At 32.9% G+C, this 55,376-nt stretch carries 40 protein-coding genes, 1 other RNA gene and 1 pseudogene; 21 read left to right on the top strand and 21 right to left on the bottom strand.

The window, feature by feature from the left end; genetic code table 11:
• A partial coding sequence (locus FUA22_RS13815) for a DUF5011 domain-containing protein (RefSeq protein WP_241664834.1) occupies positions 1 to 1,974 on the bottom strand: 1,974 nt, incomplete at its 3' end.
• 800 nt (positions 1,975 to 2,774) lie between these two features.
• Here FUA22_RS13815 and FUA22_RS13810 point away from each other — a divergent pair.
• On the top strand, positions 2,775 to 3,827 hold the full coding sequence (locus FUA22_RS13810; RefSeq protein WP_147769184.1) for a TlpA family protein disulfide reductase: 1,053 nt from the start codon (positions 2,775 to 2,777) through the stop codon (positions 3,825 to 3,827).
• Between the two features lie 243 nt (positions 3,828 to 4,070).
• Here FUA22_RS13810 and FUA22_RS13805 read toward each other — a convergent pair whose 3' ends face one another.
• Positions 4,071 to 5,624: an NAD(P)H-hydrate dehydratase gene (locus FUA22_RS13805; protein ID WP_147769183.1), complete on the bottom strand. Its 1,554-nt coding sequence runs from the start codon at positions 5,622 to 5,624 to the stop codon at positions 4,071 to 4,073.
• 447 nt (positions 5,625 to 6,071) lie between these two features.
• Here FUA22_RS13805 and thrA point away from each other — a divergent pair, with 447 nt between their 5' ends.
• The 11 genes and pseudogenes from thrA to FUA22_RS13760 all read left to right on the top strand — a co-directional run bounded on the left by thrA (position 6,072) and on the right by FUA22_RS13760 (position 17,883).
• Entirely contained in the window at positions 6,072 to 8,516 is a 2,445-nt protein-coding gene (gene thrA, locus FUA22_RS13800) for a bifunctional aspartate kinase/homoserine dehydrogenase I (protein ID WP_147769182.1), read from the top strand.
• 72 nt (positions 8,517 to 8,588) lie between these two features.
• Complete coding sequence (locus tag FUA22_RS13795; RefSeq protein WP_147769189.1) at positions 8,589 to 9,512, top strand: homoserine kinase; 924 nt, start codon at positions 8,589 to 8,591, stop codon at positions 9,510 to 9,512.
• Between the two features lie 92 nt (positions 9,513 to 9,604).
• Positions 9,605 to 10,897 carry a threonine synthase gene (gene thrC / locus FUA22_RS13790; protein WP_147769181.1) on the top strand — a complete coding sequence of 431 codons (1,293 nt, stop codon included), beginning with the start codon at positions 9,605 to 9,607 and terminating at the stop codon, positions 10,895 to 10,897.
• Between the two features lie 133 nt (positions 10,898 to 11,030).
• Positions 11,031 to 12,113, top strand: a complete 1,083-nt coding sequence (gcvT, locus tag FUA22_RS13785) for a glycine cleavage system aminomethyltransferase GcvT (protein ID WP_147769180.1) — start codon at positions 11,031 to 11,033, stop codon at positions 12,111 to 12,113.
• 16 nt (positions 12,114 to 12,129) lie between these two features.
• On the top strand, positions 12,130 to 12,969 hold the full coding sequence (locus FUA22_RS13780) for a sugar nucleotide-binding protein (protein ID WP_147769179.1): 840 nt from the start codon (positions 12,130 to 12,132) through the stop codon (positions 12,967 to 12,969).
• 54 nt (positions 12,970 to 13,023) lie between these two features.
• Positions 13,024 to 13,314, top strand: coding sequence for a 4a-hydroxytetrahydrobiopterin dehydratase (locus tag FUA22_RS13775; RefSeq protein ID WP_147769178.1), 291 nt, complete (start codon positions 13,024 to 13,026; stop codon positions 13,312 to 13,314).
• A 126-nt stretch (positions 13,315 to 13,440) separates the two neighbouring features.
• Positions 13,441 to 14,160, top strand: coding sequence for a YebC/PmpR family DNA-binding transcriptional regulator (locus FUA22_RS13770; protein ID WP_147769177.1), 720 nt, complete (start codon positions 13,441 to 13,443; stop codon positions 14,158 to 14,160).
• Positions 14,161 to 14,304: 144 nt separating this feature from the next.
• The gene (locus tag FUA22_RS18670) at positions 14,305 to 14,748 is read left to right on the top strand and encodes a Gfo/Idh/MocA family protein (RefSeq protein WP_317132109.1); all 444 of its coding nucleotides are present in this window, start codon (positions 14,305 to 14,307) and stop codon (positions 14,746 to 14,748) included.
• A gap of 40 nt (positions 14,749 to 14,788) precedes the next feature.
• Positions 14,789 to 14,911: pseudogene (locus FUA22_RS18685) on the top strand (gfo/Idh/MocA family oxidoreductase); the annotation flags it as partial.
• 84 nt (positions 14,912 to 14,995) lie between these two features.
• Positions 14,996 to 15,178, top strand: coding sequence for a hypothetical protein (locus FUA22_RS18665; protein ID WP_317132108.1), 183 nt, complete (start codon positions 14,996 to 14,998; stop codon positions 15,176 to 15,178).
• A gap of 188 nt (positions 15,179 to 15,366) precedes the next feature.
• A complete protein-coding gene (locus FUA22_RS13760; protein ID WP_170309927.1) occupies positions 15,367 to 17,883 on the top strand; it encodes a zinc-dependent metalloprotease in 2,517 nt (838 codons plus the stop codon).
• A 186-nt stretch (positions 17,884 to 18,069) separates the two neighbouring features.
• Here the strand turns inward: FUA22_RS13760 and FUA22_RS13755 are convergent, their stop codons facing one another.
• The 7 genes from FUA22_RS13755 to FUA22_RS13725 are packed head-to-tail and all read right to left on the bottom strand — an operon-like array spanning position 18,070 to position 23,833.
• Positions 18,070 to 18,618 (bottom strand): 1-acyl-sn-glycerol-3-phosphate acyltransferase, encoded by a 549-nt coding sequence (locus FUA22_RS13755; protein WP_147769175.1) that lies wholly within the window; start codon positions 18,616 to 18,618, stop codon positions 18,070 to 18,072.
• 1 nt (position 18,619) lies between these two features.
• Positions 18,620 to 19,702 carry an iron-containing alcohol dehydrogenase family protein gene (locus FUA22_RS13750; RefSeq protein WP_241664833.1) on the bottom strand — a complete coding sequence of 361 codons (1,083 nt, stop codon included), beginning with the start codon at positions 19,700 to 19,702 and terminating at the stop codon, positions 18,620 to 18,622.
• A 46-nt stretch (positions 19,703 to 19,748) separates the two neighbouring features.
• The gene (locus FUA22_RS13745; RefSeq protein WP_147769174.1) at positions 19,749 to 20,366 is read right to left on the bottom strand and encodes a CatA-like O-acetyltransferase; all 618 of its coding nucleotides are present in this window, start codon (positions 20,364 to 20,366) and stop codon (positions 19,749 to 19,751) included.
• Entirely contained in the window at positions 20,366 to 21,070 is a 705-nt protein-coding gene (locus tag FUA22_RS13740; RefSeq protein ID WP_147769173.1) for an HAD family hydrolase, read from the bottom strand. Before FUA22_RS13740 ends, FUA22_RS13745 begins: the two co-directional genes overlap by 1 nt.
• On the bottom strand, positions 21,061 to 21,789 hold the full coding sequence (kdsB, locus tag FUA22_RS13735; protein ID WP_147769172.1) for a 3-deoxy-manno-octulosonate cytidylyltransferase: 729 nt from the start codon (positions 21,787 to 21,789) through the stop codon (positions 21,061 to 21,063). The genes FUA22_RS13740 and kdsB overlap by 10 nt, the downstream gene beginning before the upstream one ends.
• A gap of 47 nt (positions 21,790 to 21,836) precedes the next feature.
• Positions 21,837 to 22,403: a DUF4126 domain-containing protein gene (locus FUA22_RS13730; RefSeq protein ID WP_147769171.1), complete on the bottom strand. Its 567-nt coding sequence runs from the start codon at positions 22,401 to 22,403 to the stop codon at positions 21,837 to 21,839.
• A 5-nt stretch (positions 22,404 to 22,408) separates the two neighbouring features.
• The gene (locus FUA22_RS13725) at positions 22,409 to 23,833 is read right to left on the bottom strand and encodes an ATP-dependent DNA helicase (RefSeq protein WP_147769187.1); all 1,425 of its coding nucleotides are present in this window, start codon (positions 23,831 to 23,833) and stop codon (positions 22,409 to 22,411) included.
• Positions 23,834 to 23,959: 126 nt separating this feature from the next.
• On the opposite strand from FUA22_RS13725, the gene FUA22_RS13720 reads away from it, so the two are divergent.
• The 5 genes from FUA22_RS13720 (at position 23,960) to FUA22_RS13700 (ending at position 27,904) form a co-directional block, all read left to right on the top strand.
• Positions 23,960 to 24,700 (top strand): hypothetical protein, encoded by a 741-nt coding sequence (locus FUA22_RS13720; RefSeq protein WP_170309926.1) that lies wholly within the window; start codon positions 23,960 to 23,962, stop codon positions 24,698 to 24,700.
• Entirely contained in the window at positions 24,684 to 25,505 is an 822-nt protein-coding gene (locus FUA22_RS13715) for a DUF3822 family protein (protein WP_147769170.1), read from the top strand. The genes FUA22_RS13720 and FUA22_RS13715 overlap by 17 nt, the downstream gene beginning before the upstream one ends.
• Positions 25,505 to 26,050: an RsmD family RNA methyltransferase gene (locus FUA22_RS13710; RefSeq protein WP_147769169.1), complete on the top strand. Its 546-nt coding sequence runs from the start codon at positions 25,505 to 25,507 to the stop codon at positions 26,048 to 26,050. The genes FUA22_RS13715 and FUA22_RS13710 overlap by 1 nt, the downstream gene beginning before the upstream one ends.
• A 161-nt stretch (positions 26,051 to 26,211) precedes the next feature.
• Positions 26,212 to 27,120 (top strand): nuclear transport factor 2 family protein, encoded by a 909-nt coding sequence (locus FUA22_RS13705; protein WP_147769168.1) that lies wholly within the window; start codon positions 26,212 to 26,214, stop codon positions 27,118 to 27,120.
• Positions 27,121 to 27,151: 31 nt separating this feature from the next.
• Entirely contained in the window at positions 27,152 to 27,904 is a 753-nt protein-coding gene (locus FUA22_RS13700) for a hypothetical protein (protein WP_147769167.1), read from the top strand.
• 61 nt (positions 27,905 to 27,965) lie between these two features.
• On the opposite strand, the gene rnpB is transcribed toward FUA22_RS13700, so the two are convergent.
• Positions 27,966 to 28,294, bottom strand: an RNA gene (gene rnpB, locus FUA22_RS13695) — RNase P RNA component class A.
• Positions 28,295 to 28,569: 275 nt separating this feature from the next.
• On the bottom strand, positions 28,570 to 30,303 hold the full coding sequence (locus FUA22_RS13690) for a cellulase N-terminal Ig-like domain-containing protein (RefSeq protein ID WP_170309925.1): 1,734 nt from the start codon (positions 30,301 to 30,303) through the stop codon (positions 28,570 to 28,572).
• A gap of 199 nt (positions 30,304 to 30,502) precedes the next feature.
• Here FUA22_RS13690 and FUA22_RS13685 point away from each other — a divergent pair, with 199 nt between their 5' ends.
• From FUA22_RS13685 to miaE, 3 genes are read left to right on the top strand one after another with little or no spacing between them, the layout of a single operon-like run.
• On the top strand, positions 30,503 to 32,233 hold the full coding sequence (locus FUA22_RS13685; RefSeq protein WP_147769165.1) for a DNA polymerase III subunit gamma/tau: 1,731 nt from the start codon (positions 30,503 to 30,505) through the stop codon (positions 32,231 to 32,233).
• Positions 32,226 to 32,807, top strand: coding sequence for a hypothetical protein (locus FUA22_RS13680; protein ID WP_147769164.1), 582 nt, complete (start codon positions 32,226 to 32,228; stop codon positions 32,805 to 32,807). The genes FUA22_RS13685 and FUA22_RS13680 overlap by 8 nt, the downstream gene beginning before the upstream one ends.
• A complete protein-coding gene (gene miaE, locus FUA22_RS13675) occupies positions 32,794 to 33,375 on the top strand; it encodes a tRNA-(ms[2]io[6]A)-hydroxylase (protein ID WP_147769163.1) in 582 nt (193 codons plus the stop codon). Before FUA22_RS13680 ends, miaE begins: the two co-directional genes overlap by 14 nt.
• On the opposite strand, the gene FUA22_RS13670 is transcribed toward miaE, so the two are convergent.
• The 10 genes from FUA22_RS13670 to FUA22_RS13625 all read right to left on the bottom strand — a co-directional run bounded on the left by FUA22_RS13670 (position 33,372) and on the right by FUA22_RS13625 (position 53,411).
• A complete protein-coding gene (locus FUA22_RS13670) occupies positions 33,372 to 33,899 on the bottom strand; it encodes a porin family protein (RefSeq protein WP_147769162.1) in 528 nt (175 codons plus the stop codon). The two genes, miaE and FUA22_RS13670, sit on opposite strands and share 4 nt — an antisense overlap.
• Positions 33,900 to 33,997: 98 nt before the next feature.
• Positions 33,998 to 34,903: a Ppx/GppA phosphatase family protein gene (locus FUA22_RS13665; protein ID WP_147769161.1), complete on the bottom strand. Its 906-nt coding sequence runs from the start codon at positions 34,901 to 34,903 to the stop codon at positions 33,998 to 34,000.
• 1 nt (position 34,904) lies between these two features.
• Entirely contained in the window at positions 34,905 to 36,968 is a 2,064-nt protein-coding gene (gene ppk1 / locus FUA22_RS13660; RefSeq protein ID WP_147769160.1) for a polyphosphate kinase 1, read from the bottom strand.
• A gap of 122 nt (positions 36,969 to 37,090) precedes the next feature.
• A complete protein-coding gene (locus FUA22_RS13655; protein ID WP_455430911.1) occupies positions 37,091 to 38,080 on the bottom strand; it encodes a PorP/SprF family type IX secretion system membrane protein in 990 nt (329 codons plus the stop codon).
• A gap of 15 nt (positions 38,081 to 38,095) precedes the next feature.
• On the bottom strand, positions 38,096 to 46,360 hold the full coding sequence (locus FUA22_RS13650) for a T9SS type B sorting domain-containing protein (RefSeq protein WP_147769158.1): 8,265 nt from the start codon (positions 46,358 to 46,360) through the stop codon (positions 38,096 to 38,098).
• 367 nt (positions 46,361 to 46,727) lie between these two features.
• Positions 46,728 to 49,199, bottom strand: a complete 2,472-nt coding sequence (locus FUA22_RS13645; RefSeq protein ID WP_147769157.1) for a PorP/SprF family type IX secretion system membrane protein — start codon at positions 49,197 to 49,199, stop codon at positions 46,728 to 46,730.
• 1 nt (position 49,200) lies between these two features.
• Entirely contained in the window at positions 49,201 to 50,631 is a 1,431-nt protein-coding gene (locus FUA22_RS13640) for a T9SS type B sorting domain-containing protein (protein ID WP_147769156.1), read from the bottom strand.
• 45 nt (positions 50,632 to 50,676) lie between these two features.
• Positions 50,677 to 51,993, bottom strand: coding sequence for a hypothetical protein (locus FUA22_RS13635; RefSeq protein ID WP_147769155.1), 1,317 nt, complete (start codon positions 51,991 to 51,993; stop codon positions 50,677 to 50,679).
• Between the two features lie 291 nt (positions 51,994 to 52,284).
• Positions 52,285 to 52,731, bottom strand: a complete 447-nt coding sequence (locus tag FUA22_RS13630) for a hypothetical protein (protein WP_147769154.1) — start codon at positions 52,729 to 52,731, stop codon at positions 52,285 to 52,287.
• Positions 52,732 to 52,922: 191 nt separating this feature from the next.
• On the bottom strand, positions 52,923 to 53,411 hold the full coding sequence (locus tag FUA22_RS13625; RefSeq protein WP_147769153.1) for a SixA phosphatase family protein: 489 nt from the start codon (positions 53,409 to 53,411) through the stop codon (positions 52,923 to 52,925).
• Between the two features lie 464 nt (positions 53,412 to 53,875).
• Here FUA22_RS13625 and FUA22_RS13620 point away from each other — a divergent pair.
• Positions 53,876 to 55,376: HYR domain-containing protein (locus FUA22_RS13620; protein ID WP_147769185.1), on the top strand; the 1,501-nt coding region annotated here is incomplete at its 3' end.

The raw sequence follows: 55,376 nt of genomic DNA, 5'->3' as shown, positions 1-55,376 counted from the left end.
CTCTTCAGCTGGTGCTGGATCAAACTCTGCCTTTGGTGCTGGATTTACATTGATTGTTTGTTGAACGTCAATAAAGTGACCACATGAATCTGTAACTCTGTAAGTTCTGGTAATTGATCCGCCACAAGCTCCTGGATCCTCAGAATCACTAATATGTTCAACCGAAGGAGTCCCACAATTGTCGGCCTCATCTAAGACAACAGAAGGATCTGGAAGAGGTATATTTCCACAGTCCACTGTTTCCGAAGCTGGAACACTAGCTGTTGGCGCCTCTGTATCTGCTTCCAGAGTAAATGATGAACTACATTGCTCTTCTTGTTCACATTCGTCAGATGCAGTATAAATTATAGTAATAACAACACCATTACAAATATCTGTTGGTGCAATTATTTGATTTAAAGGAGTATCAACTCCGTTAACATTATATGTCTCGGTAACTGTCCCAGCTCCACCATTTGAGGAAAAGCCTCCAAGCCAAGCGGTAAAATCTCCACTTATATCATCTGTACAATCTACACTAACATCATCCGGACAAGAAACTGTTAAATCAGGTGCTATATTAACTTTAACAGTAGCTTCCGCACTATTCGTGCATCCATTACCATCCGTATAAGTATAAGTAACAGTATAGTCTCCTGGTGTTAATCCAGTAGCATCAAAAACACCTGCTCCGCTTACATGATTTCCACTCCATGTACCACCTAAAGGTGATCCAGTTAACTGTATCATTGTATCTGTACATGCTAATTCTTCATTGTCTGCCGTAACAGTTGGTAAGTCATTTACAGTAAGCGTACCACTTTGATCCCCATCTGCTGGCGGACATCCCGTAGGACTTGTTACCATTACTGTATAAACTCCATCATCACTCAATTGTGCAGGATCAAAAGTTATAGTTGCTGTATTAGCTGTAAATCCTCCCGGACCTGACCAATCAAAAGTATATCCTTCAATTTCTGGATTTGCAATAACCACATTTTCACCATTAATAATTCGAGTTACTGTAGCTGTTAAACTTGCTGAGCCCCCCACACAAACTGAAGCATCACTAACATCAACAATAGGGGGTAAATTAAAACTACCACCAACAAAATCTTTTGAATCTGCTGTGATTTCAGCTGAGGATCTAGTTTCTAGCATCCACGATGCTCCACAAATGATATCTGGGTTATTTTGTAAATCAAATACATCTGTTATGTCTATAACACCCTCGTAAAATTCGTTGGTGTCATATTCAATTTGTCCAGCTGGTACAATAAAATTAGAAGGTACAGCAGTAGGACCATCATTATTTTGTCCTACCTGAGAATCAGTACCAACTTCAACTAAAGAATTGTTATTACCTTTATCTCCATTACCAGGTCCTACCCATTTAAGTACAGTAATGGCTGCATTTCGCCCACCACCAGTAAAATCTGCCAATACTAAGAGATCACCTATACTAGAATCAGCATCATACAATGTTCCCGCTGGTTCACCTGGTATTTGTTCTCCAAAATTGGTAAAATGGTCAGGAGTAAAATATTTATCTTTTCCTTCATCAACAGAGCCAGAACCATTTAACAAGAACCAAAAACCGATATACCCCGTTCCGTTATTACTTTCTCTATCTCCTGCAAAAAACAGGTAGGTATGCGTATCATCGTAGGAATTAAACGGTGGAGTGGCATTACAAATTGGTGCTCCTGTTATACCTGTATATATAACAGCTGCGGCATTCATAATATCACTCTTAGCTTGCATTGGACTATACGTCCAATTACTGTAATCTGGTGTAGGAGAAACTTGCCCCCAACTTTTAAAATCTTTACCCCCAGTAAAAATATCATCCGCATTACCAGTAAATACGTCATGTCTAAGCTCAAATGAAGGAGCCCCCGTTACTGCTAAACCTTGCCATTCTTCAGAGTTTCCATCAATACATGGTATCCCAGCTTGAGCATTTAAGTTTATACCTGATAATAAAAAAAGCATAACCACTATCAAACCAGTTATACTCTTAAATTGCTTTCTTAATAAACTAAGGCAGCATGAAATCAAATTTAAAGAGGAAGTACTCTTTGTTTTTTGGGTAAAATTGTACATTAACATAACATTTTGTTTAATTAATTAAAACACCATGTTACATAAATAAGATTTACAACATATTCTTTATTCAGCGGTTAACTGAACAAAAAACGTTGTTAAATTTTGGTAAGACGAGGGCATCTTTAATTTGCTATTAATCAAATATGCTCTTAATAATAAAATAAGTAAGAAAAAATAATACGTAGAAAAGAGGGTATATCAAATGTAGAGAAATTATGTGTGCTTAAAAAAGGGGAATTTCAACTTTTAGATTATCCGTGTATTTTTTTAGATTATTGACTGTATTTCTTAAATATTTCATAAATTTTTAGATGAGCCACAACTTTTATCCGATGAAGTGTTTTTATACTAAAAAAGAATAGTCAATTCCCCTCCTATTCCTTGATATTACTATCAAAAAGGATATTCACTTATCAAATGAATATATAAACACCATAAAGAAAATGACCGTAAAACTCTTAATATTAATGACTTAAAAAAGCGAACTATATTGTTATTTCTACAGCCCAATCCCTTCTAAATGTTAATAATAATCCAAAATTGACCACAAAAGCTAATCATTTGATTATTTTTGGCTGATAATTAAATAATAATGATGAAACCGACATAATTAAAATCATCACTAAAAACTTCAGTGATTATTTTGATTATCAAAGGTTACATGTGACTAAAAATAGAACGAACACATGAAAAAATTACTTTTTTTAACCATGGCAATAGCTGTTATTGCTTGTAAAGAAGAACCTAAAGATTACGCAACCCTTTCAGGAACAATCACTAATAAAAACAGTGACTCTTTAGTAATTAGAACTAGAGCTGGTTTTACAAAAACTATAAAAGTTAGCGAAGACGGTACATTTAAAGATACTTTAAAAGTAGAAGCTGGAATTTATAACCTTTTCGATGGAACATCTTACACTAATTTATTTCTTGAAAATGATGCAGATATAAAAATATCTTTAGATGCTAAAGAATTTAATAAGTCTATTAATTATGCTGGTAAAGGATCTGAAACTAGTAGCTATTTAGCAAAAAAAGCATTAATTCAAGAAAAAGAATTAACACCAGATTTATTGGATTTAGATGAAGAAACTTTTAAAACAAAAGTAGCGAGTGTTCATGATAGTTTTACAGAATTATTAGATAGCTCTAAGAATATAGATTCTACCGTAGCAGCCAATGAAAAAGATAGCTTTAGCAAAATGCAAGAAGGTCTTTTAGGTATGTATCAACAACAAAAAGCTATGGCTAGTCAGTTTGACGATTTGAAAGGACAGCCATCACCAACTTTTGAAAACTATGAAAACTATAAAGGAGGTACAACATCATTAAGTGATTTAAAAGGAAAATATGTTTATGTTGATGTTTGGGCTACTTGGTGCGGACCGTGTAAAAGAGAGATTCCATTTTTAAAAGAAGTTGAAGAAAAATACCATGGCAAAAACATAGAGTTTGTTAGTATTTCCGTTGATGAAGGAAGAGGTTTTAAAGGTGATACACCAGAAGCTAGAAAAGCAGCTTCTATTGAAGGATGGAAAAAAATGATAGCCGAGAAAGAAATGGGCGGTGTTCAATTACTTTCGGATAAAGCGTGGAAATCTGATTTTGTACAAGGATATAAAATCATGGGAATACCAAGATTTATCTTGATTGACCCTAATGGAAATGTTGTGGATGCTAATGCACCTAGACCATCAAGCCCAAAACTTATTGAGTTATTTAATGATTTGAAGATTTAAAAGATAATTTCTCTTAATAATATGAAAGCCTCCTTTACGGAGGCTTTTTTTATGTCATTCAAAAGGAACTTAGTAACTTAAGAATCTGTTTAATCGATTAAAAGATTCTTCGCTTCGCTCTGAATGACATGATTGTTTTGCTAATTCGTTATGCTGAATTTATTTCAGCATGCCATTTGTTGATGTGACCTAAAAGCTACACTTCGACTGCGCTCAGTGTGACATTTTTGAATGCCTCTTAGTCTACTCTGGTTCTTCTTCCTGATTTTCTTGTGCTGGCTCCTCTGGTTGCTTAAATAAATCCAAATAGGCTTCTCCTAGATAGTCTATAATATGACTTGCAATTAAACTTTGATACCCAAAGTCTTCAACTGCAATATCAGCAGATTTACCATGTAAATAGACTCCGAATATGGAAGCTACTAGCGGATTATAGCCCTGAGAAATCAAACCTGTGATAATTCCGGTAAGTACATCTCCACTACCCGCTGTTGATAATCCTGGGTTCCCGGTGGTATTAACATACAGCTTATCTTCTAAAACTGTAATGGTATTGGCGCCTTTTAAAACCACAATAACTTTATGTTTTTTTGAAAAAGCCGTTACCTTATCAAGTTTATCAAAATCGTCCTTCCATGCTCCTATTAATCGCTCTAACTCTTTTGGGTGCGGTGTTAAAACTGTATTTTCAGGTAACAGTTTAAGCAAGGTTTTCTTTTTAGCCAATATATTTATTCCATCAGCATCAATTACTAAAGGTGCTTTATTCTGTTTTAAAAAAGCTTCAAAAGCCTTTAGTGTTTTCGTATTAGTGCCCACACCTACTCCAATACCTACAACGGTTGGCTCTATATCAAATTTAATGTCAGTAATTAGCTCTTCATTTATATCGGTAAAAACCATAGCTTCTGGAAAAGACGACTGGAGTACATTATAACCGCATTTAGGAGTAAATACTGAAACTAAACCAGCTCCAGCTGAAAGCGCTCCCCTGCTCGCTAAGGTAACCGCTCCCATTTTACCATAACTACCACCAATAATTAAACTATGACCGAACTGTCCTTTATGTGAAAACTTCTCTCTGGGAACATATATTGGCAAAACCTCAAATTTTCCTATAAGTTCAACATCAGTAACTGTTGTATGCAAAAACTCTTGATCTAAACCAATATCTAAAACCTCCCATTGTACCGTATATTTAGCGGTTTCGGGTAAAAAGAAAACCAGTTTAGGTGAAGCAAAACTAAGTGTATAACCAGCCCAAACCACATCATCTTCATGTTCTGGAACCTTTTCAGTACTCAATCCTGAAGGAATATCTACCGAAAGCGTAAAAGCCTTTGTAGTTTTAAAATGTTTAAAAAGCGCTTTGACCCAGTCTGCCACAGGCCTATTTAATCCTATTCCAAAAATGGCGTCTACAATAATGTCGTCTGGATGAATCTCTGGAAAATCTTCTTCGCATTTCAATAAAGTTGGCCAATCTTTGGTTACATTTTTTATTCTATCATAATTAATCAAAAAATCTTTAGAGCGTTTATCACTACAATTCACTACATAGGTCTTTACATTATAGCCATGTGTAATCAAATGTCTTGCTATTACTAAGCCATCACCTCCATTATTACCAATACCACAAAACACATGAACTGGAACTTGTGCTCCTTGCATACGCATATGCATCCAATTAAAAATTTGAGTAGCTGCACGTTCCATTAAATCTGTAGATGTAATGTTTTGTTTTTCAGCAGTTAACCTGTCACCTTCATAAACCTGTTCTCTTGAGAATATCTTCATTAAAATATATAATTATTGATTTTCTAATTCTTTAGTAATAACGTTGCATTTCTTAAAAGAAAAAGAGTTCTGTTTAAGAATATTACAAAAAAATAGTTTTAGTTTTTTTATTAGGCTAAATGTAATACTTTTGGCTTGCATTATCATAGCATAAATGAATCATTTAGACCAAAACATAAGATTTTCAAGTACTCTTTTTACTAAAGATGCTACTTCTTTTATTGGTAATACTACAATTACTACTACCCTTTGGGGTTGTTAATTTTATATACTTCGGGCTATCTTTGTGGTTTTAAAATAAATCACAACTTAAAAATATATTTTTCAATTATCAATTCATTATAAAATGAAACCGACATGCTTAAATTAATTTTAATATTAGTTTCAATAATTATTTTAAACATCAAAGGTTACATGTGACAAATGAAAAACAATAAAAAATAACACATGAAAGTTTTAAAATTTGGAGGAACTTCTGTAGGTTCTGCAAAAAATATAAATAACGTTATCAATATTTTAGAAGATTATTCTAAAAACGATTCTGTAATCTGTGTAGTTTCAGCTGTTGGAGGGATTACTGATAAATTATTATTGGCTGGAAAATTGGCTCAAAATAAAGATGCTGAATTTTTAGAAGTTTTCAATACAATAAAGAAAATTCACTTAAATATTGTTAATGAACTAATACCAAGCAACAACAATAACGTAGTTGAATTTGTTAATCAGCGATTAGATGAGCTTAAAAGTTTACTTGATGGTATTTTCTTAATAAACGAATTATCGCCTAAAACATCTGATAAATTAGTAAGTTTTGGGGAATTATTGTCGTCTTTCATCATTGCAGAAACCATGAAAAGTAGAGGTTTGTCTGCAGAACGTAAAAACTCTCAAGAACTTGTTGTAACAAATGCTGTTTTTACAAAAGCGGAAGTTAATTATAGTATAACAAATAAAAATATTCAAGATTATTTTAGTTCTGCTTCTCAAAAAATCACAATACTTCCTGGGTTTGTTTCAAAATCGATTAATGGAGAGCAAACTACTTTAGGTCGTGGAGGTTCAGATTTCACTGCAGCTATTGTGGCCGCAGCTTTAAAAGTAGCACAATTAGAAATTTGGACAGATGTTAGCGGTATGTTCACTACTAATCCAAAGTTAGTTAAACAGGCTTATCCTATAAATGAGATTTCATATCAAGAAGCCATGGAATTATCGCACTTTGGAGCTAAAGTTTTGTACCCTCCTACTGTGCAGCCGGTTTTAGATTTAGAAATTCCTATTTACATTAAAAATACTTTAGAACCAGACGCTGCGGGGACTAAAATATCAAATGATGCAATCATCTCTAATAAACCAGTTAAGGGCATTAGTAACATAGGCAATATTGCTTTGTTAACGCTTGAAGGTAGTGGAATGGTTGGTATTCCTGGATTCTCAAAACGATTGTTTGAAACATTGTCACAAGAGAAAATTAACATCATTTTAATCACTCAGGCATCATCAGAGCATTCTATATGCTTAGGAATTGAAACTAAAGATGCTGAAGCTGCTAAAGAAGCTATTGATGCAACTTTTGAGAATGAAATTGCGCTACATAAGATAGAGCCAATTATTGTTGAAGATAAATTATCAATTGTAGCACTTGTTGGAGATAACATGAAGAACCACCAAGGTATTAGCGGTAAGTTGTTTAGTGCCTTAGGAAAGAATAATGTTAATGTTAGAGCAATTGCTCAAGGTGCTTCAGAAAAAAACATTTCTGTTGTAATATCAGAAAACCATGTTAAAAAGGCTTTAAATGTATTGCATGAGCAGTTCTTTGAATCAAAAACTAAGCAATTAAATGTGTTTATTACTGGTGTAGGTAATGTAGGTGAACGCTTGGTTGAACAAATAAAGCAACAAAAGAAATTCTTAAAAGAGAATCTTAAAATAAACCTGAGAGTAGTTGGTTTGTCAAATTCCAGAAAAATGATTTTTGATGAAAATGGTTTAAACCTAAAGTCATGGAAAGAGCAATTGGCTAATGGAGAGCAAGCTACACTACAAGGCTTTTTTGAAAAGGCAAGAGATTGTAATTTACGAAATAGCATTTTTGTTGATGTAACGGCAAATAAAGACGTTGCTGATTTATATCCTCAGTATTTGCGTGAAAGCATATCAATTGTGGCCTGTAATAAAATTGCGTGCTCAAGTGATTATATAAATTATAAAGAATTAAAACGTTTATCACTTAAATATAATGCACCATTCTTATTTGAAACTAATGTTGGAGCAGGTTTACCAGTGATTGATACTTTAAGTAATTTAATTGCTTCAGGTGATAAAGTAAATTCAATTCAAGCAGTTTTATCTGGAAGTTTAAACTTCGTTTTCAATAATTTTAATGATTCTACAAAATTTTACGACATTGTAAAGCAAGCAGCAGCTGAAGGTTATACAGAACCAGATCCGAGAATTGACCTAAGCGGTGTAGACGTTGCCAGAAAGATTTTAATTTTAGCCAGAGAAAGCGGAGTTGAAATGAATTTAGAAGATATAGAAAATGCACCATTCCTATCAGAATCAGGATTAAAAAGTGATACTGTAGATGATTTCTACCAAACACTTATAGTTGATGAGTCACATTATCAAAGTTTATATGCCTCCGCGAAAGCAAATAATTGTCAGTTGAAATATGTAGCCAAATTTGATAATGGAAAAGCTAGTGTTAGTTTACAGGAAATTCCTGTAGGTCATCCGTTCTACAATTTAGAAGGAAGTGATAATATTGTTATGTTCTATACAGAGCGTTACCCAGAACAGCCTATGATAATTAAAGGTGCTGGTGCTGGTGCAGATGTTACGGCTTCAGGATTGTTTGCAGATATTATTAGATTAGGAAACGATTAATGAGTTATGAAATTACACAAAGAAAGTGATATTTCCTGCTCTAGTGCGGCCGAAAGTTATTTAATAGATAAGATGAACGAAATAAGAATATTTTCTCCAGCAACAGTTGCCAATGTGTCTTGCGGATTTGACGTTATGGGCTTTTGTCTTGATAGCGTTGGTGATGAAATGGTGATTCGTAAAGTAGAAAGGAAAGGTATTCATATTACAAGAATTGAAGGTTTTGATTTACCTTATGAAGCAGAAAAGAATGTTTCAGGTGTATCTGCCTTGGCTATGTATGACGCTATTGATGTTGATTTTGGTTTCGAAATTGAAATCTACAAAAAGATTAAACCGGGCAGTGGAATTGGTAGTAGCGCAGCCAGTGCCGTTGGTAGTGTTTTTGGTATGAATGAGCTTTTAGGTAGACCGTTTAACAAAACGCAGTTAACAGAATTTGCAATTAAAGGTGAAGCTTTAGCTAGTAAATGTGAACATGCCGATAATTTAGCTCCCGCTATGTTTGGTGGTTTTGCGTTAGTGAAAAGTGTATCGCCGTTAGTAATTTTAGAAATCCCATCTCCTGAAGATTTATATGCAACCATTATACATCCGCAGATTGAAATAAAGACTGCTGAATCTAGAGCATTGTTGCCAAAAGAAGTTGCTTTACAAGATGCTACAACACAATGGGCAAATTTTGGAAGTTTAATTCACGGGTTACACACTGGAGATTTTGAAGTTATCAAAAACGCATTGCATGATGTTATAGTAGAGCCACATAGAAGCAAGTTAATTCCTTACTTTAATGAAGTAACTAAAGCAGCTATAAATGCTGGAGCATTAGGCTCAGGTATTTCTGGTTCAGGTCCTTCAATATTTTCTTTAAGTAAAGGGATTGAAAATGCTATAAATGTGAAAGATGCTATAGAAAAAGTATATGCTAAAACTGGAATTGATTTCGATATTCATGTGTCCAAAATCAATTCAAAAGGAATTAAAATAATAAACTAAAATCATCATGTCACCTTGAGCGCAGTCGAAAGGTCGCATAGTAATTATATTAAAACTAAATAGATTCCTGCCCTCGCAGGAATGACAGAAAAATGAATTATTACTCTTTAAATAAACAAGCTCCAGATTCAACTTTTGAAAATGCAGTTGTAAAAGGATTAGCACCAGATAAAGGTTTATATTTTCCTGAAAGCATTACGCCTTTAGGTGATGATTTCTTTAAAAATATAGACAACTTGTCAAATACAGATATTGCTTTTGAGGCAATTAAGCAATTTGTGTCTCCTGAAATTCCTGAAGATGTTTTAAAGACAATTGTTGAAGAAACCTTGTCTTTTGATTTTCCAGTAGTTCAACTTAATAAAAACATTTCTACACTAGAGTTGTTTCACGGGCCAACAATGGCGTTCAAGGACGTTGGAGCTCGCTTTATGGCACGTTGCTTAGGTTATTTTAATAAAGATAACGATAATGAAGTAACAGTTTTAGTAGCAACATCTGGAGATACGGGTGGTGCTGTAGCCAACGGATTTCTTGGTGTAAAAGGTGTTAACGTGGTTATACTTTACCCTAGTGGAAAAGTGAGTGATATTCAAGAAAACCAACTAACGACCCTAGGACAGAACATTAGAGCTTTAGAAGTAAATGGTACTTTTGACGATTGTCAAGCTATGGTAAAAACAGCTTTTTTAGATGAAGAGCTTACTAGCCAAATGCAGTTAACATCAGCTAACTCAATAAATGTAGCACGTTGGTTACCACAATTATTCTACTTCATATTTGCTTATAAGCATCTTCATATAAAATACAATGATATTGTCTTTTCTGTACCAAGTGGAAACTTTGGAAATGTTTGCGCAGGCATGATGGCGCAACAATTAGGATTACCAATCAAACATTTTATAGCATCAAACAACGTAAACAATGTGGTGACACGTTACTTACAATCGCAATTATATGAACCAAAACCATCTATCCAAACCATAAGTAATGCTATGGATGTTGGAGCGCCAAGTAACTTCATTCGTATTCAAGAGATTTATAAAAATCAATTTGATAGCTTAAAGGAAAATGTGTCTTCATACAGCTTTACAGATGAAGAAACTAAGGCGGCTATGTTAGAAATGTACAATGAGTTTAATTACGTTGCCGATCCACATGGCGCTGTTGGTTACTTAGGAAGTAAGGCATATTTAAAAGAAAACCCAGATGCACATTGCGTATTTTTAGAAACAGCACACCCAACAAAGTTTTTAGATGTGGTTGAAGAAGTTATTAAAGAAAAGCAACCATTACCAAAGCAAATTCAAGAAGTAATGGGTAAAGAAAAGGTATCGACAGTAATTTCTAATTATGAAGGTTTAAAAACATTTTTACTAAACTAAAATAGTTAATTATAAAACTAATCCCTTAAACCCATTGAGAGTTTAAGGGATTAGTTTTATCAAAACTTTTCAAAAGGAATCATACGAATTTATGTAGATTTGTTTGATGAAAATTAAAATTCAATAGTAGATTATGAATAATACTGCTTTAACTTCAACTCACGAGGCTTTGGGTGCTAAAATGGTACCTTTTGCTGGTTATTATATGCCCGTTCAATATGAAGGTGTAAATATTGAGCATGAAACAGTACGACATACCGTTGGTGTGTTTGATGTATCTCATATGGGAGAATTTTTAATTGAGGGTGAAAATGCCCTTGATTTAATTCAAAAAGTAAGTAGTAACGATGCCAGTAAGCTAACCGTTGGAAAAGCCCAATATAGTTGCATGCCAAATGAAACTGGTGGCATTGTTGATGATTTAATTATCTACAAAGTAAAAGAAAACACTTATTTACTAGTTGTTAACGCCAGCAACATTGAAAAAGATTGGAATTGGATAACTTCTAATAATGACGTTGGAGCAACCATGCGTAATTTGAGTGAAGATTATTCTTTGCTGGCAATTCAAGGTCCAAAAGCAGTTGAAGCTATGCAAAGCTTAACAAGTCATGATTTATCTGCTATTAAATTTTACAATTTTATTGTTGGTGATTTTGCTGGTATTGAGCATGTCATTATATCTGCAACAGGTTATACAGGGAGTGGTGGATTTGAAATCTATTGTAAAAACTCTGAGGTAAAACAAATTTGGGATAAAGTTTTTAAGGCTGGAGCAGATTTTGGAATCAAACCTATTGGACTAGCTGCGCGTGATACCTTACGTTTAGAAATGGGGTATTGTCTTTACGGAAATGATATAGATGATAGTACCTCTCCTATTGAAGCTGGTTTAGGTTGGATTACAAAATTCACCAAGGAATTCACTAATTCTGAAGCTTTAGAGGATGAAAAACGTCGTGGGCCAGAAAACAAACTTGTTGCTTTTGAATTAGATGAACGCGGAATTCCTCGCCAAGGATATGACATTGTTGATGGTAATGGTAATAAAATTGGAAGAGTAACATCAGGTACTATGTCTCCTAGTTTAAGTAAAGGTATTGGCTTGGGTTATTTACCTCCCATCTTTTCAGAAGTTGGTAGTAAAATTAATATTCAAATTCGTAAAAAAACTATTCCTGCTACTGTAGTTAAGTTGCCATTTTATAAGGGATAATGATTTTTGTGCATAAATGAAGCGGACGGGGAAAGAAAGTAAACACAGGATATTAATACTTGGTGGCAGTGGTTTTTTGGGCAATGCCATTTACAAGGAACTCTGCTCCTATTTTAAAACTTACGGTACGTATTGTATTTCTAATAAGCAATTTGAAAAGAATCATCAGTTCTTTCAGTACAATTTTGAAGAAGATGATATTTACGAAATCCTTGATATTGTTAAACCAACTATTATTATTTCTGCACTTCGCGGAGATTTCTCAAAACAAGTCCTATTACACGAACATTTAGCAGAATATGTTTTTACCCAAAAGATTAAACTTATTTTTCTGTCGTCTGCTAATGTTTTTGATGCTTATAGTAAGTATCCAAGTTATGAGAATGATAAAACATTGAGTAATAGTGTATATGGGCATTTTAAAATAAAAATTGAAAATATATTACTTCGCTTACCCAAAAAACAAGTTGCCATCTTAAGGCTACCAATGGTTTTTGGAAGTCAATCTCCTAGAATTCATGAAATTATAAAAAACATAAAAGAAAAGGAACCTGTTGAAGTATTCCCAAATTTGGTTATGAATGTTACCAGTGATGACAAGCTTACCCAACAAATTCATTACATTATTAATAGAAACAAATCCGGGGTTTTTCATTTAGGTAGTAATGATTTAGTTCATCATGATGATTTCATTAAAGAAATAATTGAAACACTAACGCTTGAAAAAGCTATTTATAAACATGTTTACACCACTAATGATGAGCGTTATCTTGCTGTTTTAACTAAAACTAATAAACTACCCAAACACCTCCAATTTAAAAGTACCGACATCTTAAAAGAGCTAAAAATAAATTGATTATAAACGTATTAATCGTTATTTTTAGTTGATATTAATTCGAAAAACTATTCAATGGATAAATTATCAGAACAAGATATTGAGAAAAAGTTATTACGTTACCCAGATTGGGAGTACTTCGATAATGCAATTCATGCAGAATTTGAGTTTGAGAATTTTAGAGATTGCTTTAGTGCCATGAGCAGAATTGCCTTTGAATGTGAAGCTTTAAACCATCATCCTAACTGGAGTAACGTTTATAATGTCCTTACTATTTCTCTTTCAACACATGATGCAGATGGTGTAACGAATAAAGATTTTAAGTTAGCTGAAGCTATTGAAAACATTGTAGAACCTGTAGAATAATTTAAAATCAGCATTTATACAAATTTATAGTAAATATCATATCCTTTATGGTGTGCTTTCATATCTGCCTAGTTTTTTTATTTTTGCGTTTAGAATTCAATTTAACAACAAACAACATCACAAATTATGGGAAGAGCTTTTGAGTTTAGAAAAGCAAGAAAAATGAAAAGATGGTCTGCCATGAGTAAAGCATTTACTCGTATTGGTAAAGATATTGTAATGGCCGTAAAAGAAGGCGGTCCAGACCCTGATAGTAATTCCCGATTAAGAGCAGTTATACAGAATGCAAAATCTGTAAACATGCCAAAAGATAATGTAGAGCGCGCTATTAAAAGAGCCTCTGATAAAAGTCAAGGTGATTATAAAGAAGTAATTTTTGAAGGATATGCTCCGCATGGCATAGCTATTTTGGTTGAAACTGCTACGGACAATAATACCCGTACGGTTGCTAATGTGCGCAGTTATTTTAATAAATGTGATGGTAGCTTGGGTACATCCGGTTCTGTTGTTTTTATGTTTGACCATACTTGTAATTTTAGAATAAATGCTGAAGGTTTAGACCCAGAGGAAATAGAGCTTGAATTCATTGATTATGGAGCTGAAGAAGTTTTTGCAGATGACGATGGTATTTTAATTTATGCGCCTTTTGAAAGCTTCGGTGCTATTCAAGCAGAATTGGAATCAAGGGGTATAGAAATTTTGTCTTCTGGTTTTGAACGTATTCCTCAAGTAACTAAGCCTTTAGATGCTGAAAAAGCAGCTGATGTTGATAAACTTCTAGAAAAGCTTGAAGAAGATGATGATGTACAAAACGTATATCATACCATGCAAGAGCTTGAAGAATAAGAAAATCCAAAAAAAAATAATATGAGTACTGACACCAAAATCAATAATAAGATTAGATGGGGTATAATTGGTTGTGGTAATGTTACTGAAGTTAAAAGTGGTCCTGCATATAAAAACACCTAAGGCTTTTAATTAGTTGCCGTTATTGAGCGTAATGAAGTAAAAGCTAAGGATTATGCAGAGCGTCATCAAATTAAAAAATATTATTTAGAAGCCGACGCCTTGATTAATGACAATGAGGTTGATGCCATTTATATTGCCACACCTCCAGACTCTCATAAATACTATGCTTTAAAAGTTGCGGAAGCTGGTAAGATTTGCTGTATTGATAAACCAATGACTTCAAGTTACATAGATAGTTTAACTATTTACGAAACTTTTAAAGAAAAAAACATTCCTCTATTTATTGCTTACTATAGGAAGTCTTTAACCAGATTTAAAAAAATTAAAGAATGGTTAGACCAAAACAATATTGGTCATGTTAGACATATAAATTGGACGCTCACCAAACCTGTAAGTGATTTAGATAAGTCTGATGCAACAATTGGAGAACAGATGCTAAAGTTGCTCCTGGAGGGTATATTTTGATGATTTAGCAAGTCATGGTTTAGATCTATTTTGTTATTTAATTGGGGATATAAAAAATGCTCAAGGATTCAGTAATAACCAGCAAAGTTTTTATGATGCTATAGACGCTGTAACTGCAAGTTGGATTCATGAAAACGGAATAAAAGGTACTGGCAATTGGAACTGTGGGTCTCATAGTCACATTGATGAAGTAGCTATCTACGTAAGTAAAGGAAAAATTGAATTTCCCATATTTCATGATAAATCTTTGGTTTTAAGAAGTGAAACAAAAAATGAATCAATTTTTATTGAAAACCCAAAACACATTCAACAATGCCATGTAGAAGGAATGAGAGATGAACTTATCTTAAAAAATTATAAATATTCGTCAACAGGAGCCTCTGGACTTCACACTAATTGGATAATGGATAAAATTTTAAGAGAACACTAATTTCTTATTATAAAAACTTAACGCTTTAACATTTTCTTATATCAATTTGATTGAGATTTGGTTAATTTAGCTTCAATTTTTTAAAAGTGACTAAATAATTATTCAACCTTAATGCAAATTTTATGAATTTTATTGTATCTAAAAGTTTTAAATTCTTTTTAGCAACATGTCTATTAAGCATTTTTCTTATGCCTCAAAATATAGAGGCCCAAAGAAAGAAAACCCGAAAGAATAAAGATGAAGTAGCCGCAGTTGCTCCAAAACCTAAAACTCCTAAAAAGAAAACCATTTCAGACTTAGTAAAAAAGAGCAAAAAAATTGAAGGTCTTTTTACTATTTATCAAGATACAATCAATGGTTCTCTACAAATGTTAATTTCAGAAGATCAAATTGGAAAGGAATATATTTATTTTAGCCAAATTGCAGATGGTGTTATGGATGCTGGCAGAATAAATAGAGGTTCTTACAGAGGTTCGAAAGTTTTTAAAATTGAAAAGTACTTTGATAAAATTGAGTTTGTTACCCAAAATACGTCGTTTTATTACGACCCGAACAACCCAATTTCTAAAGCTGAAAGTGCAAACATAAGCCAAGGTAATATGGCTAGTGTAAAAGTTGATGTTTATGATGCTAAAAAAGGCTTATACCTTATTAAAGCTGATGGCCTATTTTTAAAAGAAACATTTTCTAGAATTAAGCCACCTTCAAGACCAGGAGGTTCTCCAATGTCTTTCAAACTTGGTAGTTTAGATAAAAATAAAACCAAAATAAAAAGCATTAAAAATTATCCAGAAAACACAAATCTTAAAGTGGAATATGTTTATACTAACCCTTCTATTTTAAGTAGAGGATCAAATGCACTTGCTGATAGCAGAAATGTAAGTATTAAAGTGTTTCATAGTTTAATGGCAATGCCTGATAATGATTACGAACCTAGATACGAAGACCCAAGAGTTGGTTATTTTACAACTCAAGTAGATGACAAAACCTCTACATCTTCTACACCTTATAGAGATTTAGTTCATAGATGGAATTTAAAAAAGAAAGATCCAAATGCAGCGGTTTCTGAGCCTGTAGAGCCTATTACGTATTGGATGGAAAACACTACACCTCTTGAATGGAGAGAAACTATTAGGCAAGGGGTTTTAGAATGGAATAAAGCGTTTGAAAAAGCAGGGTTTAAAAATGCCGTAGTGGTAAAACAACAGGCAGATGACGCAGAATGGGATGCAGGAGATATTAGATATAATGTTTTACGTTGGACTTCTTCTCCACAACCACCATTTGGAGGATACGGACCTAGTTTTGTAAACCCCAGAACTGGACAAATTTTAGGAGCCGATATTATGCTTGAATATGTTATGTTTTCTACAAGAGTTTTATACGATAAAATTTATGAAGCCTCCGCTCATTCTTATGAGTTTAATGATGACCATATGTACTGTTCATTTGGAGAGTCTTTACATGAAGACACTATGTTTGCCAAGGCTGTTGCATCTGCTTTTGGCGCAACAGAATTAGAACTTAAACAACTTCAAAAAGAAGTATTAGTTGCACTATTAATGCATGAAGTAGGTCATACTTTAGGGTTAAATCACAACATGAAGGCTAGTCAATTATTTTCGCCAGAACAGTTAGCCGATGCTGAATTTATTAAAGGTAAATGTTTAACTGGTTCTGTAATGGATTATGCCACTCTAAATGTAACCAGGGACAGAAATAAACAAGGTCATTATACTGATATGTCTGTTGGACCATATGATATTTGGGCAATTCAATTTGGATATACACCTTTTAAATCTGAAAGCGAAAAACAAGCATTACTTAACAGATCTACTGAACCAGAATTAATTTTCGGAAATGATGCCGATGATATGCGTGCTCCTGGAAAAGCTATTGACCCTAGAGTAAATGTTTGGGATCAATCAAATGATGCTATTCAATATTCTATTGATAGAATTGAATTAGCTAATGATTTAATGAAAACTGCTAAAGAAAGATTCATTACCGCAGGGGAATCATATCAAGAATTGAGAAATGTTTTCGGTCATTTAAATGGTCAGAAAGCAACTGCTGTTGGCATAATATCAAGATATATTGGTGGTGTTTATGTAGACAGAGCAATGGCCGGACAAGAAGGAGCTACACAGCCTTATACACCAGTTAGTTTGAAAGATCAAAAACGAGCTATGAAAGCTTTAAAGGATTATGCATTTACACCAAATGCTTTTGAAGCTCCAAAAGAAATATATAATTATTTAGCAAGACAAAGACGTGGATTTGATCTTGGAAGATCTCCTGAAGACCCTAAAATTCACGATTTTGTGCTAAATGCACAAAAAAATGTTTTAAGCCATTTACTCCATCCTTATACATTACAACGTATAACTGATTCTGAACTTTACGGAAATCAATATACATTGTCTCAATTTATGAGTGAATTAAATGCCGCAATATTTAATGTAGATATTTATGGAAGTGTTAATACTTTTAGACAAAATTTACAACTTGAATATACTAACCGATTAATTAGTATGTTAACTGGAAAGCAAAAAGAAAGGTTTACTTATAATTCAAAATCTATGGCTTTATATAATTTGAAAAGAATTAGAACCATGGCAACACCTAGTGGTAATACTTCATCTAGGGCCCATAAACAACACTTAAGAACCTTAATAGATAATGCTTTAACAGAAATTAAATAACTTGGATGCATTTATATTTATGGCATAAAAAAAGCTATTTCGTTTCGAAATAGCTTTTTTGCTTTTTAAGTGTGTATTAGTTGATGTTTCTTTTTAGTGACAATAATTGTTTACTTTATGTTTCATTTACTAGCACACTAATAATAAATCAATATCTGTGCCAAAATTATTTAAACACCTCTAATTTCATGAATACTCTGGTATTTTTCCCTTTATATCTTTATAAAAATCTCTTATAAATTTAAAATCAGCCTCCTTGTCTCCTGTTGGGTGAAATGGTTCTGATATTTTATTTTGTTTATTTTCAAAATCTAATGTAAACATGATTATAGGTACCTTAGCTTCTTTAGCAATATAATAGAAACCTGTCCTCCATTTTCCCACCTTTTTCCTGGTACCTTCAGGAGACATGCCTAGTCTGAACTCCTCTTTTGTATTAAAAATACTTACAATTTCTTGAACTTGATTTTTATTAGAGAATCTGTTTACTGGTGCGCCACCTAAGGCTCTAAAAAACCAACCAAATGGAAATGCAAATAAACTCTTCTTGCCTACAAAGTTAGTCTTTACACCTAATACAGAACGCAATAATACTCCAATATAAAAGTCATGCCAACTCGTATGAGGAGCTGCAATAATAACAGCCTTTTTTATTTTTTCTTTTGATAAGGTTATATTGCCAACTACCTTCCAACCAAGAAGTTTAAAGTAGATAAGTTTGGCTAACCATTGCATATTACATTTTTATGTAGAGTGATTTTAGTTTTTTCCTAGTAATTGTTTTTTTCCAGTTTTTGCCTAGAGCATTTTCCCAAAGCGGTTCTAAATCCAAGGCAATATCAATCATTGTATCAAATTCCTTGTCACTTAATTTAGAGCAAATTCCTTGTGGCAATACAACATTGTGTTTTGATTTCATTTGTTTAAAAAGTTTAACCCCTTCAGGATAAAACTCTTCTAAATGATCAAAAACAATACAATTGCCTATACCATGTTTGGTTCCTAGTAAATATGAAAGCCCATAACTCATAGCATGAGCAACTCCAACTTGTGAATAAACAATACTCATACCTCCATGCCATGAGGCCATCATAAGTTTTTCTTGAGATTCTTTTGAAGTTAAATTATCCTCTAAAAAAACTTCTTTACAAAGCGATAAGGCCATTTCTCCGTAACTCTGACTAAATGTATTTATATATGTCCCCTGAAGAGACTCCACACAATGAATAAAACAATCCATTCCCGTATAAAACCACTGGTCATTAGGAACATCTTTTAATAGTTCTGAATCTAAGACAACTTGGTCAAATGGTGTATAATCTGAATTAATACCCAATTTTCTCGTTGGTCCGGTAAGCACTGTTGTTCTTGAAACTTCAGCACCAGTTCCGGAAATTGTAGGTATTCCAACGTGGTATATGGCTTTGTTTTTAACTAAATCCCAGCCTTGATAATCCTTTGCTTCTCCTTCATTGGTTAACATTATTGAAACGGCCTTGGCTAGATCTAATAGTGTGCCTCCTCCAATGCCAATTATACCGGAAGGCCTTTCTTTATTGCTTAAAATAATTTCTTCCACTAAATCATCTACCTGAGAAGTTTTGGGTTCCTCTGCGGCAGAAATATATATTATTTTATCATCATAAGACAAGGGTATCCTTGAAGTCAACCATGAATTAGACTTAAATACATCATCTACCAAAAAAATAAAAGGTGCGTTTATATTTAGACGTTTGGGGGCTAAAATATCACTTAATTGATTGAAACTACCTCTGCCAAAAATAACTCTTGGCACCATGGGAAAGTTTTTATAACTCATTTACTAAGATTCTTTTTCAAAATGTAAAAATAATACTATTTTAATCTTACTGGTTTAAAAATGCCTGAAATTTCTCAGAAAATAACCCTATGTGATATCCGTCTACTAAAGCATGATTAACACTAATGGCAACATTCATACTTAATTCAGCACCAATTTTATTGGCTTTACCAAAAGCAATTTTTGGAACTGAATCTAATATTCCTGAAACAGGTTCCTTTTGTCCTGTAAAATTCAGCCAAGGCATTGCGGAACAATGAATACAATTTAATCCATTTTTTGGTGGATATAAATCGTCTGAATTATTGATCCTATCTTTTTCTCTTTCAATGTTTTTAATAAATACGTTGAAGTTTTCATCAAAATTAATAAAAGAAAACCCATAGGTGTTATTTGACCTCATAATAGTTGCTGAGGCATGAATTATATCATGCTCTACCACTAAATCATCTTCTATTCTATATTTTAAATTTTCCACCGCATTGATAGCTTTCATACAATCATGCAAGTATTTGGCAAAAAAACTAACTTTATTTTCTTTTGAAAAATTATATGCTTTAGTTACGTTAAATGAAAGAGTAAGTCCAAAATAAGGGTCTTTTAAACCGCAAAAGTGTTTATAATGAGCTTTTCTATTCCAATTTTCTACATCAATTACTTTCACTAATCCATGATTTTTATTAGCTCTTTCAAAGAATTTATTGTTTTATATAGCTTACCATTTGTCTCAGTCTCACTTACTTGTTCATGAGCCCATGTAGTATGAAAAGGCACATGAATAGCGTGAGCTTGTAAATTGACTAAAGGCAATACATCCGATTTAAGTGAGTTCCCAATCATTAAAAATTCAGATGGTTCAATATCTAAATGTCCCAAAAGTCTAGAGTAATTGGCTTCCTTTTTATCACTTAAAACCTCAATATGATGGAAATAATTTGTCAAACCTGATTTTTCAAGTTTTCGTTCCTGATCCAATAAATCTCCTTTAGTTGCCAATATTAGACGATATTTACTTGATAGGGCTTTTAAAACATCTTCAACTCCATCTAATAATTCAACAGGTTTATTAAGCATATCTTTTCCAATATTCAATATCTTATCTATAGTTTTAATAGACACATTATAATTAGAAAGTTCTAAAGCAGATTGAACCATAGATAATACAAAAGCCTTAACTCCATAGCCATAAAGTTCTAAGTTGGCCATTTCCATTTTAAATAATTCTTGATCTATTTTGTTAGGCGTTTCGTATTCTGATAATAGTCTGCAAAACTCCTCTTCTGCTTCCCTAAAATAGGTCTCATTAACCCAAAGGGTATCATCAGCATCAAAGCCAATAACTTTTATGTTTTTATAATTTACTTCCATGCTTTTTTTGCGCGTTCTAAATCTTCTGGAGTATCTATTTCTATACCTTGAACATCAGTTTCTACCATTTTTATTCTTTTACCGTATTCTAAATACCTTAACTGTTCTAACTTTTCAGAAGCTTCTAGGGTAAGCATAGGCAATCGGTAAAAATCTAAAATAGCCTGTTTTCTAAAGGCATATACACCTTTGTGTTTATAGTATTTAACTTCCATACTTTCATCACGTGGATATGGAATGGCACTGCGAGAAAAATAAAGAGCAAAATTTGATTGATCTATTATAACCTTTACGGTATTAGGATTATTTATTTCATCTGTATCAGTAATATGTACCATCAAGGATGCTAAATCAACCTCTTTTTTGTCATCATCTTTAAAAACTTGAATGAGCTTTAAGAGTGATTCTTTATCAGTAAAAGGTTCATCTCCTTGTACATTAATAACCACATCAATATCTAGATTTTCAACTGCTTCCGCTATTCTATCACTTCCACAATCATGTTCCTTGATACTCATTATAGCTTTACCTCCATTATTTACAATTTCATTATAAATAATATCACTATCAGTCACTACAAAAACATCATCAAACAAATTAGTTGCTACAGTAGCTTCATAAGTCCTTAATATTACAGATTTCCCATTTAAATCTTGCATAAGTTTACCTGGAAAGCGAGAGGCACTATAACGTGCAGGAATCATTGAAATTATTTTCATAAACTATTAATCAATTCTTATTCAAAAGTAAGACAAATTTACGTGCTTTAAACTTTAGATTTTTTAAACTTTTTATACAATTTGAATATTATAAACAAAAGAATAAAAACTAATACTACTGCCAATATTGGAACAAAAATAGAAACCACAGACATTACCAAAGAGGTTCCTGTTTCTAAAGTTGAAACAACAGGATTTGCAACACCAGCTGTTGTTGCAGTAGAGGCTAATCTTGTTGTACCTGCCGTTCCTGCTATGGCGGCTGCAGTTCCTCCTCCTGCTATAATGGCCAAAGACCATGTTATTACAGGGTCTAGGTTTGCAACCGTAGATAACATAATTATTGTACCTGCAATACCTGCTAATGGAACAGTAATGCTATCAAGTAAATTATCTATATAAGGTATGAAATAAGCAATTATTTCTACTAATGTAGCAACCCCTAAAGTTATTAAAGCAGTTACGCTACCAATCCATTGCCAAGATTCATTTAATTGCCAAACATCAAAATAAGCAGCTAAACTTAAAGTGAATAAGGGTAAAAAAACTCTAAATCCAACTGATGCTGCAAGCCCTATTCCTAAACAAATACTTGTTATGGTTTCAAACGTCATATAATTTATTCTTCAAAAAAATCATCTTTAAAACCAATAAGATACAATTTTTCTTTGGCTCTGGTAACCGCCGTATAAAGCCAACGTAAATATTCTTTATCTATACCATTTGGCAAATAAGGTTGTTCTACAAAAACAGTATTCCATTGCCCTCCTTGAGATTTATGACAAGTAATGGCGTATGAAAATTTAACTTGTAGTGCATTAAAGTGTTTACTTCCTTTTATTTTTAAAAAGCGCTTGTAATTGCTGCTTTCATTTTCAAAATCTTTGGCTACTTCTTGGTATAATCTATTAGAATCTTCATAAGACAATGACGGGGTTTTTGCATCAATGGTATCTAGAAGTAATACAGTTTCAAAAGGTCTCATTCTAGGATAATCTACCATTCTTATTTTTACGGTGGCAAACCTAAAACCGTACAATTCCTCCATTTTATAAATTTCTAAAACCTCAATAATATCACCATTAGCAATAAAACCAGCTTCTGTGGTTGGCTTTATCCAATAATAGTTGTTCTTAACAACCATGAGATAATCACCAGATGTTAATTCATGCTCATTAAAAAGAATTCTACTTCGAATTTGTTGATTGTAAAGATTTGCTCTTTTATTACTTCTAACTATAATGGCTGTTTCCTCATTCCCTAAATCACTATAGGCTTCATTAATGGCATCCATTATTTCATAGCCATCAACTAGCCTTACAATATCTTTAAAACCGTTTAAATCAAATTTAAATGAATCATAAATATCGCTTGATAAGCTCTCTCTTAGCATGGTGGCATTAGCAAGAATTCCAGAATCTAATTCTTGTCTAACAACTTCATCTAACTCCATCCTTGTAACTTCCTTATTATAATTTAAGCTTAAAGAATTTTCATTTAGTGCAGGGCTTAAATCTAACTTTACAGGTGGTAATTGTGCTGTATCCCCTATTAAAAGCAATTTACATTGATGACCAGAATACACATATTGCATTAAATCATCCAGCAATGAACCATTTTCAAATAATTTAGAATCACCAGGTGTATCTGGTATCATAGAAGCCTCATCTACTATAAAAAGGGTATTTTTATGTTTATTAGGTTGTAAAACAAATTTCACACCACCTCCTTTATCCTTTTTAGGGAAATAGATCTTTTTGTGGATTGTAAAAGCTTCCTTCTTAGAATAATTAGAGATTACTTTGGCAGCTCTTCCTGTTGGAGCCATTAAAACCGCACTTTTTTTGGCTTTCCATAAATTAGTTACAATAGTTCCTACTATTGTTGTTTTTCCTGTACCAGCATATCCTTTTAAAACATATAAAGCATTTGAAGATTTACTAAAAATAAATTCTGCTAACTGTTGTAAAACAATATCTTGTTTTAACGTTGGTTGGAACGGAAATTGCTGTTTTATAAGAGAATAAAATTCTGGAGGGGTCATTAAAAGTATGGCAAAAAATAAATTATTCAAATATAGAATGATTTTTATTCACTGGGGGTTTTAACGATTAAAAAAAAATTGTAGATTTGCGAAAGACCTTTGATAACTTTTTAATTAAAAACAACAATGTTAAAATTTATTCTTATTGCAGTTGGTGTTATACTGCTAACCTTTGTATTAGTTAAAGTAGTAGACAAATATATTCCTGCTAAACTTAAACCCGTATTAAGTATAGTACTTTGGGTACTTATTGGATACCTTGGTTACCAAACTTATATGTCTATTTATGAACCTATTAAATTTAATAAGGTAAAGAATAAACGTTACGCTAAAGTAATTGAAAGCTTAATTGATATTAGAGAAGCTCAATTAGCGCATAAAACCGTTACAGGCAAATTTTCTAAAGACTTTGATGGACTAATTAAATTTTTAGATACGGCAGAATTTACCATTACACAGCGTAGGGATACAAGTGTATTAGATGTTGAAATGACAAAACGTTATCAAGTAGATATGTTTAAGGATGAAATAATTATTGATACATTAGGTTTTGCTTCGGTAAAAGATTCCTTATTTAAAAGTTCGAACAGGTATAAATCTTTAATGAACGTTCCAGTTGGTAAACCGGGAACTAAGTTTGATTTGAAAGCTGGATTTTTAGAGCAAAATGGTATTAATATTCCTGTTTTTGAAGCATCTGTTAAAAAAGATCTTTTGTTTTATGATCAAAACAAAGACTTATTAATGGAAGAGAATCAAGTTATTTCTACTGTAGTTGGAGTTAAGGGAAATGCCATTAGAGTTGGCTCTATGGAAGAAATAACAACAAGTGGGAATTGGCCTAAAACATATGGCGATAACGAATAATAATATAGATAAACTAACTAATTTAGAAATGTCCATTCAAATAAGTTTGAATGGACTTTCTTTTTGTATTCTACAAAAAGACACAAATACCATATCTTTCTTAAAGAATATTGAGTTTGAAAAAAGACTCAATCCGTTAGAATTATTAGAGCAATTAAAGTCTGTTTTTAATTCTGAAAAATCACTACAAAATAACTTTAATAAGGTTATTGTTATTCATGATAATGAATTATCAACCTTAGTACCCAAGCCCTTATTTAAGGAAGACGCCTTAGCAGATTATTTAAAATTTAATTCTAAAATACTGAAGTCTGATTTTATAACTTATGATGATGTTATTTTAGGTGAGAGCATGTGTGTTTATGTGCCCTATATAAACATTAATAATTATGTTTATGAAAAGCATGGTGCTTTTATTTTTAAACATGTATCAACTGTTTTAATAGAATCTATTCTACAAGCAGAAAAAAATTCTGAAACACCAAAAGTATATGTAAATGTAAGCTCAGGTCATTTTGAGCTAATTGCAGTTAATAAAGCAAAATTATTGTTTTATAATACGTTTGAATACACCAGTAAAGAAGATTTTATTTATTACATCTTATTTACCGCGGAGCAGCTAAACCTTAATCCAGAAGTATTCAATTTGGTTTTTATAGGAGATATCAATAATGATGATGAATATTACAAAATTGCTTACAGGTATGTAAGGCACGTATCATTTGGAAATAGAAATGATTCCTTTTCTTTTTCTGAATTGCCACAATCATCTTATTCAAATTTTGCCTTAATTAAAAGTTTTTAATGAGAATAATATCAGGCACATATAAAAGGCGAAGAATAACCGCCCCTAAAAACCTTCCTGTACGCCCTACAACGGATATGGCTAAGGAATCTCTGTTTAATATTTTAAATAATCAATATTATTTTGAAGATATTTCTGTTCTAGATTTATTTTCAGGAACAGGTAATATTAGTTATGAATTTGCTTCTAGAGGTACCCAAAATATAATTTCTGTTGATCAAAATTTTAACTGCATAAAGTTCATCAATAAAACAGCAGAAGAGTTTGATATGCATATTCAAACCATAAAGAGTGATGTTTTTAAATTTTTAGAAAAGACAACGGTTAAGTCTGATTTTATATTTGCAGATCCGCCATATAATTTTTCTACTGAACAATTTTCTAAAATTCCACAATTAGTATTTGCTAATGAATTACTTCTGGATAACGGACTATTAGCTTTAGAGCATTCAAAGCATACAGATCTATCAAGTATAGAACATTTTAGTTATGCTAAAAGTTATGGAGGAAATGTATTTAGCTTCTTTGAATTAAATCAAAGTTAATAGGCCTTTTTTAATAATTCCCTTTTTTTCTGTATATTAGGGTTCTCCTTAAGAGTCCCAGACTCTATTATATAACACTTTTCTTTCATTAAGAGCTTTTTGTTCTTAATGCTTTTGTTTATGGTTAAACGCTAATTACTAACCTTAAAATCATAAATGAAATGAAAAATCTTCTTTTACTTGGACTCGTGCTCTCATTGTTTTTCTCCTGTCAAAACAAACCACAACGATATTTCGCAGAATCTGCAGAAACAGCTACTTTAAAAGCTGGAATAGCCGCATATGAATCTGGAGATTGGGATACATGGAGAAGCTATTTTATTGATACAGCAAAAATTTATGTAAACTCAATTAAACCAGTAGGTTTAGATGAAAGAGCTAAGGATTTAGCAGGAATGACCAGTGCTATGTCCTCTTACGGCTTCAATCATGATAAGGAATACATTGAAATGGTTATTGACAAAGAAGATGAAACATGGGTTTACTATTGGGCTACTCATATAGGCACTTTTGCGGCCACCAATAAAGAATTAAGTATGCCAGTGCATTTAGCGGTTCAATTTGTTGATGGGAAAATTGCAGAAGAACATGTATACTTTGATGCTACAGCAATGAATACTGAATTTGCAGCCGTTGCAGCCATGACTGACAATGATAAAACCATTATGGAAAGCATAAATACTTTCATTGATGAGTTTCTTAATAAAAAAGATTCAAATAGTTTAAATAATTTATTGGCCGAAGATTATTCAAGATATATCAATGATGAAAAAGTAGCCTCAGGAGCGGAAGAATTAAAAACAAGTATAGATCCCTTCTTTAAAGGCTTTTCAGATTTTAATATAGAACTATTACACACCTCAACAATTGTAAATAATGCAATTTTTGTTCATTGGAAAATGACCGGAACTCATGATGGCACATTTGCAGAAACAGAGGCTACAGGAAAAAAAGTATCCGTAAATGGTTTATCAAGATTGCAGTATAATGATGAGGCTAAACTAATTATGGAGCATATATATTTCGATCAATTAAGTGTCATGACACAAATTGGAAAAACCTTGAATTAAAAAGTGACTAATCAAACAAATACTCAAAATTATGAAAACAATCAAATCAACATTATTACTAATTCTAGCCCTATTTCTAGCTACTAACTTTTCAAATGCTCAAAAGTTTTATCAGGTTCACCAAGATAATGTGAAACCTTCAAAACTTTGGGAATATGAAAAAATAGCCAAAGAATTTAATGACGCCTGTGTAGAACATAATTTGCAAACTTCATGGTTATGTGCTACCATGGATGATATGAGGTATTTATACGTAACACCAATTGAAAATTTTGCAGATTTAGATAAACGCCCTTTTGCCGATATGGCAAAGGCTATGGGTGATAAATTTGGAGAATTGTTTGAAAGATTTGACAAATGCTATGATTCACATGGTGATTATATCATAGTATTAGATGAAGAATTAACTTATATGCCAGATGGTATTTCTCAGTCGCAAGAAGGGCAAGACTACCGCAATTATTATTTCATTCATTATAAACCAAAAAATGGAAAGAAAATTAGAGAAGGTATGAAAGCTGTAAAAGAAATGTTTGCCTCTAAGGGTTCAAAAAATTACTATAGAATTTACAGAACCGGATTTGGTAATATGGATAGCTATTATATGGTAGCCACCTCTAGTAAGGACGCTATAGATGCGGCAACTAAGGAAAAAGCAAACAGTGAATTATTAGGGCCAGATAGATTTGAAACTTTTAAAAAAGTAATGGACTATGCCTCAAAAATGGAAGAAATGACTGGAGAAATAAGAAGAGATTTATCGTATTCACCAAAAACCGAATAATGTCAACCAACCACTTTTAACCAGATAAACCCTTCTTAAACAATATAAGAAGGGTTTATTATTTCTAAGCAAATCTATAAGCCGAATCCTGTACTTTTTCTTTTTGAAAAAGAATCATAAAAAGAAAAAACCCTTATCATTTATCTGAGTGTATTGTTGCCAATACACTTTAGCTGTCTACCCTCCAACATTGGGCGTGCAACCCTAGGCGTTGGTATACATGACATTGCACCATATAGAGTTTACCTGATTTCACTACAGCATTACCTGTACATACTTTCTGTTGCACTTTTCCTAGTCTCACAACTGGTGGCCATTAACCACTATATTGCACTATGGTGTTCGGACTTTCCTCTACTATAAAATAGCAGCGATAAGGCAATCTACTTGCCCACAAAGTTACAACTCTAAAAATTCAAATTCTAAATTTAATAAAGTATTTGGGCGTTCCCTTTCAGGTCAGGCTTTTCATTTCAAGTCCTTGCTCCTGTCGTCGCTGTGGGCTTTACACTACAATCCTTAACGCAATTACTTGTTATGACTTATATTTTTATTGAAAGTTTGTTTATTTTGAATACGGCTATGAGTAGTTGCGTCGTTTAGCGATTAACTTAGCAAGCTCAAATATAATTCAGAATTTCTCACCTATCAATTTTGTTCCAGTATTATTCTTTGGTATTCAAATATGCTTTTAAACGTGTTAAACCACTAATCCAACCAGCTGGATGATGTATACCACCTTCATCACCAAAAACAATAGGTAAATCTGTTTCTTTTGAAGGTTTTTCAAGCTTAAATTGTCCATCGGCCTCAAAACCATTGGTAATAGTACCAACCATGGCATCCCAATCTTCTTTATAACGGTTACCAATACCTACAATCATACTTGCAGAAAAGTCAGGATTGTTTTCATGAAATCCAGAGTGTAACCCTGTAATCCATTGTAAGTTTCCTGTAGCAATATCTATAAACTGTTCGTCATGGTACAAATGATAAAACTCCATAGCTAAACCAGCAGCATAACCAAATATTTTGTTGTGACCGTGGTACCAACCACTCCAGTTTAATAGACCTACACCTTTATAATAGCCAGAAGGTAATATTTTAAAGGGATTTTGATTAGTTGCTGGAATAAAATAATGATAAGCAAAATCATAAACCATTTTATTCCATTTTATATTATCTGCATGATTTGGCCAGAGCTTACTCATTTCAATAAAAGGAATAAGGTAATGCGGAAAATGCCCGCCTTGATTATAGGCTTTGTAATTTGCATTCCACGCTCCACAATGAATATTTGCCTTTTCGGTAAAATCAAAAGAATCATAGGTGTAAAAATGTCCAAATAAGCCTTCTTCCGACTTTTTCTTTAACACTTGTCTAGCCATTATTTTGTTAGCGTACTCAATGGCTTTTTGTTTATATTCTGTTTCCCCAGATTTATATAATTCTAATGAAGCCCATAACATCATCATCAAATCACGAGTCATCCATTCTTTAGGTGGCTTGTGCATCCCAAATGGTGCTCCATGTGTTATTGCGAAATTATTTGTGTTATCCCAATGCAACACTGGACCAAAGGTTGAAATCCAAGAATATGCTTTAATAGAACGTTCTAGGTAAGATTCTGCTAATAGTGGGTTTTCATTTTTTATCAATCTTGAAATACGTGCTAATATCATAGCTGTTTTGGCTACATTTCCGGTAACTACTTTATAATTTTCTCGCATTTCATGTATTACTGCTCCTTCTTGAAAACCAAGTTCTTTTGCTTTATCTTGACAAAGGGAGACATAATTTGCACCAACAACAAGATGATGATAAACTTCTTGTAATTCAGATTCTTTTAATTCATTGGGAGTTAACTCTAATAAATCACAAAGAGCATTAAGCATTATAATATGACTACTCAATTCTTGTAGCGGGCTGCCACAATCTTTCCAGCCTCCTTCGGGTTTGTAACTTAAACTATCACGAATATGCAGATGATGTAGAGCTGTTGGGTACCAAGTTTTATTCCATATTAGGTTTTTACCAATTTTAATAGGCAAGTCTTTTTTACTCTTAAAAAGAGTTTCTTTTCCCTTTTTAATTTTCAAATAGTAATCACCCGCTATTTTGAAATTAGAAAAATCAACCTTCCACCAATATTTTCCCCACTTCTTTCCTTGTGAAACTATTTTACCTGAATACACTTTTTTATCATTAACTATTTTATGCAGTGTATAAGATACATTCTCACTTAAAAGTGTTGAGTCCTTGTACTGAATCATGGCTACTTTTGGCAAATTCATATCATAGCCCACTTGAGAATACGTTAAATACCTATAATCAAAACTTTCTTGAGAAAAAGTACAGATAGATGTTAGTAAAAAAATTAGCGAGTATATTTTATGCATATTTAGTTGATTATGGCCCATTATTTAGTATATAACAAGTTTGTTTGTTAGTAAGCAAATTTCGTGCAATTTTTTATATTACCAATAGTTATCTATTATTATTGACAACTTACACTTGTTAATAACTCCTATTAAATTCTAAGTTCAAAATTCTGAATTATGAGTTGAATTTTTAACTTTGTTACACTAATAGTTTTCAATGGAGCATTTCGTAGTATCGGCTAGAAAATACAGACCACAAACCTTTAAAAGTGTTGTTGGTCAACAAGCTATTACTAACACGCTTTTAAATGCAATTGAAAACAATCATTTAGCTCAAGCTTTACTATTTACTGGTCCTAGAGGTGTTGGTAAAACTACTTGTGCCCGTATATTGGCTAAAATGATTAATAGTGATGGCAATGAAACTGAAGAAGATTTCGCTTTTAATATTTTTGAGTTAGACGCCGCTTCAAACAACTCTGTTGATGATATCAGGAATTTAACAGACCAAGTTAGAATTCCGCCTCAAGTTGGTAAATACAAGGTATATATCATTGATGAGGTACACATGCTATCTCAAGCTGCTTTTAATGCTTTTCTTAAAACCTTAGAAGAACCTCCTAAACACTGTATTTTTATTTTAGCAACAACAGAGAAGCATAAAATAATACCAACAATTTTATCACGTTGTCAAATTTTTGATTTTAAGCGAATTACCGTAAAAGACGCTAAAGAATATTTAAGATATATAGCCAAGGAGCAAGGTGTTGAGGCCGAAGATGATGCGCTTCACATAATTGCTCAAAAGGCTGATGGTGCCATGCGCGATGCTCTTTCAATTTTTGATAGAGTTGTGAGTTTCTCAGGTAAAAATCTTACCAGACAAGCAGTTACAGAAAATTTAAATGTTCTGGATTATGAAACGTATTTTAAGAGCACTGATTTAATCTTAGAAAATAAAATCCCAGAATTGCTATTGCTTTTCAATGAAACACTTTCAAAGGGTTTTGATGGTCATCATTATATTGCAGGTTTAGCATCTCATTTTAGGGATTTACTGGTAAGCAAAACCGAAAACACCATTGAGCTCTTAGAGGTTGGAGACCAAACCAAACAAAAATATTTAGAGCAATCTAGAAAGGCCTCAAGAGAGTTTCTTATTCAAGGTATAAATCTAGCAAACGACTGTGATCTCAAATATAAAAGCAGTAAAAACCAACGCTTATTGGTTGAACTATGCCTTATGCAGCTTGCCTCTATCACTTTTGATGGAGAAAAAAAAAATAGCAAACATTACATAATTCCAGCTTCCTATTTTAAAAAGAAGGGCATTACTCCTATTCCGGTTACAAAACCTGTACAAACAGAGAAAACGCCAACTGTTAAAGAACACGAAAAGGAATTAGTTTCAGAAGAAATTACTAGCAATGAAACTGTTCAAGCCTTTCAGGTTAAAGAACCTCCAAAAATTGTATTAAAGCAAGACAGCAAGCGTACTTCAGGTTTATCTTTAAGTAGTTTAAAGGCAAAGAAAGAACATCAAATAAGGCAGATGAATGTGGTTATTGATGAAGAAGATTTGCCCAAAGATTCATTTACCGAAAATGAACTAATAAAAGTTTGGAATACCTTTATTGAAAAACTACAAGAACAAGGTAAGAGGAATTTGGCTTCAATTTTATCTATAGACACGCCTAAGCTTAAAGAATCTACTATACATTTAGTGTTTCCAAATGCTACAAATAAGGTGGAGGTAGAACGCAATCAATATGATTTGCTGGGGTTTATTAGAAAATCACTCAATAATTTTGATATAGATTTATCTATTACTGTAAATGAAGTCCTAGAAAAACAGTATGCCTATACATCTATTGAAAAATATGAAAAACTTAAAGAGAAAAACCCTAATATTGAATTACTAAAGAAAACTTTCAACCTAGATGTTTAAAGCTTTATTAAAAATATTGCCCATTCTTTCCTTTGTCACCAGTGTTATACTTTGGAGTTGCGAAGGAAGAAAATCTAAAAACGATTTATTGCAAGAGTCTATTAGTAAATATAATGACGATTTAGTGCCTGTAAATATTATAAAATATTATCCGGAGGCATATACTGAAATAGTGAAAGATTCCATATTAAGTAATGGCTTTAAGGTGAAAATTAAAACGTTTACTAATATGGATAAGTCCATAACAAAAGTATCAAAATCACATACCACTAAGTTCAAAGATCACTTTAGAAAGATTGAATCAGATGTTGTAGTTTATAAAAATGACAAACTAATATTCAAAGAAACTATTAATAATGAATTTTTAATGAATCATTTGGGTACTTCGGAAGACCTGAAAAATTATATTGGTAACGATATTTACATTAACGAAGAAGCTACCCTAAACACCAACAAGTTGGTTTTAATTGCATCTTTATATAAACCTAAAAACAATAATTGCATTTCTTATAATATAATTATTGATGAACATGGCGTTTGTACAATGAATAAGATTAATTATGCTAGGACTTAAACTACCAACAGACCCAAGATGGGTTAATATAGTTGAAAAAAATATAGAAGAAATATTAACAGATCATGCTTTTTGTGAGCAAAAGGCAACAAGTACGGCTATTTCACTTATAGTCAGTTTCCCGGAATACACAGAATTGATTCAGGAAATGGTAGCTTTAGTGAAAGAAGAAATCAGCCATTTTAAAATGGTACATGATATAATACTTGAACGTGGCTGGGTTTTAGGTAGAGATAGAAAAGATGAATATGTTGTGCAGCTTATGAAATTCTTTCCTAAAGGTGGTAGTAGAACAACCCAATTGGTTCACAGATTGCTTTATGCCGCATTAATAGAGGCTAGAAGCTGTGAACGTTTCAGGCTACTTTCAGAAGAACTAGAAGACAAAAAACTTGCTGACTTCTATAGAAAACTAATGGTTAGTGAAGCTAACCATTATACTATGTTTTTAGGATTTGCCCGAAAGTATGGCAATAAAAAAGAAGTTGATACCAAATGGCAACAACTTCTTGAATATGAAGCTAAAATTATGTCTGACTTAGGCAAAAAAGAAACCGTTCACGGCTAAAATTTATAACCAAAACCAAACTGTATGTTTGTGTTTCTTGCTTCAAAGCTTTCAACTTCATCAAGGATATTATTTAATCCATAGGTATACCTTGCATCAACAAAGAGTTGATGAGACACCTTGAATTCTATACCTCCAACACCAGAATATGCAAAGTTTCTAAAACCATCTTCATATTCATGCACCTTAATTCCGGCTTGAGGTCCAAGTCCAATTTGAAGTTTTTCACTTAACCTGAATTTGAAATACACAGGAAGTTGAATATAATCTAATCTAATAGACTCGTCTTTTCCTCCTTCAGATGAAAACTGAAGTTCTGGTGCCAATTTTACACCTTTAGATAAATCATACTGACCAAAGAAACCAATCATAAATCCGTTTCTATGTTGATTGTTAAAAGTAGCATCTGGTTTGAAATCCATATTAGATATGTTTAAACCAGCTCGAACGCCATATTTAGTTTGTGAAAAACCATAAATGGTTGAAAAACCAATAAGTACAGCTAATAGTAATGTTTTTTTCATGATTAATAGGTTTGGGTTTATTTAATAGCAAACATTCAGTTAACGAATATATATTTTTTAGCCAAATTAGAAATATTTTAAAGGTGAAGTGCAAAATTTTACTGTGTATTACTTGAAACTATGTCATAATATATACTTTTTATGATACCATCAGACAGACCAATTTTAGGTACATAAATATGTTTCGAGCCACTCCATTTCATAGCAGATAGATAAATTCTCATAGCTGGAATAATAACATCTGCCCTATCTTGATTTAATTCCAATTCAGTAATACGCTCTTCATAAGTGTAACTTTGGAGTATTTTATAATAAGAGGTTAGATAGAAATAAGTTAAAGGTTTCCCCATAGCTTTACCAGAAACTTTAAATATTTTATTAATATTTCCGCCAGAACCCAATACACTTAATTTTTCATAATCAGAAGAATGCTTTTTTATCCATTTTTCTAATTTAGCCCAAGTCTCATCCTCTACCATATTATTTAATAATCGGACTGTACCAATCTTAAATGATTTTGATACTTCCTGTTTCCCATTATTAATAATAGAGAACTCTGTACTTCCACCTCCCACGTCAACATATAAGTAGGTTTTATTTGGATCAATAAACTTATTAAGATCTGTTGCAGCAATTATAGCTGCTTCTTCTTTTCCACCAATAATATCAATCTTTATATCGGCCTTTTTTAATATTAAATCGACCACGTTTCTTCCATTGGAAGACTCTCGCATTGCTGAAGTGGCACAAGCCTTATATTTTTCCACCTTATGCGATTTCATTAGTAATCTAAAAGCCAACATGGTATCAATCAACCGAACTTTGTTTTCTTCTGAAATCCTTTTATTAATAAACACATCGGCTCCTAAACGAATAGGAACACGAACTAGTGAGTTTTTTTTAAACTTTACAGGTTTACCCGATTCCTCAATAATGTTTGAAATTAATAACCTAACAGCATTTGAACCAATGTCAATTGCAGCGTATTTTTTAATTGAGAGCATACTAATCTTTAAGCTTATCTAAATAATAATCATACATAGCGACTTGTGATCTTACTTTTGGATTATCATCTATTTTATATTCATTCTCTTTTGGAGTGTTTATTAATCTAGCTTTCACATTATCACTCCAACAAATATTGAATGTATCTATCATTTCCTGTTTAATCTCAAAATCATATATTGGGCAACTTACTTCTACCCTATTATGTATATTCCTAGTCATCCAATCTGCCGAGGATATATAAATTTTTGCATCTTCATCTTTCCCGAAAATATAAACCCTTGGGTGTTCTAAAAATTTATCAACAACACTAATGACTTTAATATTTTCACTCATACCCTCAATACCAGGAATTAAACAGCATATACCACGAATAATCATATCTATTTTAACACCAGCATTACTAGCTTCATATAATTTATCAACCATGGCGTAATTTGACAAACTATTCATCTTAACACGTATATAACCTTCATTACCTTTCTTGCTTTCCTCGATTTGTTCATCTATTAATTTAAAAAAGCTTTTTTCTGTATAATGAGGAGACACTATCAAATGTTTATAGGTGTACACGCGATAATTAGTGTCAAAGAAATTAAATATCTTATTAATCTCTTTTAAAATAGGCTGATTATAAGTGAACAAAGTATAATCTGTATATATTTTTGCAGTAGATTCGTTGAAGTTTCCAGTACTAATAAAACCGTAGCGCTTCAGTTTTTTACCCTCTTCTCTTTCAATAACGCACATTTTACTATGAACCTTTAACCCAGGAACACCAAAGTGAAGGTTTACACCTTCTTTTTTCATTTGATTAGCATAATAGATATTAGCTTCTTCATCAAATCTTGCTCTTAATTCAATAGAGACCGTAACTTCTTTACCATTAATTGCTGCATTTATTAATGCACTTGCTACATGCGAAATTTCAGCTAGCCTATAAATTGTAATTTTAATGGTTTTTACATGAGGGTCTAGAGCTGCTTCGCGTAAAAATTTCACAATGTATTTAAACGTATGGTAAGGTGCATGAACCATGTAATCTCTTTCAGCAATTGCTTTAAAAAGGCTAGTTTTTAAACCTAAACCTTTAACTTGAAGCGGTTCAATTCTTTTATACATTAAGTCTGTTCTTCCTAAACTAGGAAAACTCATGTAATCACGCTTATTATGATAACGACCACCTGGAATAACACTATCTGTATTATCAATTTCCATCTTCTCCATTAAATTCTGTAACGTATCATCATCAATAGTTTTATCATATACAAAACGTACTGGATCACCTATTTCTCTATGTTTAACACTATCTGATAATTTTTCTATAAAGCTTTTACTTAAATCACTTTCAAAATCTAGTTCTGCATCCCTAGTTATTTTAATCATGTGAGCAGAAATAGTCTCATAATCAAATATGCTGAAAATATCACTTAAGCAATACCTCAATAAATCATCATACATGATAATGTAGCTGTGACCATCTTGCTCCGGAAGGACTATAAAACGTTCAACACCTTTCGGAATCTCTATTAAAGCAAATTGTTTAGAGCCATCTGTCATCTGCATTTTTACGGTTAAATATGCAGCACTATCTTTTAAGTTAGGAAGTTGAACTAAATCATTTAGAATAATGGTAACTAAAGCGGAACTTACATTCTGAAAAAAATAATCTTTTATATAATCGTGCTGGTTGCTATCAACCTCTGTTTCATCGATTACAAAAATATTTTCTTCCTTTAATTTATTATCAACATCTTCTAAAACTCTTATACTTTCAGTTTGTTGATTGATTACAATTTGTGTAATTATATCAAGTAATTCCTTAGCTTTGATTCCTCCAAGCTGATTTTTACCACCTTTACCTGCATCAACTATGCGTTTAACAGTAGCATATCTTACCTTAAAAAATTCGTCTAAATTATTCGAGAAAATACCTAAAAAACGTAGCCTTTCAATTAAAGGGACTCTTTCATCTGAGGCTTCCTGTAAAACTCTTGCATTGAATTGTAACCAACTTATTTCTCTGTTAATATAAGTGTTATTGGTAGTCTCACTGGCAATCATATATGTCAAGATTAATTTCCTAACAAATATATTCTATTTAAAAAATAAAAACGAATCTGTATACTCTAAATTTCCTTTAATATTTAGGTTAAAAATCTACAATTCACTTTATTGAAGAAAGTTTAATTATTACTGCGCGTAGCACTTTGTGTACAAGGACAATTACTAATTCCTTGCAAGAAGTCAATCCCCACAGTAACTACGTGGGTTCCTGAATTATATCCTGACAAATCGTTGGTAGTAACTTGATAAGCATAACCAAAATAGAAAAGAGATTTCTTAAATCCTACCATAGGACCAATGTTTAAAGGCTTTAAGAATTGATCATTAAGGAAGCGATAGGATATTCCTCCCCAGAAATAATCATCATTTCTGTCATATTTTCTGAATTTAAAATTAACATCCGTTGCGGAGCGCTTATCACTAGTAAACATCTGGTAGAAAATAGAAGGTTCAAACTCTAAACGATTCCTTTTATGTATTGTACCTCTAAAAGTATACCCAGAATATATTTGATAATTTAAAAGAAGGTTTGGCTCAAACACACGCTCAGATGAATCAAAATCTTTATCTAATACATTATTTAGGTTTAAACTGAAGAAGAAACCTTTTAATCTGTAAAGGGCTCCAACGTCAAAGTTGTGGTTAGTAGTGCGTCTTGGGTCCGTTGGAGGAGCAAACTGATAAGCAGGGTTTCCATTATTATTAAAGTTATGCGTGTCAATTCTAAAATTATTAATGTTATACGAAATCCCAAAAGACAAATACATCTTTGAATAATAATCTAACACTAAATGATGTGCAAAAGAAAATTTAGCTCCCGTTTGAATGGTATTACCATTTCTATCATTGTATAAAGAAAGCCCTACTCCTGTTCTATCTGCAATTCTTACGTCTCCATAGAATGATTGATTATCAGGAGCTCCTTTAATACCTACCCATTGAGTCAATCCATTAGCTCTTAATTTTACGTTATCACCAATACCAGCGTAGGTTGGAGACACCACAAAATTATTATCTGCCAAATATTGAGTAAATACAGGTAGATTAAGTTCTTGTCCATAACTACTTGCTATGAATACAAACATTATATATATGAGGGTCTTTTTAATCATAATCTTGTTTATTTACCTGTATAGCGTAAAATGGCCTACAAAGTCTCTTTTGTCTTTTTGAGCATTAAGCTTAACAACATACCAGTAATCACCAGTAGGTAATTCTTTACCATTATAGGTTCCGTCCCATTTTTCGTCAACACCAAGAGTAGCTATTTTACGACCATATCTATCAAAAATATCAAAGGTCAAGTTTCTATACTGTGAGGTACAACCTGGCCCCCATCCACCGTCTCTTGGGACAAAATAATTTGTAATACAAACATCAACAAATTCAAAATGTCTTGAAGCGGAAGCTACACAGCCATTACTATCTGTGACTTGTATTGTATAAGTTCCCGATTCGTAGATAATGAAAGTTCCTGTATCTTGATATGGTTCAAAATCAACAGAATTAATACGTTGAATAGCATATTCATAATCCCCTGAGCCTCCGGATACAGCCGATATAATCTCATTAATATTTCCATCACTAATAGCTATCTGTAATGGGTCATACTGATTTATATCAAAGAATACTTGTTGTTCACATCCGTTTGAATGTCTTACTGTGATTGATTGATTTGAGCCAGTAGCAACATCAATAAACACATTATTAGTTTGAAAGTTTATACCATCTAATGAATAATCAACCTCTGAAGGATCTACACTAGAATCTATACTTACCGTAACAGAGTTACTACTAGCATCATATATGTCTGTACAGTAATCAACCTCAACCGAAGGGTCTAATCTTACAGATTCTGGGAATGTAATATTCCACTCTGACTCACAACCTTCGGCATCTAGTACATAAACAATATGATCCCCACCAATTAATCCAGTAAAATCAAAAATAGTTTGAGTAGCTCCTCCAGTTGTATAAGTACCATTAATATCATCTAATGCCGCGCTATATGGTAATGTTCCTCCTGCGATATCAATACTGAAGGCTCCATTAAGATCACCCTCACAAACTTCTGGCATTATTGAATTAGGAACTATAATTATCATTACAGGTGTAGGTTCACTAACCGTAAAATCAAAAATTTCAAAACAACCTAACTCATCTTGAGCCATAGCTTGATAATTACCCGGCGCTAAATCTTCAAAAATAGCTTCTTCAAAAAACTGATTTAATTGTGGTGAAATGGCATATTTAATAACTCCGGTTCCTCCAGTGGCAATTATTTCTAAAACACCATCATTACTACCGTTACAGGTTACATCAGTAATTGTAAAGTTTACTTGCAAAGGTAAACTAGGTTCTGTTATAGTAACCATTGCAGATGTAGTTAAACAGTCACCACTATCTACTTGTACTTGATAAGTTCCTATAGGAAGATCTGTAAAGACTCCTGGGGTATTTTGGGTTGCTCCAGTTAAGTCATTTCCAGCACCATCTTGTAATGTATAAATGTAGTTACCTAGTCCACCTGCAGCTTCAGCAACAATAACACCTGTGTTATCTCCTGCACAGTTTATAGTGGCATTATTAATGTCTAAATCAATAGTTAAGGTTGGCAACGGGTCAATAGTAATTTCATTTGAAACAACCGATACACAACCATTGGCATCTCTAACATAATATCTGTAACTACCAGGAGTAACAGGGAATGTTATGGAAGAATTAAATGATCCTAAAATTGATATAAAACTCATAGTATCACTATAATCATAAGTACCAGTTCCTCCAGTTGCACTTAAGGTTAAGGAAGCATTTGTATTACAAGTTTGAGATGTTGCTAAGACTAAATCTGCTACTATCTGAGTTGGTTCGGTTATAGTAACATTGGCCGTTATAAACTGACAATTATACCCATCAGTAACGGTCACATTGTAAGTTCCCATACCTAAACTATTGAACACCGATGATGTTTGTGGTCCTGACGAACTCACTACTGGAGCCAACATGTTTAAGGTATATGAATAATTAGTTCCTTGACCTCCTGTAACACCACTAACCGTAATAGTGGCATTGTTATCTCCAAAGCATGATAATAAAGATGGTGTAGCTGCAATAGTTGCATCTATTGGAGTAGGTAATGTAAGTGTCACATTGCTTGAAGCAATACACCCACCAGCATCTCTTACATTTACAGTGTAACTGCCAGCAGATAAATTCGTAAATGTTCCATTAGATGAATACGCCACAGTGGCTGCTCCTGTTAATTCGTATTCATAAGTTCCCCAACCATCACTTGCAACGGCAGTGATAGTTCCATTATTATCATCACAAGTTACATTAGATGTTTCTGAGGCAACTACAGTTAAAGGACTTAAAGGTGTAGCTACTGTAATAGTACCTGAGGTTGTAGAACAAAACGGACTACCTGTTTCAGTAACCGTAATTGTATAGCTATCGGCTAATAATCCAGCAATTATTAAAGGATTCGTACTTGTATTTCCAGACAGTACTCCAAATACTGAATTACTTGAACTATCAAATACTTCGTAATCATAAGCCCCTGAATATCCAGTAATGTTAACTTCTATAGTCCCATCATTATCTCCAAAACAAGTTACAGGTGATGCCGTAGTTTCTAAACTTAATGGTATAGCTGCAGGCACAACAACACTAACATTAGTAGTACAACTTGTTACCATATCCGTAATAGTTACTGTATAAGTTCCTGATGGAACACCTGAGAAGACATTCCCAGATAGACTAACAGATGCTGGGTTTGGACTAATACTGTAAGTATATGTTCCCGAACCACCAGAATCTGTAACTGTAATTTCACCATCATCATCATTACATGTTGGTAACGTAGTTACACTTGGAATAATATTTAATGGTGGTACAATGTCTACCGAAACTGAATTTCCACAACCATTAGCATCTTGAACTTCAATGGTATGCGTTCCAGAAGATAAATTAGATAAAGTAAAGGGCAATGTTCTTGTTTGAAATGCGCCTCCATCAACACTAAAGCTATAGGGAGCTATTCCGGGAGTTATTAAAGAAACATCTATAGTAAAATTACCTTCAGACGCCGTACATTGATTTGTACTTGTGGCTGATATAACCGGATCTATATCCAATGGTATTATAATTGCTGGTGTAGTTCTAATACAGTTATATGCGTCTTTAACATGCACATAATATGTGTTAGCATCCACATTAAAGGTGCTTACCGATGCCCATGAAGGATCTCCAACTGGCGGCGGTGTAGCCGAGGTTGTTATTTGATATAAATAAGGCGCTGTACCATTTTGAGCTATAGCACTTATTTGTCCTGAATTAGGATTACAATTAGCGTTATTATCAATTGAAGTTGAAAGACTCAAATCTAAAGCCGACTCTGTAATATTAAAAGGAATTGAAATGACACTACAACCTGCATTTGGCCCTGAAGTTTCAGTTATTAAAACGGTGTAAGTTCCAAAAGAAAGCGGTCCCAAATTAGAAACTGACAAGGTTCCTCCTGCCGGAACAACTCCGGAACCACTAACACTAGTAGAAGCTAATGATAAAGATTCTATCACTTCATAGTCAACATTAGTAGCAACTCCATACACACTATTTATTGTGAATGACACACTGCCATCTGCACTACCCACACAGGTAATATTATTTGATGTTAAAGCAGTTGTTGTTAATGTCGAATTTGTAGGCACAGGAGCTGAAGCTGTTTCATAGTAAGAACAACCAGTTGAATCATCATAAACAACAAAGGTATATGTAAGTCCTGGCGTTAATGCTGTAAATGTTGCCGATTGACTTCCTGGACTATCTTCTGGCAACCAAGTTCCAGCAGGATAAACCGTAGCTGGTCCTTGATAAATAGCAAAGAAAAATGGCCCTGTACTCACTAAGCTGCTTCCAATACTAACAACTGCTTGTCCACCTGTGGTACAATCTGCAGTCGCGTTAATTGAAATATCCAAATCACTAGGTGGAGATGCTACTAAAACATCTTGAGTTAATACCGAACATCCGTTGGCATCTACTACATTAATTTCATACAGTCCAAAATTTAGTACTGTAAAAGTAATAGGTGATGCTCCGGTTACGTTTAATTGAGAAGAGGCATATCCGTTAGACCCTGTAACATAGTAATCATAAGGAGCTGTTCCTCCTGTTACATTATCTATTACTACTTCTCCCTGTGATGTTACCCCACCACTACAAGATATATCAACGGCATGATGTGCAACATTAATAGGCGTTGGTTCAGAAATGGTTATGGTTTCAGTATCTGTACAAGAATTAGCATCAGTCAATGTAATAGTATAATCTCCTGCTGGTAATCCAGAAGTTTGTGTACCATAATTGGTTCCAGTTGTATCATTGTTTACATTTATAACAAATGGTGGTACGCCTACGGCATTATTAATTGCAACATCAATAGCAGCATTATTATCTCCATTACAAAGTATAGGTTGAATTAGTGTAACCCCAGTAATTTCAGGTAATGAAATACTATTTACATCTGTTACTCCAGACTGTACTGTACATCCTAAAGCATCTGTAATTTCAAATTCGTAAGTTCCATTATTAGGTGTTGTATAAGTAAAAGTTGTTCCCGTAATTGACGTAGATGTCCCAAAAGCACCACCATTAAAGGAAACGGTGTAATTGTAAGGTGAGGTTCCTCCTCCTACTGTTCCAGTAATCACAGCATCAGGTGAAGCCGTACAATTTAAATCTGAAGTCAGAACCATATTAACCGTTACAGGTGGTAGCGGTGCAATTGAATAAGACTCCACATAAGTACAATCATTAGCATCTCTAACTTGAAATGTATACGTTCCCGGTGATAATCCCGCAAATGTATTGGTTGATTGATACGTTGATACTGCACTAGCAGGAGCTATAATTTGATATTCTAATGGTATGGTACCTCCAATAGCTACTACTGTAACAGTAGTTGTATTTGTCGGACAGCTCAGCGCTGTATGACTGAAATCTAAATCTACTGGAGGGTTTAATGGAGCAATAGTAATAGGAGCCAAATTTGAACTACAACCACTAGCATCCATTATAGTAACAGTATATGTTCCATCTGTTAATCCCGTGAATGTTGTTCCTGCCTGAAAGTTTACACCATCAATACTATACGTATAAGGAGCTGTTCCTCCAGTAACACCAGAAACGGTAATTACGCCATTAGTTGTACAGGTATAAGGTGTTGTTAATGTAGCTGTTCCGTTAATACCAGCCGCAACGGTAATTGTTATTGGCCGTGGCACCGTTGTACAAACATCTGTACCATATGTGTATTCTACAACCACATCGTAAGTTCCTGCCGAAAGCCCTGTAAATATAGGTGAACTAAAATATGTAACACCATTGTCAATACTGTATCTTAAGCTATTTCCATTCGCATTGGTAACATTAATATTGATAGAACCACTATTAAGATCATCGGCACACAAAATATTATTTTGGTTTATTGTAAATTCTGGAGGTAAAATAGCATCTACAATTATGGATGTTGATGCGGAACAATTATTAGCATCAAAAACCGTGATATTATAGACTCCAGGGGTTGTCACCACATAAACCGGATCGTTTTGGGAATCTGTGGTACTGTTAATGTAATAAATATAAGGAGCTGTTCCTCCAACCGGGTAAATTGTTATCTCTCCATCTGAACAGGTTAATGGTTGTGTGATGGCCGCAGTTACATCCAATAACGGTGGTTGAATAATATCAATAACTTCGGAATATGTACACCCATCATCAGTACTAACATTAACAGTATAGGTCCCTCCTCCTAAATTATCAAAGGTATAATCATTGGCATTTATAGGTCCAACGCTATTAACAAGTGTTGCCCCTTCATAAATACTGAAGTAATATTGTGGTAAGGCATCATTGGCTTGTAAGATAATAGTTCCAAAACCGCCATTACAATCGGGCTGCTGTATTATAGTTGACACCGTAAAATCTCTTTGTCTTACTAAAACATCTGGCACAGAAAATATACATGGATTGGTTGGCACACCAACTTGTCTTATATAAACTGTATATAATCCTGGCGTATTAACACTAAAAACATTTGAAGGCTGATAAGGTCCATTCTGATTTAAGCTATATTCATAGCCAGATGGTACACCTCCTACTGTAATTTCACCCGGAGTTGTACATAAAATATCTCTGGATGTAGCCGTTGGGTTTAGTAAATTTTGATATACATTAAAATAAAAAATATGAAAACATCCACCCGGATAATTCAATACTATTCTAAATTGCCCTGAAGTGTTAGCAGTGAAATCTGGTCCAGTACCAACTTGTGTCCATGTACAGGATGTATCTTCATTAGCACAATCATCAATACCAATTGGCGCACAGCTTCCTTCATTTAGTTGTTCCCAAACAATAGAAGTCGCATCACTTATTCCTGTAGTTATTTCTCTGATAGCATTAGCTCCACACAAAAATATTTTGGGTAATTCCTTTCCATCATTAGGACATATTGAAACCACATCTGCAAATGGAATAACAGGGTTAGAAACCGAACTTCCGTAGACCACAACATCAATTTGCTCTTCAATAGAAATACAAGTAGCTGAGGTTGTATTAGTAACATAATAAGAACCAGTTGCGGTTGCGGTATAAGTTCGTCCTGTCCCAATTACTGGTGTTCCCGTTGGGCTTGTTGACCATGAATAACTATCATAACCATCAGCAGCAATTAAATCTACACTACTACCACATAATATTTCCTGACGTTGGAAATCACAATTACTAATATCTACTAAAAAGTTTGTTGTTCCCGGATCACTTAAACAGGTGGTTATAGCAAAACTTCCTTCTTCTTCTATGATAGTTGGATTTATAACACCTCTATAAGTAGCAAAAGCTTGATTTCTAATTTCGTTAGAACAAGCTGTACTTAAATCATAACAATCTGGTACTACCCTAACCGCCAAACGAATTGTAAAAACAGGATCATTAACTTCAACAGACTCATCTGGTATATCAAAAATTAAGGTTCTTGTAACTGGGTCGTAAGATTGTAAAGTTGCTCCACCAGCATTGGTTAAATCTATATCTGTATTAGGATCGAAGATTATATTTACTGGAAGAACATCTTTAATAGTAAACTCTGTGATATTATCATTTCCTGTACTTTGGTAATTAATTTCGTAAAACAACTGTTGACCTAAAAAAACGTTACCTCCTCCAATGTCATTACCAGCAGCATCCTCAACAGTTTTGATAAGATCTATATCCGGAGCAATTATGTCCACACCAAATGCACTCATAAAAGCAAAAATAGGGTCGGCTTGCCCCCTTGCAACCTGAAGTCTGAAATCGGCAGCCGTATCGTCATTCCTTATGAATTCTGGTTCTGAATTAATGATTTCCAAGAGACCTGTATCATAGCCTAATGTATTCTCACTTTGCGGATTTCTAGGATAAATGAGACTTGGTGGGTTAGGGTTACCATCGTAACCAAGATTTTCTATTACAGAACCAAAAAATTTATTGGCTGACCTTAATTGTGTAGTTACTTCTTTACCGTTTATTTCTAATTTGGTGGCACTTTTGGTACGATCGCCATCCAAGGCCCCATAGGCAAATTGTAAATCGATATTTCCAGCAGGAGGTGTTCGGAAGCCAGTTACATTAATGGTTTCTTGATGACCATCAAAAATATGGCTAAAACCATCAAAAATGGTGAACGATTTTGTATAAAGTTCTGGATCCTCGTAAATTAATAGAAGTGTCCATCCTGCAGATAATCCCGTAGAATTGTTAAATCCTTCACTGGAAGTAACATTGGCTACTGTATAATTACCTTCTATATCTGTAAGTCCATTGAATAAATTAGTTACATCCGCATAACAAGCATAAGGCGTATTTCCTGGCTCTCCAGTTTCAGCTATTATTGGACTAGTAATGGCATCATAAATAATTTCTCCTGTAATATCGATATATGAAGAACTTCCGGCCAACTTAAATTTTATTTGGTTAATATCACTTCTATCTCCAGATTGAAGTGATGCCGCCCAATAAAGACCAGCATATACAACTCTATAACAATCTGTTGGACTTCCATCTTCATGAGGTGGTAATTGTATTTCTGCACTACTGGAACTAAAAGTAGTAGCATCAGAATCGATATCGATATATCTCATATCAACATCTTGATTATCCCTAGTAAGATCATTAAAAGGTAAATTATCTTGACCAATAATAGAATTACCAACAACCAACATACTTCCCCTTACCTCAATCTTTTCTCTCTCAGTAAATGGGTCATAAGTCTGTGCAAACAAAGGAATGCTCAGCAAAAGAAATATAACAACAAGTCCAAAGTTTACATAAGTAGTTTTCTTCATGGCAGTCATTTTTAATAAATTCTTTTATTGGGGCTATTAAAAGAAATATATCTTGTTACAATTCTTAATAAAATAATTGAGATTGTAAGTTTAATTGTATTTATAATGTAATTCAACCTATATAGACACAATTAAACGAGGTAAATATCGTTATTTTTTTTTGAACAGAGAAGCATTCATTTAATTATTTATGCATTTCATCGATGTATTTTAACTTTTAAGCGCATTTCATCGAATATATTGTAGTATTTTACATACTTTTTATTCATTGTATATCAATAGTACGCAATTAGATAATTATTATATGGGCTAAAAAAAATCGGATAAAAACTATTATCCGATTCCTTAAGTTGATTAACAATGGTTCCTAATTTTCTATTTTGACAATAGACATTTTATTGTTATAAGGTTTGTTTTCCTTTGAAACTAAAGCGGTATTAGCAGCTTCAATATAATTGAACTTTTTAGAATAGATGAAGTATTTATTTGAATTCACATCAAAGAAAAAGTTAATATTGGATTCACCAGAAGCCACTACATTCCTTAAAAATTCATCTCTCTTTGCTTCAGTATCATGAACCGCTATAACCATATAGTATCCATTTTCCTCATTGCTAACATCTTTAACAATTCTAATACTATTACTTTGTTCTTCACCAAAATCAAAATCTTCTTCATTTAATGGTGTAGGACTTGGGTCCGTGAATTTCTTAATACTTTCTAATGTAGCTCTATCTTTGGCATACCTATCTTGTTGATTATCATATGCAGCGCGTTTGATTCTTCGTTTTCTTTCTACTTCTGTAGCTTCATTAATAGTTTTTAGATTTGCTATTAGGCTTTCTTTAGTCCTAATAGTTTTTAACCGATCAGTTTTTAATTTCTCAATAGTTCTCAAATAACTTGCAGATAAAGGATCTAGTTTGTCGCGTTTCTTCCCTTTACGCATAATTAAAACAGCTTCTAACTCCTGAATTTTGATATCCTGTTCTTCAATTACCTTATCAATTTCTTTCTTAATTGATTCTATTTCGGCATTTTCCTCGGTTATGCTTTTAAACGGTTTAGGAGCTACAGTAATTCCTTGCTCACTTAAATCGTTTTCTTCTTTTAAGTCATCTAAATCTTGTTGTTTTATATCCACTTTGTCCGATAGTCTATCAATTAATAGCTGTTGTAAGTTTTTAGAGGTTTCAGATATTTGATTCAAATTATTAATTGAATTCAGCGTTTCTTCATCTAATTCAGGCCCAGATGAATCAGTTCCTTCAATAGCTTGCTCTTTTAACTTAGATAAGACTTCTGCCTCTTCTCTCTTGGCTTGCTCTAAAGCTTCTTTTGCTTTTAGTTCTTCTTCAACTTTTAACCTTTCAGCTTCTAATAAAGCCTTTTCTTCCGCTTCAGCCTTAAGTCTTGCTTCTTCCTCTTGTTTACGTTTTTCTTCCTCTAATCTAGCCTTCTCCTTAGCCTTAGCCTCTTCTCTTTTTTTCATTAATACTTCTTCTCTAGCTCTTACTTCAGCATCACGCTTTTCTTGTAATTCTTTTGCTGCACGAGCTTTAGCTTCAGCTTCTTGTTTACGTTTCAGTGCTTCTGCGCTCTGCTTTTCTTCAAGTTCTTTTTCAGCCTTAATTCTAGCCTGTTCTTCTGCTTTAAGTCTTTCCACCTCTTTTTTAGCTTCTATTTCTGCTATAAGCTTGGTTTCTTCCTCTAAATTGGCTTGTTCTTCCTGATTGTCTTGAGGAACATTGGTAGGTAGATCTTCGGTGATTTTATTTTTATCCTCTAAAGCAGCCCTTCTAGATTTTAACCTACCTGGTGTAGCAGACCCAGTCTTTTTAGTTGGATTCTTACTAGCTATAACACGTTTAGATTTTCTTGATGGGGTAAATACAGATTTTTCTTCGTCATCACCATTATACATAAACCTTTTATTATTTTTAAAACGGTATGCTAAGGTAATTTCATGGGAACTCCCAAAAGACACCAAATCTCCTACAGATTGTTCATAATTATATTCAACAGCAATTTGCTCACTAATATTTAGACCTATTCCGGCAGAAGCACCGTATAAAGTATTATAACCAACTTGTCCCCAAAGGCCTTTAGGAATACTTAACATTGCCAAACCAGAAAGAACTGTTTTATCTTTTTTAAATTCGGACCTGATTAAACTAGAAAATTTACTTTCATCAAAAAAACCTCTGCTATTCATATATCCTGTATACATAATATGAGCCTGTACACTTTGTGCTGGGTTTTCCTCAATGAGCTTTGAGGCATTCAAATTATATGAAACCAAATTGTTTATAGAAAGTCCAAAATCAAAAAATCCAGTGCCATAATTAATACCAGGATTAATAGTTAACATAAAGTTTTTTGGAATATTTTGAATGACAGGATCAGGTTCGTTTACAATTACTCGTCCGTCGTTAATTCCGCTTTGATAAGCTCCTAGATTAAGTCCGAAGGTTAAATTATCATCTCTATTTAATGACACATTATAGGCGAAATTTAAAACGGCTCCAAAAGTTGTTTGTACGCCGTAATCTTGTTGAAAGAGACCTACACCCATACCAATATTTTCCTTAAACCTTCCTGAATAACCAAACAGATAGGCTTGAGGAGCATCTGCAAACTGTACCCATTGTCTTTTGTTAGAAAAACTAATGTATTTGTTTTGTTCTCTTACAAAACTAAACGTAGGGTTTATAACGTACCTATTAAATTTTAAAGAATTTCTAATAGGCAGATCAAACGCTACAACACCATTCTCTTGAGAATGAATGATTTGTAACGTAAATAAAAATAAAATCCAATATAGTAGGTATTTATTCATGTCATTTGACTAACGTAATTGATCCTTTACGTGTCTTATTATTTGGGGTTGTAATAATATAATAGTACACCGGATTCACATCTTTAAAACTTGTGTTCTCTGGCCAATTATTTTTATAATCATTTGTATTTAAAACTATTTTACCTTGTTCACTTACTACCATAACTTGTGATCCGGACCCACTCACATACTCTTGCGGAATTACCCAAGTATCATTTACGCCATCTCCATTTGGACTTATTAAATTAGGTATTTTAGAAACATTAGGAAATGGTTCTGTTACTCTGAAAGAATATTCTTTTGAGGAAGAACATCCCACAGTTTGACTTATTGTTACCATATAATTTCCAGAAGTACTTATTTCATAATTACTTAAAGTTGCTCCCGAAATTTCAGTACCATTTAAATACCATTTAAAAGTTGGCGTATTGGCACTAGTAGTAACAGATGCTATTAACGTTTCACCTTCCTCTAGCATATTAATATCTTCAACATCAATACTACTAGTAAATCCGGTACTTTCTAAATCTATGCTAGCACTTGCAACACAATCTCCTAAATCAATATTAACACTATATACCCCAGATTCATTTACTTCAAGCATTTGACTTGTAGCTCCAGAAATTCTTTCTCCATCTTTAAACCACTCATAACTATCTCCAGAAATAGTACTTAATGTTGTAGGCCCATCTTCATAACAATAAGGATTCCCGAGTAAAGAACTTATAGAAGTTGTCGTTTCTCCCGAAGAAGCTTCGCTCACTGTAACTCTATTAGAATAAGAATCTGACGTGCAGGATCCATAATTGGTTTCTACAAAATAAGTTCCGGGTTCACTTACCAATAAATTCTCTCCAGTCTCAACAAACACAAAAGTTGATGGCCCAGTTTCTTTATACCAGTTAAAGGTTAAGGATGGATACTGCAATGGTGAATCATTCATGGCATCACCTGGATTGTCAATGGTTAACAAATAGCTTCCTCCAGAACAAAATACTGCTGTTTCTATTAAATTGTTTATAGTGAATTGTGAATCTTGAATTTTATAATAAGCTGCAAAAGCATCAGAACCTGTACTAGAAGCAGCTGGTGAGGTACTTTTTATTCTCACCTTAAATGCTTCACCAGCTGTAGTTGTTGGTAAAGAAAAACTTAAAGTTGCAGGAGAACTGGTAACGCTTCCCGCTGAAGATGTAAAAACGATAGTTGCATTTGTAAAATCTCCTGTTTCATCCGAAAGTTCAACCATAAATTGATTAGATCCAGTTAAAGCTGTATCTGGTGAAAATGAAAATGTAACATTATAAGTATTAAATGAAGAACTTGCACATGCTTGAGTAAACCCCAAAGTTGGTTTACTAATAACAATTTGTGCACTCACTTTTAATGTAAATGCACAAATAATAAAGGTTATAAATATTATTTTCTTCATCAGACTGATTTTTCTTTTTAAACATAAAACGCATAAACGTTATTATCACTCATCAACATCAGGCTTGTTAATTGCAATTATTTTATTAATCCTCAATCTGTAGTCTGGTCTTCTTTTATTCTCAATATCTATAAAGGTTTCAATATTTTCACTTTTAGAATACACATTAAAAAAGGCTGAGTTACCGTACCAATTCTCTAAGTCATCATTATTTCCATTGTTAAGAACAAAAATATTTCCGTTGCAATTATTAAAATACATATCGGTAAACTTGACTTTTTCAAGGTTTGATTGATTAATAGATATTCTATCATCTAGAATAACAGCTGGATTAAATCCAGAAATAACACTTTTATTCATGTCTAAAAATGCATTTTCTCCAATAAAAACTCCTTCTTTTATGAGTCCATTTTCAATATCTTCTTTTAAACTTTCACTATCGTTTAACACTGTTATATTTTTGGCTACAACCAATGTTGATTTTTTTGAAAAATCAACATCTTCCTTTCTATCATATGAAAGAACCTTTAAGCAACGAGAGCCATCACTACTTGAAATATAAGGTGACCTTATAGCTAAGGAATTATTCAACATACATTGCGTACCATGATTAAATTTGAAATCATTAATACTAGCTCTATAAGACACAGCCTGATTTAGGGTAATATCACCTCCCCAAATTTCGAAAGCATCTCCCGCCGAATAGCTTACCATAATGTTATCTAGCACAGTTTTAGAACCAATACCTGCTAATAGCAGTCCGTTAAAGTAGCCTGCTCCTTTAATTCTTTTTCCTGAATACTCTATTCTAACATATTTTAAAACACCAGAACTGTCTTCAGTGTTATTACCACCATAATTTGTGTTAACATAATTTTCTGGAGATAATTGGGTGTGAAAATTGGCCACAGAACCATTACCAAACCTGTTTAATGGAGCATCTCCAAGAACGATTACTCCTCCCCAGTCTCCAGCTTTTTTAACGCTCCTGTTTGATGAAAAGATTATTGGATCTGTTTCAGTTCCTTCTGCAATAATTTTAGAACCTCTTGATATGGTTAGTGAGGCTTTAGAATCATAGTCCCCTAATATTACCGTACCTGGTTCAATATATAGATTTGCTTGGTTGGTAACAAAAACACTACCCATAAGCAGATATGTATCCCTCTTAAATAATTTTGTGTCACTAGTAATATTACCAGATATAATTTGAGTAGGTTCTCTATGATATTGTTTGTTTGGTTGAAAATCTGTCCAGTTGTTTAACCAATTAGTTGTTCCAATAATACCCTTTTCTTGTTGGGCAAAAAGATTTGTAAAAACTAAAAGTAATACCCATATTAATACATTAAGTTTTTTCATTATCAAGTATTTATGATTTCAGTAGAAATGGTTTATTTATATATTTTTCAAATATAACATTAATTCCATGAAATACCAAATTATTCGATAAAATACATTTTAGATGTAGTATTTTTCATATTTTATCGATGTAATACATTTTTAAAAGATTAATATTTAGACTAATACTAATACCTACACTTTCAAACATACTTTAAGACCATAGAGAGCATTTCCTATTAACCTATTATATAAACAAAAAAAAGGAACAAACTAAATTGCTCCTTCAAGTATAAAATTATAAACTATTTCTTAATGAAATTCACTGTATTCATGAAGCGATTTTAAAGTGTCTTCATAAAACAAAATAGCCGATACTAAATTGTCCGTATCTGAGTATGGCAAAATCCTTTTTTGGAACTCTTCATTCTTTGAAATAAAATCGTCTGTAGCCTCAAATTGTTCATCTAACATTTTTCTATTATCATTATCATTTGGAATTCCCAAAGTAGACATAGTAACTCCAGGTTTTGTAGCGAAAGCTATATAAGGCATTAGTTGTACTAAGCTTTCAATTCTTTCAATATAAAGTACTAGTAATTCTCCTTTTTGCTTTCTATCCAACTCATCTTTACTATGGTATTTTTTTATTGCAACCTTATCACTAATAATACTTTTAGGCTGCTTCTTTTTTTGAGCAAAACTTAGGCCAGTAACCAAAAAAAGACAAAAACTAAGTAGGAATATTTTTGTTTTCATAAAAATAGATTTGAGGTTCAGTGGGCTAAATTATACTTTTTACCGTTAAAAACAAACGTTTTATCGATTTTTTTACAATTTATTTGATTTAAGTAAGAAATAACAACTGTTTTAATTATACACTTTAAACATTATGAGTTAACTTCTTTGGATCATCCTTATGAATTATACCTTATAAAGTAATACTTAAATCAAACCTTCAAATCTCTAGGAAACAATGTCATGGTAGTTTTGCCTTTACTCAACTCTTGCCAACTGCTAATATCAAATTCCATAGCCACTACTCCACATGTTGGTACATTATCTATATATGTACTACCATAAGTATTTACAAAAGCTGTTATAGCATGATTATGTCCAAAAATGAGCAAATCATTAATCTTACTATCACAACTTTTAATTACTTCAACCAAATCTCTACCAGAAAAATCATATAAACGATTGTTTAGCTCAACTAATTCTTTATCTATATTAAGATTATTTATAAAAATGCTTGCAGTAGTTTTAGCCCTTACGGCATCACTAGAAAGGACGCTATCAAAAGTTAAATGATTGCCCTTTAGATAATTTGACACGAGATTAGCATCTTTAATACCTCTTTTTTTTAATGGACGTTCATGGTCTATTACATCATATTCCCATGAAGATTTTGCATGCCGTACTAGAATTAATTTTTTCATAACACCGATTAAACGCATTTTTTATCGACAAAAAGTTGTTTTTCTCGATAAAATTCAATTTATTTGCTTATTAATTATTCTAAAATAATAGAATTTAATCAAACTAATAACACTAAATTATGGATTATAAAGACCTTAGCAAAAGATTTACATAACAACTGATGTTGTTAAATCATACAAAATATTCGACTAGCCGTGTACGAAATGCCCTTTGTCGACTTTTTAAGTGATTTGACATGTTTTTTTGAAAAAACAATAACATATATGTTGCTTTGTATAGCTATTAACTGAAATCATGACCCCAAATCTAATTTCACAATCAAAGTTCTTGACGCTTTTGTATTCTAGCGTCATTCCCTCATTACTTTTAAGAATAAGCGAAGCATGTTTGCACAACAATATTGTTGTGCAATCAATTTATATATATAAAAATTTTGCCAAAGTCAATACAAATCTACAAGCTTATGAAAACTAATACTTATAAGGTTTTACAAAATTTAGCTGCCATACTTATATTCTTTGGAGTATATGGTAGTTACGGACAGGATAATTCCTGTATAATATTAGACAATTGTCCTGCTGACATTACAGTTTGCGCTGATGCGAATATGGATGGAAGCAGTGGACCGCCTTTTGATGGGGCAATTGTTAACTGGAATACCCCTGATGTTTCTCAGACATGCTCCGGTGGGACTGGGAATGGTAACTTTAATATGCTGTTTGAGTTAAATGAGCAACTATTAACAGAAGATTGTTGGGATTTCAATTATATTTCACGTGTTGGTACAGATGGAGGGTACGTTAAACTTTTCTCTGGTAATGATGGAGATGGTGACGACAAGTCTAAAATACAAACACCTTTTTTAATAATAGAAGATGATACAAATATTTCCATTGATGTAGAATACTCCGATGGAAATTATAATGTACAATTGTTTCTAATTGGTGGCTTAGATAATTTTGGGAACCCTTACCCAGATGTTCAATTAAGTGCTCAAACTGTTAATGGTGGTCAAACTACATATTCTTGGAATGCTGACTTCGATCCTGGAAATGGTAGTGTAACTGGAGTTACCGGAGTTTATAGACTGTTATTTGTTTTCACCTATACTGGTTCTAAACCAAATAATGCTAATCAAGGAGATACGGTTATTGCTCTTGAAGGTTTTTTAAGTGATGATGGATGTTCTGCTGGTGTTGATTTTACAGTATCAGCTCCTAATCAAGGATATTACCCTATTGGAGTTCATGATTTGGAATATGTAGCTACTTATACTTCTCCTTCTGGACAAATAATTACAAAGACTTGTTCATTCACAGTTACCGTTGTTGGTCTGCAAGTAACAGCTACTGGAACAGATGTTTCATGTAGCGGACAAACAGATGGGCAAATTACTGTACAAGGATCCGGCGCTACTGCTGGTACTATTTCAGGGTATGTTTTAAGAAATACAGGTTCAAATACTGTTGTTGGTGTTATTTCTAACCCTGCTTCAGACCCTAATGCTGCGGGAGTTTTTACAAATCTTCCACCAGGTGATTACACTGTAGAGTTTGATCAACTAAATAATGGTCAAGTTTGTCAAGCTACTACAACAATCACAATTGGAACTTCTGTCGACAATACAGACCCTACTATTACCTGTGCAACACCTAATTCATCTTATAGTACTGATAACGGTGTATGTACCTTTACTGTTCCCAATAATAGTTTAGATCCTACTATTGTTAATGATAATTGTGGTGTAGCTTCAGTTTTGAATGATTATAATAATGGAACTACTTTAAATGGGGCAACGTTTCCTTTGGGTACAACTACTGTTATTTGGACAGTTACGGATGGAAATGGAAATACTGCTTCTTGTACATATGATGTTGTCGTTCAAGATAATGTAGATCCTACTGCTATCTGTCAAGATATTACAGTACAACTTGATGCTAATGGTGATGTTACCATTACTGCTG

This window comes from Seonamhaeicola maritimus (assembly GCF_008056315.1).
Classification (GTDB): Bacteria; Bacteroidota; Bacteroidia; order Flavobacteriales; family Flavobacteriaceae; genus Seonamhaeicola; species Seonamhaeicola maritimus.
Note: the sequence above shows the minus strand (reverse complement) of the source record. Positions and strands in the feature narration are given on the sequence as shown.

Bases quoted from the DNA above. Each gene is read 5' to 3' on its own strand.
- ppk1 (WP_147769160.1), bottom strand. From the start codon at position 36,968: ATGATTGCCAGTGAGACTACCAATAACACTTATATTAACAGAGAAATA.
- FUA22_RS13810 (WP_147769184.1), top strand. From the start codon at position 2,775: ATGAAAAAATTACTTTTTTTAACCATGGCAATAGCTGTTATTGCTTGT.
- FUA22_RS13730 (WP_147769171.1), bottom strand. From the start codon at position 22,403: ATGACGTTTGAAACCATAACAAGTATTTGTTTAGGAATAGGGCTTGCA.
- FUA22_RS13635 (WP_147769155.1), bottom strand. From the start codon at position 51,993: ATGAAAAAACTTAATGTATTAATATGGGTATTACTTTTAGTTTTTACA.
- FUA22_RS13630 (WP_147769154.1), bottom strand. From the start codon at position 52,731: ATGAAAACAAAAATATTCCTACTTAGTTTTTGTCTTTTTTTGGTTACT.
- FUA22_RS13710 (WP_147769169.1), top strand. From the start codon at position 25,505: ATGAGAATAATATCAGGCACATATAAAAGGCGAAGAATAACCGCCCCT.
- FUA22_RS13685 (WP_147769165.1), top strand. From the start codon at position 30,503: ATGGAGCATTTCGTAGTATCGGCTAGAAAATACAGACCACAAACCTTT.
- miaE (WP_147769163.1), top strand. From the start codon at position 32,794: ATGCTAGGACTTAAACTACCAACAGACCCAAGATGGGTTAATATAGTT.
- FUA22_RS13715 (WP_147769170.1), top strand. From the start codon at position 24,684: ATGGCGATAACGAATAATAATATAGATAAACTAACTAATTTAGAAATG.
- FUA22_RS13725 (WP_147769187.1), bottom strand. From the start codon at position 23,833: ATGACCCCTCCAGAATTTTATTCTCTTATAAAACAGCAATTTCCGTTC.
- FUA22_RS13625 (WP_147769153.1), bottom strand. From the start codon at position 53,411: ATGAAAAAATTAATTCTAGTACGGCATGCAAAATCTTCATGGGAATAT.
- FUA22_RS13740 (WP_147769173.1), bottom strand. From the start codon at position 21,070: ATGGAAGTAAATTATAAAAACATAAAAGTTATTGGCTTTGATGCTGAT.
- FUA22_RS13720 (WP_170309926.1), top strand. From the start codon at position 23,960: ATGTTAAAATTTATTCTTATTGCAGTTGGTGTTATACTGCTAACCTTT.
- FUA22_RS13805 (WP_147769183.1), bottom strand. From the start codon at position 5,624: ATGAAGATATTCTCAAGAGAACAGGTTTATGAAGGTGACAGGTTAACT.
- FUA22_RS13780 (WP_147769179.1), top strand. From the start codon at position 12,130: ATGAAGCGGACGGGGAAAGAAAGTAAACACAGGATATTAATACTTGGT.
- FUA22_RS13775 (WP_147769178.1), top strand. From the start codon at position 13,024: ATGGATAAATTATCAGAACAAGATATTGAGAAAAAGTTATTACGTTAC.
- FUA22_RS13750 (WP_241664833.1), bottom strand. From the start codon at position 19,702: ATGAGTTATAAAAACTTTCCCATGGTGCCAAGAGTTATTTTTGGCAGA.
- FUA22_RS13670 (WP_147769162.1), bottom strand. From the start codon at position 33,899: ATGAAAAAAACATTACTATTAGCTGTACTTATTGGTTTTTCAACCATT.
- FUA22_RS13690 (WP_170309925.1), bottom strand. From the start codon at position 30,303: ATGCATAAAATATACTCGCTAATTTTTTTACTAACATCTATCTGTACT.
- FUA22_RS13755 (WP_147769175.1), bottom strand. From the start codon at position 18,618: ATGCAATGGTTAGCCAAACTTATCTACTTTAAACTTCTTGGTTGGAAG.
- FUA22_RS13680 (WP_147769164.1), top strand. From the start codon at position 32,226: ATGTTTAAAGCTTTATTAAAAATATTGCCCATTCTTTCCTTTGTCACC.
- FUA22_RS13795 (WP_147769189.1), top strand. From the start codon at position 8,589: ATGAACGAAATAAGAATATTTTCTCCAGCAACAGTTGCCAATGTGTCT.
- thrC (WP_147769181.1), top strand. From the start codon at position 9,605: ATGAATTATTACTCTTTAAATAAACAAGCTCCAGATTCAACTTTTGAA.
- FUA22_RS13760 (WP_170309927.1), top strand. From the start codon at position 15,367: ATGCCTCAAAATATAGAGGCCCAAAGAAAGAAAACCCGAAAGAATAAA.
- thrA (WP_147769182.1), top strand. From the start codon at position 6,072: ATGAAAGTTTTAAAATTTGGAGGAACTTCTGTAGGTTCTGCAAAAAAT.
- gcvT (WP_147769180.1), top strand. From the start codon at position 11,031: ATGAATAATACTGCTTTAACTTCAACTCACGAGGCTTTGGGTGCTAAA.
- FUA22_RS13665 (WP_147769161.1), bottom strand. From the start codon at position 34,903: ATGCTCTCAATTAAAAAATACGCTGCAATTGACATTGGTTCAAATGCT.
- kdsB (WP_147769172.1), bottom strand. From the start codon at position 21,789: ATGAAAATAATTTCAATGATTCCTGCACGTTATAGTGCCTCTCGCTTT.
- FUA22_RS13645 (WP_147769157.1), bottom strand. From the start codon at position 49,199: ATGAATAAATACCTACTATATTGGATTTTATTTTTATTTACGTTACAA.
- FUA22_RS13705 (WP_147769168.1), top strand. From the start codon at position 26,212: ATGAAAAATCTTCTTTTACTTGGACTCGTGCTCTCATTGTTTTTCTCC.
- FUA22_RS13700 (WP_147769167.1), top strand. From the start codon at position 27,152: ATGAAAACAATCAAATCAACATTATTACTAATTCTAGCCCTATTTCTA.
- FUA22_RS13770 (WP_147769177.1), top strand. From the start codon at position 13,441: ATGGGAAGAGCTTTTGAGTTTAGAAAAGCAAGAAAAATGAAAAGATGG.
- FUA22_RS13650 (WP_147769158.1), bottom strand. From the start codon at position 46,360: ATGAAGAAAACTACTTATGTAAACTTTGGACTTGTTGTTATATTTCTT.
- FUA22_RS13640 (WP_147769156.1), bottom strand. From the start codon at position 50,631: ATGAAGAAAATAATATTTATAACCTTTATTATTTGTGCATTTACATTA.